This is a genomic window from Rhodococcus sp. BH5, from assembly GCF_027583855.1.
GTDB classification, from domain to species: Bacteria; Actinomycetota; Actinomycetes; order Mycobacteriales; family Mycobacteriaceae; genus Rhodococcus_F; species Rhodococcus_F qingshengii.
The window spans coordinates 57,672-113,415 of the sequence record NZ_JAJHVW010000013.1 but is presented as its reverse complement, the minus strand read 5'-3'; the positions used below and the strand labels follow the sequence as shown (position 1 = coordinate 113,415).

Below are 55,744 nucleotides of genomic sequence, written 5' to 3'. Positions count from 1 at the left end.
CCAACACATGAAGGATCCAACATGGAGTCTGTCGAAAACGTATTGCCCGAGGGTGTCAAGCTCGAAGACGTCTTGAGTGTCCTCAAGGTCGCAGTTGCGGGCATCGGCCTCATCAGCGCACTTTCGGCATTCAGCTGATCGCAAAGCGTCATCGACAGGCCGGACTTCGGGGAGTCCGGCCTGTTTTTTGTTTACGTTCCTGAACAATCCGTGAACTTTTCAGCAACTTCAGCGCAAAGCGGTCATTTCGACCCAAACAAGCGTCCAGTTTGCTAACTTGTGTCTGCGACACAAGGTCGTACAGAAACACCACGCAGACACAACCTTGTACATACACACCTGTACATACGACACGGAGGACCGAAACATGGGTTCCATCAACACCCTCAGCGCCGTCATCGACATCATCAAGGTCGTCCAGCCGTTGATCGCCAAGCTCAACCTCAGCTGATTCGCTTGCACCACACCCCTGCCAGGGCGTAACTCGAAATGGGGCCGACATCGTCGGCCCCATTTTCCGTAGGTGCTCTATCTCAGCCGAGTGCCTTCTTGATCTCTCCTGCCAGTACCGACGCCAGCTGCGGCGGCACCGCATTGCCGATCATCGTGCGCACCGCTCCCCACTTGCCCTCGAAGACGTAGTCGTCGGGAAAGGTCTGGAGGCGAGCAGCTTCTCGAACGGTCAACGATCGCGTGTGTTTCGGATGCACGTTGCGTGAAGCCGAGATCATCCCGAAAGTGGTTCCGACCGTGGACGCCGGCTCGTCCCACCGGAGGCGCTTGTACGTCGTGTTGTACCCGGACGACGGTCGCATGGCCGGATCTTCGTTGTCGTGCGCCGACATTCCTTCCGGTACATCACGCAGCCACCGCAAGACGTGCTCGGGATGTTCGACGGCCCAGTGCAGCGGGTCCGTCTCGCAAGCCTGCCCGGATTCCAGCGGGGCCAGGTCGACGGTGGCATCGCGAAAAGTCCTAAGCGGCGCAACACCATTCACGCCGTGAGTCTTCGGCGGAAAACGCAGCGGCCCGATACCACTGTCGCGGCGGGTCGCCACGATGAACACTCGTTCCCGGAACTGCGGGACGCCGTAATCCTGCGCATTGACCGTGTTGACCGACGCGTCGTAACCGCATGCAGCCATCTCGCCGAGAATCCGGTCGACGACCATCCCACCGTCCGGGTCTTTCATGCTCAGCAGCAGCCGAACATTTTCCATCACCACGACCTTCGGCCTCACCAGATCGGCGAGCTCGAGTAGGTTCCGGAAGAGATGGTTACGCGGATCGTCGCGGTCTCGCCGGCCGGCGAGACTGAAACCCTGACACGGCGGCCCCCCGGCCAACACATCGATATTCACCTGTGCCAGAAGATCTTTCACACGGGCTTCGTCGATCGCCCGGATGTCCTCACCGAGGCACCGCGCGCCGGGGAAGTTCCGATCGAAGGTCGCGCGCGCCTCCGGCACGACTTCGATGTATCCCTCCACCGAAAACCCCGCCATCCGAAAGCCTTCGGCCATACCGCCACAACCGGAGAACGCCGTCAATACGGTGGGGCCACCGTTTCCTGCCCCCGCGACCGCACGCCTGGCCACCGAGGCGGGGTCGTTGACCGGTGTCGCTCGACGCGCACGGGTACTACCGCTCGACCGCTTCCGGGGGGCCGCGTACGTGCCCTCACGCTTGGCCGCTTCCAACGCCGAGAGGGCCGTGAGGACTGCTCGCTCAACCGGCGGCTTCGGATATGCCTTGTCGAGTTCCCACGCGGAGACGACTGCTGACGAGACTCCCGCCTGGCGGGCGAACTGGAACTGACTGATTCCCACGTGCAAGCGCCGCGATCGCAGGTCCTGTCCCGAAATCAATTCAGTGCCTCACTCATGTGGTCCGCTCGCTCCGGCAGCCCAGACTATCGCAGCCGACCCCGCGAACCGGGACCACACAAGAGAGACCGGCAGGCGATATGCCTGCCGGTCTCCGACACGAGCGGATGACGGGACTCGAACCCGTGTGAACGGCTTTGCAGGCCGGTGCCTAGCCACTCAGCCACACCCGCGTCAGTGAGTAACTCTGCCCTGAGTGACGATCTCGAACCACAGTTCCGCTCAGCATGATTCGAGTGCATTCTCACCAAGCGTTCCAGTCTCTGGGAAAAGTGCGGGCCCTTCGGGAACAAATCGGTCAGTCTCGATGCTGACTCCCTCGGTGGGCGCAGGTCATTCGATTGCGGCCCGAAATTCGACCGAACGACCGAGCAGTTCGCCAGCCCCAGACAACCCAGAAGGTTTCATGAGTGCCGAGAACACCGCCATCGCCCCGCTTGTGAAGGCAGCCCCGCCCGTGAAGGCAGCCCCGCTGGAAACGAGCAGTATCGACCGTAAGCCGAGCGTCGGGAAGATTCTTGCCCTCGGTTCCATGACTGCACTCGGACCCTTCACCATCGACATGTACCTGCCCGCGCTGCCGGATATCGGTGCCGATCTCGGGGTCTCGTCGTCAACGGTTCAGCTGACCATCACCGGAACCCTCATCGGCCTCGCACTCGGCCAGCTGTTGGTCGGGCCGCTCTCGGACACTCTCGGCCGCAAGAAGCCGCTGCTTGCCGGAATCGGCGTCCATATCCTGGCTTCGCTGCTGGCGGTCTTCGCACCGAGCATCGCGGTCCTCGGCATCCTGCGGGTTTTCCAGGGCATGGGCGCGGCGGCCGCGGCAGTGGTCACCATGGCGATCGTGCGCGACCTCTACAGCGGTAACACCGTTGCCGTCGTGATGAGCCGGCTGATGCTCGTGCTCGGCGTTGCGCCGATCCTGGCGCCCAGCATCGGTGGCGCCCTCCTCGTCGCCCTCGACTGGCGCGGGATCTTCGTCGTACTGGCACTGATCGGCGTCGGCACGGCGATGATCGGTGCGTTCGGACTGTCCGAAACACTGCCGAAGGAAAAGCGTCGCCCGAGCGGATTGACGTCGGTTCTCCGCACCTACGGTTCGCTGCTCGGCGACCGCACGTTCATGGTCCTGACGCTCGTCTCCAGCGTCGGCATGGCGTCGTTGTTCGCGTATGTCTCGGGCGCGTCGTTCGTCTATCAGGATCAGTACGGCCTCAACCAGCAGGAGTTCGCACTGCTCTTCAGTGCGGGCGCGATTGCGTTGATCGGCGCTTCGCAGGTCAACGTTCGACTGCTCGATCGCTGGACTCCTCAGCAGATCACCAAGTGGGCCCTCGTGGCTGCGGTTGTCTCCGGGGCCGTCGTCATTGCTGTCGCGGTCCTGGAACTCGGCGGACTCGCCGGATTCGTGATCGCACTGTGGGTCATGGCCGGCGCCATCGGGTTCGTTCTGCCCAACGCCCCGGCACTGGCCCTCGCTCGTCACGGCGAAGCGGCCGGTACTGCCGCGGCAATGCTCGGTGCATTCCAGTTCGGCGTCGGTGCGGCCATCGCGCCGGCCGTCGGTCTACTGGGAAACACGAGCACAGCCCTGGCCGTCACGATGACGGCGTGTGTGTCGCTCGGTCTGATCGCTCTTCTGGCTACGACCCGAAAGAGTGAATCGGTCTAACCGGCAGCGGAGAACCACTCGCTGTAGAAGGTGGCAAGTCCCAGGACGCACGAGATCGCGACGAAGATCCAGAATCTTGCGATCACGACGGTTTCCGGCCAACCGAGTAACTCGAAGTGATGATGGATCGGGGCCATCTTGAATACGCGTCGACCGGACGATCGGAAGACCAGAACCTGGATGATCACCGACAGGATCTCAGCGACGAACAGGGCGCCGATGATGACCATCAGCAGCTCGGTGTGCGTCGTGACGGACAGGCCGACAACCAGGCCGCCGAGTGCCAAGGAGCCGGTGTCGCCCATGAAGATCTGAGCCGGGGCGGCATTCCACCAGAGGAAGCCGAGGCACGCCCCGCCTGCTGCGGCAGCGACGATCGCTAGATCGAGAGGGTCACGAACGTCGTAGCAACCGGCGGCAGGCTCGAGAACACACGAGTTCCGGTACTGCCAACCGGCGATGACGACGTAGGTCCCTAGGATCATGCCCATCGAGCCGGCCGCGAGACCGTCGAGACCGTCGGTGAAATTGACGGCGTTGGACCAGGCGAACACCAGAATGCAGAAGAAGACCACAAAGCCGATGGCACCCATGGAGAACACCGAGATGTCACGAACATGGGACAGGTACTGGCTTCCGGGAGTGACTCCGTTGTTGTTGGAGAACTGCAGGAACAAAATGCCGAAGATGATGGCACTCGCCAGCTGACCGACGGTCTTCGCTGTCTTGTTGAGCCCGAGATTGCGCTTCTTACGGATCTTGATGAAGTCGTCGAGAAAGCCGACGATTCCCAGTGACGTGGCGAGCGCGAGAACCAGCCAACCGGATGCAGACAGCCGCGGTAGCCGCGAGCCGAATCCGATGATGTGTGCCGCCAGGTAGCCCGCCCACATACCGGCGATGATCGCGATCCCGCCCATCGACGGGGTGCCACGCTTGCCCTGATGACTCTGCGGACCCTCGATCCGAATCTCGTGCCCGAGCCCCTGCCGCGAAAGCACACGAATGAGAAACGGAGTCAGGAAGAGCGCGACGAACAACGAGACGCCACCCGCTACGAGGATTGAAATCACCCGTGGGACTCTACAGACGTAAGCGGCTGCGACACACAATCAGACAAGGCACCCGACCGCTTGCCAGCATGGGATGATCGAACTTATGTCTCCCCCCGCGCCGCTCCCCCTCGACCCCATCGAAGAGGCGCATCGTCAGTGGACGAAGCACGGTTGGAGCGATGTCGCCGACGGTATGGCTGCGGTCACGTCGGTGATGCGTGCGCAGCAGATCATGATGGCGCGGGTCGAAGAGGTACTCAAGCCGCTCGGGTTGACCTTCGCTCGCTACGAACTGCTGACGCTTCTCACCTTCACCAGGTCGGGCGCACTCCCGATGGCCAAGGCGAGCGCCCGACTCCAGGTTCACCCCACCAGCGTCACCAATGCCGTCGACCGTTTGGAGAAAGCGGAGTTGGTCAGGCGGGTCCCGCATCCCAGCGATCGCCGTGCAACGCTCATCGAGATCTCGGACACCGGTCGCGCACTGGCCCTCGAAGCGACCGAAATGCTCAACAGCAAGGTGTTCGCTCACCCCGGACTCCAGCAGGACAAGCTCGAGCAATTGGTGACGATCCTCACTGAACTTCGCAAGACTGCGGGTGACTTCGACACCGGCGGCGCACCGACCAAGTGGTGAACCGACCACCCGTACACACAAAGAAACTGCCCTCACACTCTCGACGAGTGTGAGGGCAGTTTCAGCGCTGTTGAAATTCAGCGGTGCTTGAATTCTGCCGACCGCTTCTCCACGAACGCGGTCATGCCTTCCTTCTGATCCTCCGTCGCGAAGGTCGAGTGGAACACCCGACGCTCGAAGCGGACGCCCTCGGCGAGGGTGGTCTCGAAGGAGCGGTTGACTGCTTCCTTGGCCATCATCGCAATCGGCAGCGACATCTCGGCGATGGTGGTTGCGGTCTTCAAGGCATCGTCGAGCAGATCGGCGGCCGGAACGATCCGGGCAACCAGGCCTGCACGTTCGGCTTCTTCTGCGTCCATGTTGCGGCCGGTGAGGCACAGCTCCATGGCCTTGGCCTTGCCCACGGCGCGCGTAAGGCGCTGCGAGCCACCGATACCCGGAATGACACCGAGCTTGATCTCGGGCTGGCCGAACTTCGCGGTATCCGAAGCGATGATGAAATCGCAGAGCATCGCAAGCTCGCAGCCACCACCGAGCGCGTATCCGGAGACGGCGGCGATCAGCGGCTTACGAGCTGCTGCGACGCGATCCCACGGGGTGAAGAAATCCTCGACGTATGCGTCCATGTACGTCTTGGACTGCATTTCCTTGATGTCGGCACCGGCGGCGAAGGCGCGCTCGGAACCGGTGATCAGGATGGCTCCGATGCCGTTGTCCGCCTCGAGGTCGGCAACCGCGGCGACGACCTCGTTCATCAGCTCGGAGTTCAGCGCGTTGAGAGCCTTCGGGCGGTTGAGCGTGATGACGCCGACGCGACCCTTACGCTCGAGGATGATGGTGTTGAAGTCGGTCACTACTGTCCTTCGGTCGAACGGTCACGGATGTCGTTGATGATGGCAGAGAAGTCCTGACCGCCACCGCCCGCGGCATGGAAGCGACTGTAGAGTTCGGCTGCCTTGAGTCCGATCTCTGCATCGACGCCGTTGTTGCGCAGCGCATTTGCTGCCAGACCCAGGTCCTTGTCCATCAGTGCAACAGCAAAGCCGGGCTGGTAGTCGTTGTTGGCCGGGCTGGTGGGCACAGGTCCCGGAACCGGGCAGTTGGTGGTCAGTGCCCAGCACTGTCCCGAGGCGTTGGACGCCACGTCGAAGAGCGCTTGGTTGCTCAGGCCGAGCTTTTCGCCCAACACGAACGCCTCGCTGATCGCGATCATCGAAATGCCGAGGATCATGTTGTTGCAGATCTTGGCTGCCTGGCCGACACCGGCGTCGCCGCAGTGAACGACCTTGCGGCCCATCACGTCCAGCAACGGTGACGCGGCTTGGAAGTCAGCCTCGGAACCGCCGACCATGAATGCCAGCGTGCCTGCGGTAGCCCCGACGACTCCACCGGAGACCGGAGCGTCGACGCTGCGGTGACCGGCCGCTTCGGCCTTGTCGTGTGCCTCGCGGGCGTCGGCGACGTCGATGGTGGAACAGTCGATGAACAGGGTGCCCGGTGTTGCCACCGGCAGCAGCTCTTCGTACAGACCCAGAACGTGCTTACCGCTCGGCAGCATCGTGATCACGACGTCGGCACCGCGAACGGCGTCGACCGCCGAATCCGCCACCGATGCACCGTCTTTGACTGCCTGCTCCAGCGCCGCAGGTGCCAGGTCGAAACCGACGACCTTGTGTCCGGCCTTGACAAGATTGGCCGCCATCGGGCCACCCATGTGACCGAGTCCGATAAATCCAATGGTGCTCATTAGTGATGCTCCTTCGGCGGTGATCAGTTGCCTTGCGGTTGAGGGGCGAGTCCGAGCTCGTTGTCGCCCAGCGGGGCGAAGTAGGCGTCGACGGATTCTGCCGTGACGTCGTCGAGAGTTGCCGGCAACCACTTCGGGTTTCGGTCCTTCTCCACGACCTGGGCGCGAATGCCCTCGACCAGATCGTGTGAGGCGAGCGCAGCGGTCGAGACCCGGAACTCCTCGTTGAGGACTTCTTCCAAGCTTGCTGCTTCCTTGGCATGCCGCAGAGATCGCAGGGTCACCGACAGTGCAATCGGGGACTTGCCGAGAATCTGCTCCGCTGCCTTCTCCGCTTCGGGGATTCCACTTGCGCGAAGACGCTCGACGATGGTGGATACGTCGTCGGCCGAGTACGCGGCGTCGATCCAGCTCTGCTGGGCCAACAGTTCCGACACCGGAGCCGGCTCCGCGTACTGCGCCACGGCGTCGGCAACCGAAGACGACGCGAGTGCGGCGATGAACGTCTCGATGTTCTCCGACGGGATGAAGTGGTCAGCGAAACCTGCTGCGATGGCATCGCCGGCGCTCAGTCGCGCCGTGGTGAGCGCGATGTGCGTCCCGAGTTCACCGGGAGCACGCGAGAGCAGGTAAGTTCCGCCCACGTCTGGAATGAAACCGATTCCGGTCTCGGGCATTCCGATCATCGAGCGCTCGGTCACGATGCGAATGTCGCCGTGTGCGGACACTCCGACGCCACCGCCCATGACGATCCCGTCCATGATCGCGACGTACGGCTTCGGGTAGTTCGCGATCTCGGAGTTGAGGATGTACTCCTCACGCCAGAAGTCGAGCGAACCGGTCTTGCCGTCCTTGGCGTCATGGTAGATGGAGACGATGTCGCCGCCGGCGCACAGACCACGCTCGCCGGCGCCCGTGAGTACGACTGCCTTGACGTCGTCGTCGGACTTCCATTCCTCGAGGGCCTTGGCCATCGCCTTGACCATCGAGTGGTTGAGGGCATTGATCGCCTTGGGACGGTTGAGAGTGATGAGCCCCAGTCCGTCACGCTTTTCGATCAATACCTCGAGCTCGTCGCTCATGCTGCTCCTTGCTTTCCCTGACCTGATGCGACCACGCTGCGGGCGATGACCACCCTCATGATCTCGTTGCTGCCTTCGAGGATCTGATGAACCCGAAGATCGCGGACGATCTTCTCGATCCCGTACTCAGCAAGATAGCCGTACCCGCCGTGAAGCTGGAGGGCCTTGTTGGCTACGTCGAATCCGGTGTCGGTGGCAAAGCGCTTGGCCATCGCACACAACTCCACGACGTCGGACGCTCCGTCTTCGAGTGCGGCAGCGGCGCGCCACAGCAACGTCCTGGCCGCTTCGAGTTCGGTACGCATGTCGGCGAGCTGGAACTGCAGGGCCTGCGACTCGATCAGTGCCGAACCGAAAGCTTTGCGGTCCACCAGATATGCGACTGCCTTCTCCAGCGCTGCCTGGGCCCCACCGACCGAACAGGCGGCGATGTTCAGCCGGCCGCCGTTGAGACCTTTCATGGCGATGCGGAATCCGCTGCCCTCTTCACCGAGCATGTTGGCGGCAGGAACTCGCACATCTTCGAAGATCACCTGACGGGTGGGCTGCGCGTTCCAGCCCATCTTGATCTCGTTGGCACCGAAGGACAGTCCGGGCGAATCCTTGGGCACGATGAACGCCGAGATCCCCTTGGCACCGGCAGATCCGGTGCGTGCCATCACGACGTACACGTCGGAAGTGCCTGCGCCGGAGATGAACTGCTTGACGCCGTTGAGGATGTAGTCGTCGCCGTCACGAACGGCCTTGGTGCTCAAGCCCGCAGCATCGGAGCCAGCGCCGGGTTCGGTGAGGCAGTAGCTGCCCAGTTGATCCATCGAGCAGAGTCCGGGAACCCACTTGTGGCGCTGTTCGTCGTTGCCGAACTGGTCGATCATCCACGTGACCATGTTGTGGATGGAGATGTACGCGGCGATCGACGGATCGCCCTTGGCCAGCTCTTCGAAGATCCGGGCAGCGTCGACGCGACTCAGCTCACTGCCACCCACGTCTTCACGAATGTAGATACCGCCCATCCCCAGGGACGCCGCCTTACGGAGGACGTCCACCGGGAAATGCTTGGTCTGATCCCACTCCACTGCGTTGGGCGCCAGATGCTCGGCCGCGAAGTCGCGGGCAGTGTCACGAATCGCCCGCTCGTCATCGGTCAGAGTAAACATGGAAAGTGTTCCGATCAGTTCATCGTGGGGATGACGAAGTGGTTGGTCTCTTCCTTCTTGCCGGAAGGCCAGCGCTGCGTCACGGTCTTGGTCTTGGTGTAGAAGCGGAAGGAGTCGGGACCGTGCTGGTTCAGGTCACCGAATCCGGAGCGCTTCCAGCCACCGAAGGTGTGGTACGCGATCGGGACCGGGATCGGCACGTTCACGCCGACCATGCCGACGTTGACGCGAGCGGTGAAGTCACGCGCGGTGTCGCCGTCGCGGGTGAAGATGGAGACGCCGTTGCCGTACTCGTGTTCGGTCGGAAGACGCAGTGCCTCTTCGTAATCGGCAGCGCGGACCACCTGAAGGACGGGTCCGAAGATCTCTTCCTTGTAGATGCGCATGTCCGAGGTGACGTTGTCGAACAGGGTTGCGCCGGCGAAGAATCCACCTTCGTGGCCTTCGAGGGTGAAGCCGCGGCCGTCGACGACTGCCGTTGCGCCCTCGTCGATGCCGATCTGCACGTAGTTGTTGACGCGGTCGAGGGCATCCTGGCAAACGAGCGGTCCGAAATCGACGCCTTCGTCGTCACTGCGACCGATCTTGAGCTTCGCGACGCGCTCCTTCAGCTTCGCAACAAGAGCGTCCGCGGTCTCCTCGCCGACGGGAACGGCAACCGAGATGGCCATGCAACGCTCGCCGGCGCTGCCGTAGCCTGCACCGATCAGGGCGTCGGCAACCTCGTCGAGGTCCGCGTCCGGCATGACGATCGCATGGTTCTTGGCGCCACCGAAGCACTGTGCGCGCTTGCCGTGAGCTGCGGCCGTCTCGTAGATGTACTGAGCGATCGGCGTGGAGCCGACGAAGCCGACAGCCTTGATTCGGTCGTCGGTGAGCAGAACGTCGACAACTTCCTTGTCACCGTTGACCACGTTGAACACACCCGCGGGCAGTCCCGCCTCGAGGAACAGTTCAGCCAGGCGCAGCGGGACGGAGGGGTCGCGCTCGGAGGGCTTGAGGATGAAGGCGTTACCGGCGGCGAGGGCGGGGCCGGCCTTCCACAGCGGGATCATCGCGGGGAAGTTGAAGGGCGTGATGCCTGCAACGACGCCGAGCGGCTGGCGCATGGAGTACACGTCGATGCCGGTGCCGGCACTCTCGGTGAATTCGCCCTTGAGCAGGTGCGGAGCGCCGACGGCGAACTCGATGACCTCGAGGCCACGCTGGATGTCGCCCTTGGCGTCGGCGACGGTCTTGCCGTGCTCGGACGAGAGGAGGCGGGCCAGAGAATCCATCTCGGCCTGGGCGAGCTGCAGGAACTTCATCAGCACGCGGGCACGCTTCTGCGGGTTGAACGCTGCCCACACCTGCTGCGCCTCTTCGGCATTGGCGATGATGGCTTCGGTCTCGGCCTTGCTCGCGAGGGGAACGCGGGCCTGCACCTTGCCGGTGTTGGGATCGAACACGTCCGCAAATCGATCAGATGTCCCGGGAACACGCTTGCCACCGACGAAGTGCGTCAACTCGTGAACCGTCGCATTTTCAACCATTGTGCTAACCCGTTCCTTGCTCGTATGGACCGCCCAGGAGGCAGCAGTGAATATATCGACCATCCTATAGTTGGATGTCCATGTATGTCTAGAGCCCAAGGGCTGTGCGCCTTTATTAATCGCGGGGGGTTAATAAAGGCGCACAGCGCGGAGCGCGGCTGCCGCTTCCTGCGCGACTACTGCATCGGTGACGTCGTATCCGTCCGATCCCCCACCAGGTCCGCCGGAAACTGCGACAACCTTGCGCGCCGAGAGATGCACCGCATCGACGCCGACGGCAGCGATTGCCGGGATGTCGTCGACGGTTATTCCGCCACCGGCCATGATCTGGATCCGGCCCGCGGCATGTTCGACCATTCGACCGATCTCGTCGAGTCCCTCACTACATGTATCGGCACCCCCGGACGTCAGCACGCGGGTCACGCCCAGGTCGATCAGTTCGTCCAGCGCGGTCAGACGGTCGGTCACCACGTCCATCGCACGATGTACTGTCACCTCGACCCGCGCACGGTCCACGCATCCGATGATGCGGCGCAGCACGACGGTGTCGATCGAATAATCTTCTGTCAACGCGCCGATCACGATGCCGGAAGCTCCACCGGCCACAGCAGCATGTACGTCGTGCTCCATCACCCACACTTCGTCGGGTGAGAACACAAAACCTCCGGCGCGCGGACGGATCAGCGGGTGAACCGCGATCCCCACTTCCGACACAGCCTCGATCACTCCGATGCTGGGCGTCAATCCCCCCGTCGGGCCGAGTGCCGCACACAACTCGACTCGAGTCGCTCCCACCGAATGCGCGATCCTCGCCCCCCGCACGTCCTGCACAGCCAGCTCCAGAACCGTCATGTCAGAAGGACTGCCACGACGGCTTGTGTTCGAGCGCATACCGGTAGTAGTCGGCAAGTTTGAGTGAACTGGCCGCAGCTTCGTCGATGACGACGGTGACATGGCGATGCAATTGCATCACCGAAGCCGGGCAGAAAGCAGACAACGGACCTTCGACGGCAGCGGCGATCGCGTCAGCCTTGCCTTCTCCGGTCGCGATCATCACCAGATGCCTTGCATCGCTGATGGTTCCGAGCCCCTGGGTGAGCACGTGATGTGGGACGTCGTCCACACCGTCGAAGAAGCGTGCGTTGTCGATCCGGGTCTGCTCGGTCAGCGTCTTCACGCGGGTTCTCGAGGTCAACGACGATCCGGGCTCGTTGAAGCCGATGTGGCCGTCGGTACCGATGCCGAGCAACTGCACGTCCACTCCCCCGGCCGCCGCGATGCTCTGGTCGTACCGGGCGATCTCCTGCTCCGGGCACGGCGCTTCACCGTTGGGACTGGACACCATCGCGGGATCCAGGTTGACGTGATCGACGAACTCCGACCGAATCACCGAGTAGTACGACTGCGGATGGCGTTTCGGCAATCCCAGGTACTCGTCGAGCAGGAATGCCCGAGCCAGCGAGAAGTCGAGTTCGGCGTCGCGATGCCTCGCTGCCAGTTCACGATAGGTTCCGATCGGCGACGACCCCGTTGCGAGACCGAGCGTCGTCGCCCCGGCTCTGACGTAGCCTTCGACGATGTCCGCGACGGTCGAGTCGACCTCCGCGGGTGTCGGCTGAATTACGATTTCCATGATTTTTCCTTTCCGACGGCTTTTCCGCCGAGTAGTACACGCCCCAGACGCAATTGACGATCGGTGACCAGGATGTCGGCTCGGCAGCCCACGGCCAGCGATCCGATCAGGTCGCCGAGCCCCAGCAGATGCGCTGGGCTCCGAGTTGCCGCTGCGACAGCATCTTCCAGCGCGACGCCGCCGTCGAAGACGGTGCTGCGCAGGACGTCGAGCAACCTCGCGGTCCCTCCGGCGATCGCGCCGGCCGAGCCGTCGGTCGTCGCGAGCCGCGCGACGCCCGCCTGTACGGTGACGTCGAGCGCACCAAGTTGGTAGTCGCCGTCGTCCATTCCCGCAGCGGCCATCGAATCGCTGACCAAGGCGATCTGGTCCGGTCCGACAGCATCGAAGACCATCGACACGGTCTCGGGTGCAAGATGCACACCGTCTGCTATCAGTTCCACCACCATCTCGCCTCTCGCGGCAGCCGCCAGGCACGCCGCGACGGGACCCGGAGATCGATGGTGCAGGGGCGGCATCCCGTTGAAGAGGTGGGTCGCGCTGATCTGTCCGGCCCAATCCCCGTGCACCGCAGCATCGATGCGCGCCGACGTCGTTGCCGCATCCGCATCGGTGTGACCGAAACTCGGCACGATGTTGCGATGACGCATGATCGCGAGCAACTCTTCGAAATTCTCGGTCTCGGGCGCCAAGGTCATGGACCGCACGGTCCCCCGCGCGGCCTCACACACGGCTTCGAGCAGATCCGGATCACCGGGAATGATCGCTGCCGGATCCTGGGCACCGCAGCGGACGCCGTTGATGAACGGCCCCTCGAGGTGGATACCCAGAAGTTCTCCGCGTTCGACCAGATCGGCGAGCATCGTTGCTTGTCGCACCAGATCTGCGCGCGGTGCGGAGACCAGGCTGGCCAGCATTCCGGTCGTGCCGTGCTCACAATGATGCGCCGCCGCGCGGCTCGCTCCATCGGCGTCGGTGTTCGGGAAACCAGCACCCGCGGCGCCGTGGCTGTGGACATCGATCAAGCCGGGCATGATCACCGCGTCGGTGCGTTCCGGAATGACGACGACGGGTGTGGACGCCACATATTCCGCAGCCGAGCCGACCCAACTGATCTTTTCGCCGTCCACGACGACGACTCCGTCGTGAATCTTCCCGGCCGGAGATCCGATCACAGTTCCCCGCAACACGATCGGATCGCCGACAGCAGCCGAGCCTGATGTACTCATGCCGACTCGCGAATCCGCGCGACGGCCGCTCTACCCTCGATCGGGTTTCGCGCGCCCCGCGCCGCAGCGGCCATGTCCTTGCACACCGCCAGATCGAGAGAGGCCAGTTGCGCGCGAACTGCGCCCAATGCCGGGACCGACATCGACAGACTCGTCACGCCCAAACCGACCAGAACCGGAGCCAACAGCGGGTCCGACGCGGATTCTCCGCACACACCAACTGGTTTTCCGGCATCGGCGCCCGCCTGACCGACCATCGCGATCAGATCGAGGACCGCCGGCTGCCACGGATCGAGCAGTTGCGCCAGGCCTCCGGCCATACGATCCACGGCGCAGGTGTACTGGCTCAGATCATTGGTACCGATACTGACAAAATCGAGGTGCTCGAGGATATCCTTCGCCCGCAACGCTGCAGCTGGAACCTCGATCATTGCTCCGACCTTGCCGATCCCCCGCGAACGCGCAAGTTCTGCAAAGTCTTTCGCCTCGTCGGCCGTAGCTACCATCGGCGCCATGACCCACAGATCGGCGCCCGTCGCATTGCCTGCCGCCGCGAGGGCGTCGAGCTGGCTGATGAGTGTGTCGGGATAAACCGTGCCGACACGGAGCCCGCGGATACCAAGGGCCGGATTCTCCTCGACCCCGAGATCGAGAAACGGCAACGGCTTGTCCGAACCCGAATCGAGAGTGCGGACCACCACCTTCTGTCCGGCGAAGTGCCCGAGCACCGACGCGTACGTCTGTGCTTGCTCCTCCACCGACGGTGCGTCGTGACGCCCGAGATACGAGAATTCGGTACGGAACAGTCCGACGCCCTCACAATCCGCCGCTCCGGCCCGCGCGGCGTCCTCGAGGGTTCCGATGTTGGCCGACAACCTCACCGCGAACCCGTCACGCGTGCGTCCTGGACCCTGTGCCGAAGCCGACTGCTCTGCCACGAACGATGCTTCGAGGACAGCGCGCTCGCGCATTTCTGCCGAGGGATCGATGGTCACCGTCCCGGTGGTGCCGTCGAGGATGAGAAGTTTTCCCTCCGCCAGCAGATCGGTTCCCGAGCAGTTGACCACGGCCGGGATTCCGAGCGACTTCGCCAAGATTGCGGTGTGGCTGGTCGGACCTCCTTCGGCAGTCAACAATCCGACCACGTCACTGGTGCCCAACGTCGCTGTATCCGCCGGAGCGAGGTCGCGCGCCACCAGGATGTACGGATGACCGGGAGCGGGGATTCCGGGCATCGGTTCCCCGCGAAGAACGGCCACGGCTCGCTGCCCGAGATCGCGCAAATCCGTTGCCCGCTCGGCCATGTACCCACCGAGCGCCGTGAGCTTTTCACAGAATGCGTCGAAGGCAACTGCGACGGCGTGTGCGGTCGGCAGCCCCGATTCCAGGTTTGCCTTGGCCGCCTTCACGATGCCCGCGTCGCGCGCCATCGCAGCCGACGTCGTCAGGATCTCCGCGGAGACGCCCTCGACTGTCTTTGCACGCGAGAGCAGTTCCTCCGCGACGGCGTCCAGTGCCTCACGGATCCTGATCAGCTCCGCCTCGGGACTGCCCGTGATCGGGTCCGCCGCCGAGGTCGGCTCAGGCGTGGAGAATCGCAACCACGGCGCGCAGACCGAACCCGCGCTCACTCCGATACCCGCGATGCGGTTGTCCACACTCGCCGTCATCAGGCTTCGTCCAGTTCCGAAGCGAGAAGCTCTGCGAGCGAACCGACCGCAGCGTCGGCGCCGTCACCGTCAGCACGCAAGGTCACCGAATCCCCGAATGCTGCACCGAGAGTCATGACAGACAACATGCTGGAGGCATCGACGGGTTCGCCGTCGCCGAGCGCGATGGTGACGTCTACCGGTAGATCGGCTGCGGCGCGCGCGAAGAGCGCTGCGGGTCGTGCGTGGAGTCCGACGCGGGATCCGATTGTCGTGGTTGCGATCGCCATGTTCAGCGTCCTTCCAGTTCCTTGTCGAGCTTGTTTTCCAGTTCGGCGACGAGCGGGGCGTCGGTGCGGCTGTCACCTTCGGCAGCCAGTGCCAGTTCGGCCTCGAGCAGCGCTGGGTCGGGCTCACCTGCGGCCACCTCGACCTCTTCTTCTCGTCCTGGCGTGCGCAGATTCCACTTCTTGATGACGAAGCTGAAAAGGAAGTAGTAGATCACGGCGTAGCCGAGTCCGATCGGGATCAACATCCATGCGTTGGTTGCCTTGCCGAAGTTCAACACGTAGTCGAAGAAGCCTGCGGAGAACGTGAATCCGTCGTGAATCCCCAGCGCATTGACCAAGGCCATCGACGTTCCGGTCAGGAGCGAGTGGATGACGTACAGGGGCCACGCGACGAACATGAAGGAGAATTCGAGCGGCTCGGTGATACCGGTGAGGAATGCGGTCAGGCCGGTGGAGAGCATGATGCCGCCGACGAGCTTCTTCTGAGAAGGCTTGGCGTTGCGCCAGATTGCGAAGGCTGCAGCGGGGAGGGCGAACATCATGATCGGGAAGAAGCCGGTCATGAACGTACCGGCGGAGGGGTCGCCGGCGAAGAACCGGTTGAGGTCACCGCGAACGATCTGACCGCTCGCGTCCTGGTAGTCGCCGATCAGGAACCACACGGCGGAGTTCAAGATGTGGTGCAGGCCCGTGGGGATCAGGAGGCGGTTCGCTGCGCCGTAAATGCCGCCGCCCACAACGGTATTGGAAGCAACTGCTTCACCGACCCAGTTGAGGCCGGAGTTGAACAAGGGGTACACGAATGCCATCAGGACACCGACCACAAGACCGGTGATCGCTGTCAGGATGGGAACGAGCCTGCGCCCGTTGAAGAACCCGAGATAATCGGGAAGCTTCGTTCGATAGAACCGCTGCCACAAGATCGCCGACAGCAAGCCCATCACGATACCGGCGAGCACACCGTAGTTGATCAGGGATTGATCCCCGTTCGGGTCCGTCTTCCCTTCGAGGACGATCGGCGACATCGCCTTGAACACGCCGTCGATCACCATGTAGCCGACGACGGCTGCCAAGGCAGTCGATCCGTCGGCCTTCTTGGCCCAGCCGATCGCGATACCGACGGCGAAGATCAGCGGCAGCCACGTGAAGACTGCTTGTCCTGCCGCAGAGATCACTGCAGCAGCACTGTGCATCGAACTGAATCGCCCGAGCAGGTCGTCCTGGCCGAGGCGGAGCAAGATTCCCGCAGCCGGCAGAACGGCGATCGGAAGCATCAAGCTTCGGCCGAGGCGTTGAACCCCGGCGAACACTTTCGATTCCTTCTTCGGGGTGTCTTCGAGAGTCATCAAGGACCTTCTTCGTTCGCCGGGCCGCGTCGCGATCGGCCGCTGGTTCTGGAAATTCGGGTGTCGTACACGTGCAGGTTTCGTGAAAATGCAGGTCACGGTTCTTGCTCGGAAGTGAGGCCGAAACCGCTTTGTCGAAACTGTTGTGGAGCCGGACTTCCAACGGGTACTGTCCGGTCATAACCAGTTGTAGTTTTACCTGGTGGAGGCGAGTTGTCAACACCCAAATGTGACATACGTAACCGGGATAGCCTTGACCAGCAACTAGTCAGCCCACCTGTACGACCGTTCAACGATCACGACCAACCCGACAATCAGGAGCAGCAAATGTCGAAAGCGGAAGCAATCATCAAGGGCCTCGGCGGCGCAGAGAACATCGTCGAGATCGAGGCTTGCATCACCCGCCTGCGTACCGAGGTCAAGGACGGAGCGAAGGTGAACGAGTCCGCTCTCAAGGCTGCCGGCGCACACGGCGTGCTCAAAGCCGGAACGGTTGTCCAGGTCATCGTCGGGCCCGAGGCCGACACCCTTGCCGAGGACATCGAGGACATCCTGTGACGGTCGTCCTCGCCCCGCTCCCCGGTCGGGTCGTCGCACTCGCTGACGTACCGGACCCGGTGTTCGCTCAGCAGATGGTCGGCTCGGGCGTCGCGATCGAACCCGCTCGCGGTCAGGGCCCACTCACGGTCGTGGCGCCGATCAGCGGAAAGATCCTGAAACTTCACCCCCACGCGTTCGTGATCTTCGGCGAGAAAGCCACCGGCGTGCTGGTCCATATCGGCATCGACACGGTCAAGCTCGAAGGCGACGGATTCACCCTCATCGCCGCCGAGGGTGACACCGTCAATGCCGGTGATCCCGTCGTCAGCTTCGATCCAGCGCACATCGACACGACCGGTTACTCGGCGATCTGCCCGGTAGTCGTGATGGATTCCAAACCGGACACCGTCGAATCCCCTTCCGTCGGTGGGGACGTCGCCACTGGCGACACTCTGTTCGACTGGTCGGCGTAACGCAAAGGGCGAGCACACCGGAAGGTGTGCTCGCCCTTTCGCTTCGAACGATGACTATTGGTCGCCGCGCGTTTTGGGCCGCGCTTGGCCCTGGACTTCCATCTGCAACTGGTAGCGGTCGGATCGGTACCAACTGCGAGTGTGCTCGACCGGTGCGATCTCGCTGAACGACACTCGATCGAAGTACAGAACCGGAGCGCCCTTACGAGTGCCCAGGAGAGTCGCGATCTCCGTACTGGCACCATCGGCACTGACTGTCTGCTCTGCCCGATCGATCGGCTTGTCGTACTTGTCGGCGGTTGCCCGATAGATCGAACCCGTCAAGTCCATGTCGAGTAAACCCGGCAACAGTTCGGGATTGAACCAGCCGTCGTCCACGCTCACCGGCTCGCCGTCGGCAAGGCGCAAGCGCTTGACGTGGTAACCGTCGGAACCCGGTCGCATATTCAGTGCGGCAGCAGTGTTTTCGGGGACCGGCCCCTGTTCGCTGACCAGGACCACTGTCGTGGGGTGATGCCCCTGGGCGCGCATTTCCTCGGTGAAGGATGCAAGGTGCAGCTTGGATTGGACAGCACGGTGCGCAACGAAGGTTCCCTTGCCACGCACGCGAACGAGGTGTCCGTCATTGACCAGTTGCCCGATTGCCTCGCGAACGGTGATCCGACTGACGCCGTAGTCCTGCATCAGGTTTCGCTCGCTGGTCATCAAGTCGCCAGGCTGGAGTTCTTGGGTGCACTTGCGCAGGAGAATGGTGCGCAACTGTTCGTGTTTGGGTATTGCGCTGTCGCGCAAATGAACGGGCATCACAGCGACTGTCCCTCCGAGAAATGAATAGTCGTCTATTCGCCGACGACAACGACCTGAAATCGCAGGCAGGTCCCGACCGGACCGGTCCAATTAACGATACTGGAATTTACGACAGGAAACTAGCACCAGTCCGGAGTTGTCCGATTTCAACCGTCCAACCGTCGGTAGATGGACCGTATTTCGTCCAAGGCGACGTTCTGCTGAGCCATGTCCAATCCCAATGCCGCGACCGCCTCGCGCAACCGCCTGATATCCAGATCGTCGATCGCCGCGCGAAAAGGCACCTTCGGTAGCGCAGGGAGGGCAGCCGCGATTCCGAACCAATTCTCGACGTCCACCGAAACAGTCAACTCGTCTTCTACTCCCCCGATCAACTGCTCCAGGTCGACCCCGCGAAGTCTCAGCAACCTGAGCGGATCGGTGTCGATTCGCTCCGCGGTCAAGAACGCCACGGCCGCAGCGTGTTTGCACGGCCAGCCGACATCGGGGCAGGTGCAGTCGAATCGGAAAGCCGACGGGCCGTCCGGTATCAGTTGGGCAGCAAGCATGTCCGGGACAGTGCCGGACACCAGCGCGGCAAGGCTTCCCGGCACTCGGCGGATCTTGGTGATGATGTCGTCGATATCCGATTGATCAAGAGTGTCGATCGACAGCGTGGAAACGAAAGGTTGAAGTTGGCTGCCCTGAACCTCGGCCGTCACCACTCCCGGTTCGATGTCGAGTGCCAAAACCTGACCCGAACGCGCATACGTTCGCCCACGCGTGACACGAGGTTTGTCGCCGATCTCTTCGACGACGCGGACAAAAGCCTTGCCCCAGAACGTTCTCCCGAACGCTGGACGAGGCTTGACCGGCGCGGGTGCTCGCCGTCGGGAGCCGGTGTACTCGCTGAAATCGGGGCCCTTGCCGCGCGGACTCATTCGCCCACCGCGTCGTCGCCGAGTCGCAACAACTCGTCCAATTGCTCGACGCTCATCTCCGTCACCCAGTTCTCACCGGTCCCGACTGCAAGTTCGGCGAGTTCACTTTTACTCGCGATCATCGTGTCGATTCGCTCTTCCAAGGTTCCGACGCACACCATCTTGCGTACCTGAACGTTCTTTCTCTGACCGATGCGGAAGACACGGTCCGTCGCCTGGTTCTCTACCGCCGGGTTCCACCATCTGTCGAGGTGAACCACATGGTTGGCCGCCGTGAGATTCAGACCCGTGCCGCCGGCCTTGAGCGAGAGCACCATGATGGGCGGGCCGCCTTCACCTTGGAATGCCTCGACCATGGCGTCGCGCCCGGCTTTCGACACTCCGCCGTGGAGAAACGGAACTTCGGTGGTGAACCGGTCGGCCAGGTACGGCACCACCAATTCGCCGAACTCACGAAACTGTGTGAACAACAGAACCTTCTCGTCGTCGCCGATGACCGACTCGACGATGTCCTCGACCAGTCCGAGCTTTCCCGAACGGTGTTGCCCGCGGCGCATCACCGGCGAACCGTCGCGCAGGAAGTGCGCGGGATGATTGCACACCTGTTTGAGTTTGGTCAGCGCAGACAGGACGGCGCCCTTGCGCTTCATCCCTTCCGTCCCCTTGATCTGCGCCATCATCTCGTCCACCACGGCGCGGTACAACGCGGCCTGCTCTTCGCTGAGATTCGCTCGAACCGTCATCTCCAACTTCTCCGGGAGATCCGCGATCACGGCGGGATCGGTCTTCACGCGCCGCAGCACAAAGGGGGACGTGACGGCTCGCAGTCGCGAGACGGCAAGCTGATCTTTTTCCCGCTCGATCGGTACGACAAACCTTTTGCGGAACATCTGCTCCGAGCCGAGTACACCGCGATTGGCAAAATCGAGGATTGACCGCAGCTCGTCCAGTCGGTTCTCCACCGGCGTTCCGGTCAGAGCAACGCGATGATCCGCGGGGATGCTGCGAGCAGCGCGGGCCTGAGATGTCTTGGCGTTCTTGATGTGTTGAGCCTCGTCGAGCACTACGCGCCGCCAGTCGAGATCCTTGAGGGCCGCGACGTCGCGGGTCATGAGCGCGTAGGTGGTGATCACGAGGTCACTCTCACGAACTGCCTGTTCCAACTCCGCCCCGGTAGCGCGATCCGAACCGTGATGAACGTAGACGCGCAAGCTCGGCACGAATCGCGCCGATTCACGCTGCCAGTTACCCACAACCGACATCGGGCACACCAAAAGGGTTGCTGTCTTGGACTTCTCGTGCGCAAGTAACGCCAACAGTTGCAGCGTCTTACCCAGACCCATGTCGTCGGCCAGAACAGCGCCGAGCCCGAGAGCACTCATGTACGCCAACCAGTCGAGACCGCGTCGTTGATACGGACGCAAAGTCGCGTTGACCGTCGACGGTACCGCGACCTGCCGCGGAGCCACCGACTGGTCGAGCAGTGCCGAGGCCCATCCGGTTGCCTTCACTTCCTCGACCGGCAGGTCTTTGAGGTCGTCGGCGATCAAGTCCTTGATCAGATCGACGATCGCTCGGTCCCCGCTCGAATGCCGCTGACTGACAAAACGAGCCGCGCGGGCCAGGACGTCTTTGTCCGCCTGAACCCACTCGCCGCGCAACTGGACCAGATCGGACTTCGCATCGACCAGTCGGGTCATTTCCTCGGCGGTGAGTACCTTGTCTCCGAGCGCCAATTCCCAATCGTATTCCAGCAATTGGTCCATACCGACCGTACGATTCTCCGCAACGATCGGAGACGCCGCCGAGGTCACCCGCACACGCAGGGATGGAGACACCACGTTCCAGGCACGCGGAAGCAGCAGCGTGATCCCTCGCTCTCGCAGGACTATCGCGCCGTGTCCGACCAGGTCCATCACTACAGGAGTGGGCAGCAACAGGTCGAGGCTGTCCTCGTCACGCGGCACGTCGCGAAAACGTGGGTAAGCCTTGATTGCGTCTTCGAGCTTGCGGCTGCCGAGCTGGATACGTTTGGGATCTGCCCGGTGCAGTCGAACACGTTCGGGCGCTTCACCTTCAGGACGCAAACACACTTGCAGACGCCACAGCGCATCGTCGTCGGGATCGGAATTGTCGTCGAGTTCAGGCTCGATCAGCCGCAGAACCAAGTCCGGCTCTCCGGCGGTGAACGTCGACCCCCATTCGGCGAGTCCCTCGGCCGCTCGTACCGACACGTCGTCGAAAGCGTCCCCGGACAACACGGCCTGCCACAGCGGGGTCTGCACCACCGGATGTGAGTCCCCGAGAGCACGACGAACGATCGGGTCCGTGAGTTCGTTCGTGATGTCTTCGATCGTCGCCCTCGGCGAACCGACCGCCCGCTGCACCGGCGGCATCGCCACGACCAGTTCGCCGATCCAGGCGCGCTGGCGTTCCCCCACCGACAACTGCCAGCGTGGCCACCAACTTCCTTCAGCCCGCGTCAGTGCGGGGACCACCCGTCCGGCGCGCACCCACCGGTCTATTCCTCGCGCCACATGTACGAGAAAGTGCAGGTCTCCCGCAATTCGCTGATCGTCGGCCTTGAACCGCAGCAGGAGATCGACTGCGTCCGGCGGCGCCAACGCAACAGCTGCGTACTCACTCTGCAAAGGCCCGCCAGGTACGGGCGGCATAGCGACATTCACACGATGACGGAACTTGCGATGCAGGACAGCACTGACCGGATCACGGGGATCGTCGGTCCCGGCACCCTCGTGCCCGTCGACCCACAGTTTGAGCCCCGATCCCGGTGACCAGAGTCCATGCAGCATCCGACCATCCAATCAGGTGCCACCGACACCACTTCCCGCCTACCGGGCAATAGGCTGGCAGGCATGACGACGGCATACGGCTTCTCCGAGTACGGCGGACCCGACACACAGTCCTACTTCGACGTCACCTTGCCCCCGCCCGGTGCCGGCCAACTGCTGGTGTCGGTCCGAGCGGCGGGCGTCAACCCCGCTGACTGGAAAGTTCGCGCGGGTACTCGAAAAGATACTGTCCCGGTGACGCTGCCTGCGGTTCTGGGCCGCGAAGTGTCCGGTGTTGTCATCGGAGTAGGTCCGCGGGTCACCGAGTTCGAGGTCGGCGACGAAGTGTTCGGCGCTACCGCGACCGGCTTCGGCGGCTACGCCGCGTCGACATTGCTCAACGTCTCCTCGACAGCACACAAGCCGCCTACCGTGTCCTGGGCCGATGCCGCAGTGCTGACGGTTGCGGCAGGAACGGCCTACGACGCACTCCACGATCTCGGTCTGAAACCCGGGGCGACACTCCTGCTGCTCGGCGCCGGCGGCGGCGTTGGTCGCAGCACGATCGCGCTTGCTCTGGCGCGGAGTATCAACGTGATCGGTGTCGCGAGCGAGTCCAAGAGAACCGCGATCGAGGAAGCGGGAGCACGTTGGGTTGCGTCGGGGGACGGCTTCGCAGACGACGTGTCCGCGTTGTCCCCAGTCGGAGTGGACGCGGTTTTCGACCTGGTCGGCGGGGACACTCTCACTCGCGGCGCTGAGCTCGCCCGACCGGACGCACCGATCCTGAGCATCGCCGATCCTCTGGCGGCGAGCCGACTCGGCGGCGGTGGTGTCGAACGCCGAAGAACTACAGCAGTATTCACGGAGGTCGCGGCGCTCGTGGCCGACGGGATCCTCGACCCGTCCGTGTCCGGGCGGTACCCATTCTCCCGCGCTGGGGAAGCGCTCGCTGCAGTCGAAGACGGCCATGCCGCCGGCAAAGTGGTGATCGAGTTCGGCTGATTCCTGTCGGACCCCGATGGTTCAATCACCGTCTACGACGGACGGCGTTGAATCACCGTCTACGACGGGCGGCGTTGAATCACCGTCTACGACGGACGGGGGCACAGGTGGTTGCACGGTTATCTGCGATCCTGTCGACGCTCGTGCTCGTATGTCTCGTCGCGTCCTGCGGATGGGTCGGGGACGAGCGTCTCGAGTCGGCCCCTGGCAGCCCCACGCGATCGGAACTGGAAGAGTTGCTGTCCCGGACAGCGATTGTCGACACCCGACCACATCCGGGTGGATACCAGCGCGGCTGCGGTAACGGCGAGGCCTGCGTCTTCGGCCCCGCGTGGTCCGACGACCAGGACGCTCCAGGTGGCCACGACGGGTGCGATACCCGCAACAACGTCCTGGCCCAAGATCTCTCGGACGTGGTGTTCAAACCAGGAACACGTGACTGCGTCGTACTGTCCGGCGCGATGACCGACCCGTACTCCGGAGATCGCATCGAATTCGAACGCAGCCAGGCCAAGTCCGTCCAGATCGACCACGTCTTCCCGCTCGCCGCGGCCTGGGACTTCGGCGCGAACTCCTGGACTCCTGCGTTGCGAATGAGGTTCGCGAACGACATGTCTCTGAACCTGTTGGCCGTCAACGGCCCCGACAACCAGTCGAAAGGCGACAGCACGCCCAGTGAGTGGTTGCCGCCCGATCCTGCGTACCGATGCTTTTACGCCGGCAAGTACTTGACCGTCGCGATTTCCTATGGCTTACCGGTCAGCCGGGCGGATCACTCGGCGTTGACAGAACTCGCCACTCGCTGTTGAGCTACCGGCCGTCCTTCACCACTCGACCGCTCTGAATGACGAGTGCGATGCGCTCACGATCGGCGAAGATGGACGGATCCGTCAACGGATTGCCGCGGAAGGCAACGAGGTCGGCGAACTTGCCGACTTCGATGGTGCCGACCTCGTCGGCGATACCGAGAATGTCGGCGTTGATCCGGGTAGCGGAAACCAATGCGTCCATCGGGGTTTCGACCTTGGCGCGCAGGACTAGCTCCATTCCCCGGCCCGTTTGATCGGTACCGATGAGGTCCGATCCCAATCCCACTCTGACGCCGGCATTTCGAGCAGCAAGAAGCCCGTCGATCTGACCCTGCATCATCTGGCCGATCCGAGCCGAAATCGATTCGGGTAGACCTGCTGACGCCGCGCTGTCCGAGAGTGCCTGCACCACAGCCAACGTCGGCACCAACGCGACGTCGTGCTCGGCCATCAACTTGGCAGTCTCGTCGTCGATACCTGAGCCGTGCTCGACGCATTTCGCGCCGGCAGTGACAGCGTTTCGGATTCCTTCGTTGTTGTGGGCATGCACCGTGACATAGGTACCGCGCGCATTGGCTTCCTCGACGGCAACTTCGATCTCGTCGACCGTGAACTGGGTATCGGTGAGCTTGTCATGAGTGGATACCACTCCCCCGGTGACGCACAGTTTGAGGAAGTCCGCACCCCTGCGGAACGTCTCGCGAACGTTCTTTCGCATTTCGTGCGGACCGTCGGAAAGCAGAGACATACACCGTAATCCGGGGATGTCATGATCGGACCAGTCCGAAGTCGGCTCCCATTCGGCCGCCAGGTGTCCGTGTCCACCGGTCTGGCACTGGATCGGGCCGCACTGAATGATCCGCGGACCCGGAATCTTGCCCGAGGCGACAACTCCGGCGAGTCCACCGTCGATTCCGCCGCAGTCACGAACAGTGGTGAATCCCCCGTCGAGGGTCGATGCGCAGGTCGCGAACATGTCTGCAGCGAGCTCGGCTACCGAGATCTGACGCCGCAGGCTCGGTGCGAGATCGCTCGATCCACCGAGATGAACGTGTGCGTCGATGAGGCCGGGCGTGATTGTCAGCCCAGCGCAGTCCAGCACCTCCGCCCCCGTGGGTGGCGTGCCACCGAGTGCACTGATGCGCCCGTTTTCCACAGCAACAGCGCAGTTCTCGATCGGGTCGGCGCCCGTCCCGTCGATGATCGTTGCACCGGTCAGCCATACGACAGACATATTGAATGTTCCTCCGACGTGTACCGATCGCCGGAAGATTCCGCCGACATACCGAATAGGGTTCGGTTAGTATGATGCATATCGGCTCCCGAAATCAAGGAGTTGTCATCACTCGATGAAGTCCGAGATTGCTGACGAATCCCTCACCAGGAGAATCGATGCCGCGTCCCACCCAGCCGATACTGTCCACGCGAAACATCACCGACGCGGCTCTGGATGCTGTCGACGCGACCGGCGACTTCACCATGCCCGGGATCGCCAAGCAATTGAACGTGACTCCGTCTTCGCTCTACACACATATTTCGGGTCGATCCGAGATCGTCGAACTCATGCGCATCCGCGTGATGTCGTCGATCTCTGTCCCCCACCCACCGGCAGGGTGGAGCGAACGGATCAGCGCGTGGGGGTGGGCCTATCGCCGAGCTGCGGTCGAGCACTGGCGCCTCATCCCGCTACTCATGACCCGCAGCGTCCGCACAGAGGTAACTTTTGATATCGATACTGCACTGGTTCAGGCATTTTCGGACGGGGGTTTCGATTCGGCCGACACTCGTCACGCAATCTCCACGCTGGACAGTCTGGTTCTCGGATCAGTCGTGAAACTCTCGACGCCGGATGTCGCATGGACCCAATCCTCCAACCCGAGCGAGATCACGCGCGAGGCTACGACCCCACTGCGAACCGACGACACGTTCGACTTCGGCCTGCGAACCCTGATCGCCGGATGGATGGCTCAGCGCGTTGTTCGTCTGTATACCGAACCTCATTCGGATTCCGACGTCACTTCACGGTGAACGACCTGGTGTGCCATCCCGTGGCGCCACCGGGAATCGGCGGAGTGCGCTCTTCCACCTGAACGTTCCCGTCCAGATCCGTCGCTCTGACCTGCACCGTGTGCAAACCCGAGCCTGCATCCCACATGCACGACCATTGACGCCAGGTGTCGATCGAGTACTCCTGCGCCAGTGTCGCCGGTTGCCATTCACCGTTGTCGACGCGAACCTCGACCTTCTCGATCCCGCGATGCTGCGCCCAGGCCGTTCCCGCCACCAGCACCTGGCCCGGCTCGATGGGAGCCAGAGCTGCCGGCACCTCGATACGCGAGGACGTCTTGATCGGTGCCTGCGCACCCCAACCGCGCTGGGTCCAATAGGCCTCGACCTTGTCGAAACGCGTGAGTTCCCACTCCGTCACCCACTTGGTGGCGGAGACGAAACCGTACAGACCGGGAACGACCTGCCGAACGGGATAGCCGTGCTCGAACGGCAACGGCTCACCGTTCATCGCCACGGCGAGAATCGCGTCACGGCCGTCGGTGACTATCTCGACCGGGGTGCCGACTGTGAAGCCGTCGACGCTGGTCGAGAGGAGCATGTCGGCGTCGGGATGGACACCGACTTCGTCGAGCAGGTCCTTCATGGGATAACCGATCCACTTCGCGTTTCCGGCCAGAACGCCGCCCACCTCGTTGGAAACACACGTCAGCGTGATGACCCGCTCGATGGGCGTTCGCGCCACCAGATCGTCGAACGACAACGTCATCTCCCGGTCCACCATTCCGTGAATCCGCAGTTCCCACGAATCCGTCGTCAATTGCGGAACGAGGAGAGCCGTGTCGATTCGGTAGAAGTCGCCGTTGGGCGTGATGTACGTCGATGCACCCGAAATCCCGATGTCCGCACCCGCCGGAATCGGCGGCGCCGGGTCAGCGGCGGTGGGCACGACAAAATCTTCACGATTCGCTACTGCTCCGGCGATTCTCTGCCCCACGAACTTCCCGGCCGCACCCGCTGCCGCAGCCACTGCCAACGCCGCACCTGCCAGCAGAAGGAACTGACGACGAGGCAACCACGAGTCGGCGACGCCAGGCGAGAGCGGCACCTCCAGCTGTGTGATCAGCAAACGCAGTGTTGCGACGCCCGCCACCACACCGACCAGGGTCGGGAACACGTACATCGCGTCGGCAGTCGGTCGCTGCATCGCCGCATACACACCAACCGCGCCCAGAAGAACGAGAATGACGCTGCCGATCGGGCGGCGTCGCCGTTCCAGGAGCCCGGCCACCGCACCGAGCAGAACGATCAAGATCGACATTCCGATGAACAGCGCCGGCTTGTCATTGGTACCGAAAGTGTCGATCGCGAACTCGCGAGCCCACGCCGGCGTTCGGTCGACGGTAGTCGCACCTACCGCGTAGAAGGGCGACGCGTCCGGGTTGATCGGCAACGCAACCAGTTCACCGACGCCCAGGACGACAGCCGCGGCCAAGACCCCGGAGATCGCGTGAGCAGCCCATCTACGACGCGGTGGACGAGATTCGGTGCTCGGGTGCTCGTCGATGTTCTGTGTGACCATGTCGTCTCGGCTCTGTCGGTGCGAGTGGTGCTTCGATCGGATACCCGACATTCGGCGCTGCGGGCCATCCGGATGGGTGCACTCCTCCATCAAGAACTACTCCGAACTCGCGATTAGAGTGGGAACGATGACCGTCGACCTCAACAAGGACACGCTCCTGTGCATGTCGCTCTCCGGGCGACCGAGCAACATCGGCACCAGATTTCACAATTACCTCTACGAAGAATTGGGCTTGAACTTCGTCTACAAAGCCTTCACCACCGAAGACGTGCCAGCCGCGATCGCCGGCATCCGAGCACTCGGGATTCGAGGCTGTGGGGTGTCGATGCCGTTCAAGGAACAGGTCATCGAGCACATCGACGTCATGCATGATTCGGCCAGCGCCATCGACTCCGTCAACACGATCGTCAACGAGTCCGGAGTGCTGCACGCCTACAACACCGACTATCAGGCGGTGGCCGATCTACTGCGTGACAACAACGTCGACACGAGCCTGTCCGTCGCTGTCGCCGGCAGCGGTGGCATGGCAAAAGCAGTCGTCGCCGCGGTGCGCGACACCGGATTCACCGACGTCACCGTGATCGCCCGCAACCAGCAAGTGGGGTCATCGCTTGCGAAGCAGTACGGCTTCGACTGGCAGGCCGAACTCGGTGAGCTTCGTCCCGGTGTGCTGATCAACGCCACCCCGATCGGTATGTCCGGCGGCGCAGAAGCAGATGCACTGTCGTTCCCCGAGCACGCAGTGCGCGCAGCCGATGTCGTCTTCGACGTCGTCGCGATGCCTTCGAAGACGCCACTGATCGCGTTGGCGACCGAACTCGGCAAAACGGCGATCACAGGAGCGTCGGTCATTGCCCTTCAGGCCGCCGAGCAGTTCGTTCTCTACACCGGTGTGCGCCCGAGCGCGGAGCAGATCCAGCGAGCGTCGGAATACTCACGGGCGTAGGAACCACGTCGCCGTGAACGAGACCGGGGAGACTCCACCTCAACAACTCGCGCGGAACTTCAACGAGTTGTTGCAAGAACTGCGCGTCGCGCTCTCTGGTGTGCAGATCCTGTTTGCCTTCCTGCTGGCCGTGGCATTCACCGAACGCTACGAGGAAGCGTCGGCGTACATCCGCGGCATCCACTTGGTGACGGTGATCCTTGTTGCCATCTCGTTCGGGTTCCTGATGGCACCCGCGGTCTGGCATCGCATGCTTTTCCGCCGTGGGCACCGCGAGAACATATTGCCCGTGGCCAACCGATTCGCCCTGTGCGGCATAGCCTTTCTGGCCGCCTCCATGACCGGCACGGTCCTGTTGATCGCCGAGGTCGCCGTCGGCGGAGTTGCCGCAAAGGTTTTGGCAGCGTGCGCCGCGATCATGTTCACGGCGCTGTGGTTTCTCGTGCCGTCATTCATCGATCGCACCAAGAGCTGACTCAGGCTCCGGTGTCGACGGCGCGAGTGCTGTCGTTGGACCACTGTGACCACGAGCCCGGGAACAGCGTCGCGTCGTAACCGGCGATCGCGAGCGCCGCGATCTCGTGCGCTGCAGTCACTCCGGATCCGCAGTACACCGCCACCTTGTCTCCGACGCCCAGTCCGGCGAATCGCTCACGCAGGTGGGTCGTATCCAGGAATCGCCCGTCGCCGGTGATGTTCTCGGCGGTCGGCGCGTTCACCGCACCGGGGATGTGCCCTGCGACGGGATCCATCGGCTCGACCTCGCCGCGGTACCGCTCCCCGGCTCGGGCGTCGAGAAGGACACCGCCCTCGCTCGTCCAGTTGCCGACACCGTCGATGTCGACAGTCGGCATGTTGCCGCCGGTGAAAGTCACGTCGCCCGGGCTGACGGACTCGCCGATACCGGCCGCCAACGGCAGTCCTGCGGACTCCCAGGCCTGCAGCCCGCCGTCGAGCAGTCGGACATCCGAGAGTCCGGCCCACCGCAGCAGCCACCAACCACGAGCAGAGGCCGTGTTGCCGGTGGCGTCGTAAAGCACCACCGAATCACCGTCGCCGATTCCCCAACGACTCGCCGCGGCCTGCAGGTCTTCGAGACTCGGCAGCGGATGCCTTCCCTTGCCCGGCGACGGCGGCGAGGCAAGTTCCTCGTCGAGGTTCACGAATACCGCACCGGGAATATGGCCGTCGCGAAAATGCTGCTCGCCGTTCGAATCACCCAGCGCCCATCGGACATCGAGCAATCGCGGCGCAGCGCCGGCCTCGATGAGAGCGGACAGTTCTTCGACGTCGATCAGCACGGGAAGTGTCATGAGCCCATCCTGACACGACCACTCATGCAACCCCGAAGAAGGCACCGAGGCCCACCAACAACACTCCCGTCACCACGTCGATTCGCTTGCCGACGCCAGGGCGACGCAGCTTCTTGCCGGCTCCGGCCGCCAACACCACCACGATCGCCCACCACAGTGCCGCGGCGACCACCGTCGCGCCCGCCAACATCAACGTCCGCAGCCCTGCGCCTTCACCCGGCTCGATGAATTGCGGGAGTAGCCCGAGAAAGAACAACAGCGCCTTCGGGTTCAGCAGGTTCGAGAGGAAGCCGTAGCGAAATGCTGTGGTGACCGCGATCGGTTCTTTCGCTGCCGGAATTCCCTCGTCCGAGGCTCGGGCCTTGAAAGCACTTCGAATCGCGGAGATGCCGAGCCAGGTCAGATATGCCGCCCCGGCGTAGGTGAGCGCGGAGAGCAACTGCGGCCGTGTCGCCACAAGTGCGGAGAGACCAAGTGACGCGGCAGCGGTGTGAACGAAGAGCCCGGAAATCACACCGGCGGCCACCACCGCGCCGGTCCGACGATCTGCCAGAGAATGACGCAGGATCAGGACAAAATCCGGTCCCGGCGTGAACAGGACGATGGATAGCAGGGAGCCGAAAGCGAGCCATTGACCGACACTCATCCGAAATACCTCACACCCGAGCTGATTCGAGACACATGTTCATGCCAGGAGTGTGCAACTGGATCCGGGAAGTTCAAAACGACTCCGGATATAGTTCGGCAGATGACGAAGAATGAGCCTCTGGATCCGGTGGACTGGAAGATTTTGGCCGAATTGCAGAACGACGCGTCGATCACCAACAAGGTGTTGGCCGATCGAGTCGGCTTGGCGACGTCCTCGTGCCACGAGCGCGTACGACGCCTACGCGCCAACGGCACGATCAGCGGCATCCATGCGGTTGTCGATCCGGCAGCCGTTGGCCGGTCGATGCAGGCGATCATCGCCGTTCAATTGCGACCACACCGCCGCGACCTCGTCGACCGGTTCACCGCCGACGCGCTAGCGCTGCCGGAAACGCTTGCGCTCTTCAACGTCTCGGGGCCCGAGGACTTCTTCCTCCACGTCGCGGTCCGTGACAGCGCTCATCTACAACGGGTATTGATCGACCACCTCGCCGCACATCCCGAGGTCTGGCACGCCCAAACGCACCTCATCTACGGCAAAGCGGTCACCTCACCCATCCGACCGGACAGGTAAATCGGGCCTCGAGCGGGTCGGGCAGAATCACTGACCATGTCGGACTCCACAGATACCACCGAACCGGAAGCCGTTCGCAGCAACTCGCAGCCAATGAGTGCAGGCATCGTCACGGCCCTCGTCGGCTTCACCAGTTCGTTCGCGGTGGTCCTCACCGGCCTCGCCGCTGTCGGCGCGGACGCGACCGAGGCGGCGTCCGGACTGCTGGTTCTGTGTGTGACCCAAGCGTTGGGAATGCTCTGGCTCTCACGCCGGTATCGGATGCCGATCACCCTGGCCTGGTCGACGCCCGGTGCCGCTCTGCTCGCCGGCGCCGGAGCGGTCGAGGGTGGGTGGCCGGCGGCGGTCGGAGCATTCATCGTCGTCGGAATCGCGATTGTTCTGACCGGACTGTGGCCGACGCTCGGAAGGATCATCTCGGCAATCCCGACGCCCCTCGCGCAGGCGATGCTCGCCGGGGTTCTGATGCCGTTGTGCCTGGCGCCGATCATCGCCGTCCGGGACGCCCCCGCAGCGGTCGCGCCCGTCATCCTGGTTTGGCTTGCCGCGCAGCGCTTCTCCAAGCGATGGGCGGTTCCGCTCGCGTTTCTCACAGCAGCGGTCGTGATCGGGATCAGCCTCGTCACGTCGGATCGAGTGCTCGACGCCGGCGCCATGATTCCCCGCATCGATCTCACCGCGCCGTCGTGGACCTGGCAGGCAATGATCGGCATTGCGATTCCCCTCTACATCGTCACGATGGCTTCGCAGAACATTCCCGGTGTGGCCGTGATGAATTCGTTCGGATACACCGTTTCCTGGCGACCGTCGATGATCGTGACGGGTATCGGCACCATCGTCGGCGCACCGGCCGGTGGCCATGCGATCAACCTCGCGGCGATCAGCGCAGCCCTGGCCGCCGCCCCCACCGCACATCCGGATCCCAAACGTCGATGGATCGCTGCCTTCACCGCAGGCTGGGCGTATCTCGTTCTCGCTGCCGGCGCGGCCGCGGTGGCCGCTCTGGTAGCCGCCGCACCGGCCGGAGTCGTGGAAACTGTTGCCGGACTGGCGCTCCTGGCAACGCTTGCCGGCGCCCTCACGTCGGCGCTGAGCGAGGCGAGTGAACGTGAAGGCGCCGTGGTCACGTTTCTGATCGCCGCATCCGGGGTCAGTATCCTGGGAATCGGATCGGCATTCTGGGCACTGTTGGTGGGGCTGATCGTGCGTGCAGTCCTCCAGGGCACCACCCTGCCCCCACTCTCGCGAAAGTCCTCACTACAGTCGAAGCCGTGAGCACAGCGCAGACGCCCCCGTCGATCAGCGAGTTTCCCGTTCTCTGGCCCGTCCCGACGCGGTGGGACGACAACGATCACTACGGCCACGTCAACAACGTGACCTACTACTCGTACTTCGACACCGCGGTCAACGCCTGGCTGATGTCTTCCACTGGAACCGACATCCGCACCCTGCCTGCCATCGGCGTCGTCGCCGAGACGTCGTGCCGGTACCTGAGCGAACTGTCGTTCCCCGAGCAGTTGCAGGTGGGTATCTCCGTCGAGAAGCTCGGCACCAAGAGCATCGTCTACGCGCTGGCGATATTCCACGAGGTCGAAAGCGGCCATTGGGAACCTGCCGCGACCGGGCGCTTCGTGCACGTCTACGTCGACGCCGACACCCGTAAGCCGGTGGAGATCCCGGCGGCCATCAGATCTGCAGCCGGGACCTTGACCGAAAACTAGCTCAGACCGAGCTGATCTGCCGTCAAGACGGCGCGTGCAACGATTCCGTCGATCAGCGCGACCGTCGGGCCGCCGTGCTCGGCCTTGTTGCGCGGATCGTCGAGGATACGTCGCAGCACGCCCTCCGCGATGATCGAGAGCTTCCACAGAGCGAGTACGTGCCAGTATCCGACCGCTGACACGTCGCGGCCAGTCGCCTCGACGTAGGCAGCGACCAGCTCGTCACGGTTCGGGAAGCCTTCCAGCGTGGACGCCATGAACGGACCGGCAACCTTGTCACCGGCTTCCGGCCAGTACGCGAGTAGCGCACCGAGGTCCGCGAGCGGCTCCCCCAACGTGCACAGCTCCCAGTCGACGACGGCAACGATGCGCCCCTCGGCCGGATCGGTGATGACGTTGTTGAGGTGGAAGTCGCCGTGAACCAACGTCACTTCGTTCTGTTCCGGAATGTTTCGGTGCAGAATCTCGGCCAATCGGTCGACATCCGGAACATCGCGGGTCTTCGACTTCTCCCACTGCGCCGACCACCGCTTGAGCTGACGCTCGGCAAAGGGCTTGCGGCTGGCCAGGTCGTCCAGCCCGGTCTCTTCCAGGTCAACTCCGTGGATGCTGGCGAGGGTTTTGGGCATCGCCAAGCCGACCGCGCGACGCTCGTCCTCGGTCAACTTCTGAGCCACCGGAACGCCGTCGATCACAACGCCGTCGATGTAGCTCATGAGGACCAGCGGAGCGTCCGTGATCTCCGGATCTTCCGTGATGCCGAGGATCTTCGGAACCGGCACTTTGGTTCCCTGGAGCGAGGACAGGATGCGGTGCTCGCGAACGACGTCGTGCGCGGACGCCAACAACGTGCCGAGTGGAGGTCTGCGCAGTACCCACCGTCCTCCGCCCGCATCCGTCACGGAGTAGGTCAGGTTCGATTGCCCGTTACCGATCCTCTCGAAAGTCAGTGGTGTCGTGGCGCCGACCCCCAGTTCGGCGATCCACGCGGAAACAGCTTCTTCGTTCAAACCGACTGCAGTCACCGCACCGATGCTAGCGGTTGAAGTCCGATCGGTTGGCCGTACCGACACGTTTGTTACTCGCCAGTTCGCAGTTCAGGTCTTGATACGGCAGTGAAAATACTTGCGGATTTCCCAATCAGGGGGATCCTGATGGTAGAGCGACAACTGCATACGACACATCGGGATTGTGCGGCGTACTCACGAGGCGCGCCGGGCATGAGCAGAAACCGAGGTGAGCGAAGATGATCGACAACCTCGATTATCCGGTCCAACTCATCCAACCGAACGGCGCACGGGTGTGCCGTCCCGAATTCGACCGCCTGATAACGGACATCGGGCCTGACGAACTGCTGTCGTTGTATCGCGATCTCGTCGTGAGTCGCCGAATCGACACCGAAGCTGTTGCCCTGCAGCGTCAAGGCGAAATCGGTTTGTGGGCTCCGATGCTAGGCCAAGAAGCCGCCCAGGTCGGTTCCGCGAGAGCGCTCGCCCCAGACGACTTCGCGTTCACCAGCTACCGCGAACATGCCGTCGCGTACTGCCGGGGTGTTCCCCCCGAATTGCTGACCACCATGTGGCGAGGAATCTCCCATTCCGGTTGGGATCCAGAACAATTCAACGTCACCAATCCGGCGATCGTCGTCGGCTCCCAAGGGCTGCACGCCACCGGATACGCACTCGGCGCACACCTGGACGGCGCCGAGATCGCAACGATCGCGTACTTCGGCGACGGCGCCACAAGTCAGGGTGACATCGCCGAGGCGATGGGATTTGCCGCCAGTTTCCGTGTCGGCGTTGTCTTCTTCTGCCAGAACAACCAGTGGGCAATCAGTGAACCGGTATCCCTGCAGTCCCGTACACCCATCTCGCATCGGGCGATCGGTTACGGTATTCCGGCGATCCGCGTCGACGGTAACGACGTCCTTGCCGTGCTCGCCGTGACGCGCTCGGCGCTCTATCGCGCACGCGAAGGCAGCGGCCCGACGTTCATCGAGGCGATCACCTGCCGGATGGGCCCGCACACGACCTCCGACGATCCGAGCAGGTACCGCACCGATACGGATATGTCGGAGTGGAAAAGCCGCGATCCGCTCGAGCGAATGCGTCTGCTCCTCGGCCGTCGCGATCTTCTCGGAGAAAACGAACTCAGCACCATCGCGGCAGCCGCCGACGACGTCGCCGCTGGACTGCGACGCGCAACCATCGCGCTCGCCGATCCGCCCCCGTCAGCGCTCTTCGATCACGTCTACGCCGAGGCACACCCACTGGTCGACGCTGAACGCGAAGAGCATCGCGCGTATCTGGGCAGCCTGGAAGGGGCTTCGTCATGACCGTCATGAATCTGGTGACCGCGCTCAACACCGGCCTTCGACGCGCACTCGAAGACGATCGTCGCGTTGTCATCATGGGCGAGGACGTCGGCCGTCTCGGCGGCGTATTCCGGGTTACCGACGCCCTGCAGAAGGACTTCGGCGACACTCGGGTGATCGACATGCCCCTCGCCGAATCAGGGATCGTGGGAACAGCTTTCGGGCTTGCCTTGCGCGGATATCGGCCTGTCTGCGAAATTCAATTCGACGGGTTTGTCTACCCGGCTTTCGATCAGATCGTCTCGCAGGTGGCCAAGATCCAGTACCGCACCCGAGGCGCTGCCTCTGCGCCACTGACGATTCGGATTCCCAGTGGCGGCGGAATCGGTGCGGTGGAACATCATTCGGAGTCGCCCGAAGCGTACTTCGCTCACACCGCGGGACTGCGGGTGGTGTACCCGAGCAATCCGATCGACGGTTTTCACATGATCCGCCAATCCATTGCCGGCGACGACCCGGTGATATTCCTCGAACCCAAACGGCGCTACTGGGACACCGCCGACGTGGATACCGATGCCGCGCCCGAGCTTCCGCTCCACCGTGCCCGCGTCGCTCGCCCTGGAGACGACGCGACAGTGGTTGCGTACGGATCCATGGTCGCCACCGCACTCGAGGCCGCGCGGATTGCCGAAGAAGAAGGCCACGATCTGGAGGTCGTGGATCTGCGTTCACTCTCCCCCGTCGACTTCGACACGATCGAGGCGTCGGTGAACAAGACAGGCCGGCTGGTCGTCGTCCACGAGGCTCCGAAGTTTCTCGGCGTCGGCGCCGAAATCGCAGCACACGTCGCGGAACACTGCTTCTATCAGCTGGAGTCACCGATCCTGCGGGTCACCGGATTCGACATCCCCTACCCGCCCGCCAAGCTCGAGCGATTTCACCTTCCGGACGCCGACCGGATCCTCGCAGCACTCGACCGGACGCTGGCAGCATGAGTACAGGGCACGAATTCCGGTTGCCGGATCTCGGCGAGGGCCTGACGTCCGCCGATCTGGTCGAGTGGACGGTCGGCGTCGGCGACACGGTGGCACTCAATCAAGTTCTCGCCCGGGTAGAGACAGCCAAAGCTCTTGTCGAACTGCCGTCGCCCTACGTCGGCGTTGTCAGAGAACTCCTCGTCGAACCTGGCACTACCGTTCCGGTGGGTACTCCGATCATCCGTATCGAGGAGCCTGCAGATTCACCGTCTCCAAGTGATTCACAGTCTCCGAGCGTGCTGGTCGGATACGGACCCGCGGCCGAGAGACCGAGCCGCCGACGGAGCAAGATCACGCCCGCCTCGCAATCCGCGGCGAATACCGAACGACAGCCCGCAACACCCGCGGCGCGGCGCGCGGCCCGCGAAGCCGGCATCGAACTGAGCGAAATCACCGGCAGCGGATTCGACGGCGCCGTCACCGCAGCTGACGTCGCAGACGCGCTTACCGTGCAGGCGCCTTCGGATAACGCGACACGCCTGGCCTCGTCCGGGCTACGAAAACAGATGGCGTCGGCGATGGTTGCCAGCGTCCGCGCTCCGCAGGCCAGCGTCTTCCTCACCGCCGATATCACGCCTTCGATGGAACTGCTCGGCAGGCTCCGTTCTTCGGAGGCGTTCACCGGACTGTCCCTCACTCCGCTGACTCTCGCTGCCAAGGCAATGGTGGCCGCCATCGCCTCGCACCCGATGGTGAACGCGCATTGGGACGAGGCCCGCGGCGACGCCGCCGTCGACGATGACGTGAATCTCGGCATCGCCGTCGCCTCCGAACGTGGACTGTCCGTGCCCAACATCAAAAGCGCCGAGACACTGAGCCTGGTCCAACTCGCACGCGCGGTGACCGAACTGACCGTTGCTGCCCGTGAGGGAAAGACGGACGTCCGTCACCTGACGGGTGGCACCGTCACGATCACCAATGTCGGAGTCTTCGGCGTCGAGGGCGGCATTCCGCTTCTCAATCCGGGAGAAGCCGTCATTCTCTGTCTGGGCTCGGTGAGCGAGCGTCCGTGGGTGATCGAGCGCAAGATCGAAGTGCGGAGCGTCGTGACACTGACGTTGACGTTCGACCACCGCGTGCTGACCGGTGAGCAGGCCGCGAGATTCCTCTCATTTGTCGCAGAGATGCTCGCGAACCCGGACCTGTTGCTGACTCACCTGTAGAAAGGAACGAGTGAGCGTCAACCCCACCGACCGCGCAGTCCCCACCTCCGCCCTGGTGCGCGCCCGCGCCGGCATCTTCGGCATTTTCGGCATCAACGGATTTCTCCTCGCGATGTGGGTCGTCCACATCCCGTCCATCGAACACCGAGTGGGGATCAGTCACTCGACGCTCGGCTCACTTCTTCTCCTTCTTGCAGTCGGAGCCATTGCCGGCATGAAGTTGAGCGGCCCGCTCGCAGATCGATACGGCAGCAGACGCATGGTCGTCCTGGCGGGTAGCGGGCTGGCATTCGCCACTCTCGGCCCGGGGTTTGCCACGAACACCTGGCAACTGGGCGCTGCACTTGTCGTGTTCGGCTTTGCGAATGGCGCATTGGACGTGTCGATGAACTCGCAGGCCGTCGAGGCCGAACAGCTGTACCGGCGCCCGATCATGGCGGCGTTTCACGGTATGTTCTCGGTCGGTGGCGTATTGGGGTCCGTCATCGGATTCGGCACTCTCGCACTGGATCTTCCGCCGTACGTCACGCTCAGCATCGCGTCGGCAATCGGCTTGCTGGCAGTCTGGTTGTGCTCGCGCCCCCTGCTCCCTCACGTCGACGTTCATGCCGAAACTGCGTCGACAACCGGAAAGACACACGGCAGATTCTCGGCTCGGGTGCTCGCTCTCGGAACCCTCGCCTTTGTTCTGATGCTGGCCGAGGGAGTGGCTAACGACTGGAGCGCGCTGCAGGTCAAGGAAGATCTCGGTGTTTCGAATGCCGTTGCCGCACTGTCGTTCGGCGCATTCTCCGCCATGATGACCGTCGGCCGGTTCACCGCGGATCGAATCAGCGCGGCGGTAGGCCCGGTGGCCGTGGTTCGCTACGGCGCGTTGCTGTCGTCCGTCGGCATGCTGACCGTCGTGGTATCCGGCTGGCTACCACTGACGTTGCTCGGTTGGGCACTGTTCGGCGCAGGCCTGTCGGGATGTATTCCGCAGATCTTCACCACGGCCGGAAATCTGGGCTCAGGTTCGGCCGGTACCAACATGTCTCGCGTCGTCGGCATGGGATACATCGGATTCCTCGCCGGGCCGGCAACCATCGGGTGGGTCACCAAGCTTGTGCCTCTCACCACAGCAATGTTGATCCCGTTTGCATGCGTCCTGGTCGCAGCGGGTTGTGCGGGTGTCGTTCGGCGCGATTCTCCGACCGCCTACAGACCTCACAGCTGATCCTCACGATCGGCACAGACTCAACAGGGATGCTGGTACTCGTGACCGTCTCGACCTCCACCCAGCACCCCGCGCCCTCCACAACCACTCGCTTCCTCGTCCTTGCCGCGATTGCCGTCGTAGCGCTGGGCGTCTTGTATTTCGTGCGACCCACCTCGCCCGGTTTGAGCGTCCCGGAACAGGTGCGCGCACTTGCCGAGTGGACGGTAGGCCGATTCGACGTCACCGCCGTACTCGCAGCCACTACCGCTCTGGCGGTCGTCTCGATGGTCCGCGGACTGCCATACGGCATCGGCGCGATCCTGCTCCTCGGAATGGGCGCCAATCTCACCAACGCGGCATTCGGTTCCTGGCTCCCCGATGTGCCCCAGGACCTACTGCCCAGCGGTCACGTCGCAGCGGCGACCGCGCTGTACTGCTCGGCGATCTTGATCTCCGCCCCGCAGTGGCGTCCGGTGGTCGCCGGACTCGGATTCGTCGGAGTTGCTGCGATCGGTGCCAGCGCGCTCGCCGCCGAGCTGAGCGGCCTTTTCGGAGTGATAGCTGGCATTCTGATCACCCTGGTATGGGCCTGTGCCGCAGCCGTTTTGATGGCACGATCGCCCATCGCCGCGAAACGTGAAGAGCTACGCCCGGATACGGCAGCCATCGCGTTCTCCAGGCACCGGAGCATCCGACTTTAGTCCTAAATCTTTGGGATTCAGAGATTTTCGCCGATAGCCCTCCCGCCACGGTTGGGCATGACGTATGTTCTGAAATGTCCGAATCAAGTAGTTCCACAGCGAAGGAGTCTTTACCGTGAGCCTCGAAGATCTGAACCCGCTCGAACTGATCCAGAAGTTGATCGAACTACTTTCCGGCTTCTCTTCCGACCCCGAAACCCCCGAGGTTCCGTAAAACGTCGCCAGAGGCGCCTGTTCCGAGTTTCGTCTCGGACCAGGCGCCTTTGTCGTTTCAAGAAGTCGTTTCAGCACAAGAAGCCGTTTCAGCACAGGGACACGAAAAAGGCGCCCACTCGCGGTTACGAGTGGACGCCCCTTCCGAACTCGCGCGCTACAGCGCCTTGAGTTCCTCGGTTACTTCGGAGACCGACTTCTTGGCGTCACCGAAGAGCATCGAAGTGCCCTCCGCGAAGAAGAGCGGGTTCTCGATACCGGCGAAACCGGAGTTCATCGAGCGCTTGAGCACGATGACGGACTTCGACTGGTCGACGTTGAGGATCGGCATTCCGTGAATCGGTGAGCTCGGATCGTTGCGCGCGGCCGGGTTGGTGACGTCGTTCGCGCCGATCACCAAGGTGACATCGGTACGAGAGAACTCGTCGTTGATGTCGTCCATTTCCTTCATCGCGTCGTACGAGACATCCGCCTCTGCGAGAAGAACGTTCATGTGACCGGGCATACGGCCGGCGACCGGGTGAATGGCGTACTTGACCTCGACACCCTTCGACTCGAGCAATTTCGCCATGTCCTTGACCGCGTGCTGAGCCTGCGCGACGGCAAGTCCGTATCCGGGTACGACGATGACCTGGTTGGCGTAGGCCATCTGGATGGCCGCGTCGGCGGCCGAGGTCGCCTTTGCCGTGCGCACGACGCCGTCGGAGGATGCGGCTTCACCGCCACCACCACCGAAGCCGCCGGCAACGATGGCCGGGATGGACCGGTTCATGGCCTTGGCCATGAGGTTGGTCAAGATGGTGCCCGAAGCACCGACGATCATGCCGGCGACGATCATCGCCTGGTTGTTGAGCGCCAAACCTGCAGCAGCAGCTGACAAACCGGTCAGAGCGTTGAGCAGCGAGATGACGACGGGCATGTCCGCGCCGCCGATGGGCAGCACGACCATCAGTCCGAGGATGCCCGAGAGCACGAGCACGCCGACGATCCACAGTGAGCTGGTCGGGCCTTCCGGTGAGATCGCCTTGATACCGATGATCACCGAGAACGCGACGGCGGCAATGAGCAGCAGAGCATTGAGCGGCTGCTGGAGCTTGCCGATTCCGATCGGACGACCAGGCAGAGTTTCCTGCAGCTTCAGGAACGCGATCACGCTGCCCCAGAAGGAGATCGATCCGATCACCGCGGCAAAGAGCGAAGCGATGACGATGTGTACCGTCGGCGATTCGCCGTGCTGGAATGCGGTGAAACCGTCCGAGTCCAGGAACTCCGCGTACGCGATCAACGCGACCGTGCCGCCGCCGACACCGTTGAACAGTGCCACCAACTGCGGCATGGCCGTCATCTTCGTGCGGAGCGCCGGCGGAACGCCGAGCACGACACCGATGACAAGGCCGGCAGCGATGAGGATCCAGTTCCCCATCTCCGCATCACGAATGGAGATCAGAGTTGCAACGACGGCGATGAGCATGCCGACCGCGGCGATCTGGTTGCCGCGGACTGCGGTCTTCGGGCCGGTAAGACCCATGAGGCCGTAGATGAACATCGAGAACGCGACAATGTAGAGCGCATTGACCAGGTATTCCATTACTGGTCACCATCCTTCGACACAGACTTGGCGGCCGGCTTGGCCTTGAACATCGCCAACATGCGGTCCGTGACGACAAAACCACCGACAACGTTCACGGTTCCGAAGACGAGCGCGACGAACAAGATGATCTGCAGCCCGATCGAGGGATCGTGCACCTTGCCCAGGACGACCAACGCGCCCAGGACGACGATGCCGTGGATGGCGTTCGTACCGGACATCAACGGGGTGTGCAGGGTGTTCGGAACTTTGGAGATCACAGCGAAACCGACGAACCCGGACAACACCAGGATCGCGATGTTCGCCAGAAGTGATGTGTACATCAGGCGCCCTTCTCTTCACGGGTGACGCACGCACCGGCCAGAACCTCGTCGGAGAAATCAGGCGCCAAGGCACCTTCCACCAACATGAGTTCGATCAGCGCGGAAATGTTCTTCGAGTACAACTCGGACGCATGCTCCGGCATGGACGCCGGCAAATTCAGCGGAGAGCAAATGGTCACGCCGTGCTTGACGACGGTTTGACCCGGCTCGGTCAGCTCGCAGTTACCACCGGTTTCACCCGCGAGGTCGACCACCACACTGCCCGGCTTCATGCCTTCGACCGCGGCAGCGGTCACCAGGCGCGGCGCGGGACGACCCGGAACCAGAGCTGTGGTGATCACAACGTCGAAGCCCTTGATCGCATCTTCGAGTGCCTGCTGCTGCTTCGCTCGCTCGTCGTCGGTCAACTCGCGGGCGTATCCACCCTCGCCCGCCGCATCGATTCCCAGGTCGAGCCACTGTGCACCCACCGAACGCACCTGGTCGGCGACCTCAGGACGCACGTCGTACCCGGTAGCGCGGCCACCGAGACGCTTGGCTGTCGCCAGCGCCTGCAGACCTGCCACACCCACTCCGAGGACCAGAACCGTCGCAGGCTTCACCGTGCCCGCAGCGGTGGTGAGCATCGGGAAGAACCGCGTCGACTCCGATGCTGCCAACAGAACAGCCTTGTACCCGGACACGTTCGCCTGCGAGGACAACGCGTCCATCACCTGCGCGCGGGAGATACGAGGAATCGCCTCCACGGCGTATCCCTCGATGCCGGCGGCCTTCAACTCGGCGATGCGGTTGTCCGCATTACGCGGATTCAGGAAACCGATGAGCTTCGCGCCGGTACTGATCCGGGCGATCTCTTCTGTCGACGGAGGCGCAACCTTGACCACCACGTCAGCAGTCCACGGATCGCCGATCTTCGCGCCGGCAGCGGTGTACAACTCGTCGGGAATCAACGCCCCGAGACCGGCCCCGGACTCGACGACCACGTCGACACCCTTGCCGATCAAAGCGGACACAATTTTCGGCACCAATGCGACCCGACGCTCACCATCACTCGATTCTCGAGGGACGCCGACCGACGGACGCACTTGTGCGCTCTTCGATGTTTCCATTTTCCATTACCTTCTGCGGTTGGTGGTTCGCCTGCTGCGACGAGCGGCAACCAGCATGTGATGAGCGGAAGATGACCCGCTTTTGGGTGAATGGTGACTGATAGTAGCCAGAGTTAACGCGGCGTAGGGAAACCGACGACGCACTTTCTCCATCTGAATCGAGTCCGAACAGTATGTTTGGACATACCTGAAGAAGCCTACTGTGAGGCCGATCACACCGGAATGGCGGACTATTCCACTATTTGAAACGGCCGAAAGACGTAAAGGCATCAGAATGACGCGCCGAATAATCACCGTCGAGCGAGTTTACGAACCGGCTTCCGAATGTAACGCCGTCCGACTCCGCGTAGACCGACTCCGGCCACGCGGCCTCAAACGCGAAAACCTGCAGTACGCCTCGCACCGTCCTCGGATGCTCGACCCGTTGTTCTACTGACAGCAAGCAAGGACCTGCCGTACGGTCACGCGCAGGCCCTTGCCGACTATCTCGCAGAATTACTCTGATGTCCTAGTATTTCACTAGAGCATCAATTGCTCACATATTGAGACCGCAACTTGTGCTTGACGAGCTTTCCTGTAGCGGTCCTAGGCAATTCGTCGGCAAAGTCAATGCTTCTCGGAGCTTTGAAATGTGCGACCTGACTGCGAACGTATTCCAGCAATTCCTCGGCGACATGGGCACCAGGCTCGATTCCCTCCGCTAGTTGGACAACCGCCTTGACCTGCTCACCCATTTCCTCGTCGGGAACACCGATGACCGCCACGTCGAACACCTTCGGGTGCAAAGTAAGGATGTTCTCGGACTCCTGTGGGTAGATATTCACACCACCGGAGATAATCGTGAACGCGGCGCGGTCGGTCAGATAAAGGAAACGCTCGGAGTCGATATAGCCGATATCTCCACTCGTCGTCCACGTCGGATGATCCGGATGCTGCGCGGCAGCCGTTTTCTCGGGATCATTGTGGTACCGGAACGGCAAAGTCTCCCGCTCCCAGAACACGGTACCGATCTCGCCGACCGGAAGATCGCGCCCGGCGTCGTCACAGATGTGCACGATCCCCATCACTCCGTCACGCCCGACGGAACCCGGATGCGACAAGGCCTGCTCACTGTTGATGAAGGTAGCGCCCGAACCCTCGGTCGAGGCGTAGTACTCGTAGATCACCGGCCCCCACCAGTCGATCATTGCCGTCTTCACTTCGGGCGGGCAGGGAGCAGCAGCGTGAATGGCGACCTTCACCGTCGAGACGTCGTAACGATCACGGGTCTCCTTCGGAAGTTTCAACATTCGAACGAACATCGTCGGTACCCACTGACTGTGCGTCACAGCGTATTTACCGATCAACTCCAGCGCGGTTTCGGCTTCGAATGCATCCATCAAGATCACGGTTCCGCCGACCGAATTGATCACGCCGCAAAAACGCAGGGGCGCCGCGTGATAGACCGGAGCCGGGCACAAATAGACTGTGTCGGAATCGAACCCGTACATCGGTGCGAACACCGCGGTGTACGGATCCATGGTGGTGTTCACCTCGCCCTCCGGGAGATCTCCTTTGATCCCCTTCGGCCTGCCGGTCGTTCCCGACGAATACAGCATGTCAGCCCCACGCGGCTGCGAGTCGAGTGGAGCAGTGGACTGCGCATCGACCGCGTCTTCGTAGTCGTCGAAGCCCTCGAGGGCGCCGCCGTACACCAATCGGTGCCGCACGCGTGGAATCAGCTTCTCGTCCAACGGAACTGCTGCGGACGCCTGCCCCGACGCCACCAGAATTGTCGCCTCGCAGTCGTCGACGATGTAGGCAGCCTCCGCAGCCGTGAGATGCCAGTTCACCGCGGTGATGTAGAGGCCGGATCTCAACGCTGCCCAGTACACCTCGAACGCCCGGAGATCGTTGTTCGAGATGAGAGCGACGTGGTCCCCAGGCTTGGCACCGACACTTCGGAAGTATCGCGCCAACTGCGTCGACCGTTCGTCGAGTTCCCGATAGGTGATGGACTCACCCGTCGCAGGGCGAATGACGGCGGGCTTGTCCGGCGTGGAGTGGACAAAATTTCCTGGAAACACGAAGACTCCTCTGTCGGTGACGACAACGCCGCGTGAGCCTGCTTCGGCGTCGACAATCCTGGTCTACCACAGGAACTCTGCCACCCTCGGAGGTTTGGTGACACCGACTCGAAGCATGGGAATGCCCGCTCACTTATCCGCCGGGACATACAGTGAGGAGAACCGCACCGTCCGAAACAGGAGATGTCCACATGAGTGGTTGGCCCCAGGACTCAGTAGTCGACGCATTGACCGAGGAATGGAGAGTCATCGACGCACTGCTGGCCGAACTCGACGGCGATCAGTGGTTGGCACCGTCGAACCTTCCGGGGTGGACGGTTCACGACATCGTGTCCCATCTGATCGGTACGGAATCACTGCTCTCGGGCATCAATCCGCCGTCGATCAATCTGGACGTGCACGCATTGCCCCACGTCCACAACGAGATTGCGGCGTTCAACGAGCGCTGGGTCGAAGGCCTGCGGCGGACACCGCACTCGGACCTGCTGACCCGATATCGCGAGATCACCGCCGAACGAACCGAAGCGCTGCGCTCGATGACCAGCGCGGACTGGGACGCCGAGACACAAACACCGGTCGGTCTTGCGCCCTATGGCCGGTTCATGCGTATTCGGACCTTCGACTGTTGGATGCACGAACTCGACATCAGAGATGCAGCTGGCATTCCGGGTGAGGAAGGCGGATTGCGCGCGGAGACTGCATTCGGCGAAATCACCAGCGCGCTCGGATTCGTCGTCGGAAAACGAGGAAAGGCGCCAGAGGGAGCACGGATCACTTTCGAACTCGAAGGGCCACTTGCCCGTTCACTTCACGTCTCGGTCGACGCGCGAGCAACACTCGTCCCGGAGCTGGACGGTCCGGCGACCACGACCATCTCGATGAGCTCACCGCTCTTCACCCGAATTGCCGGTGGCCGCGTCCACGCGTCGGATCACCGAACCGACATCTCGCTTCGCGGTGACACCACGGTGGGCACACGCGTCGTCGACAATCTGGCGTTCACGATTTGAGGGCTGGGTGGGTAGGTCGCGAAGGTACTGAGAAGTGAAACTGTTTCTCTCGTCCTACCGATTCGGCGACCACCGCGAGGCCTTTGTCGATCTCGTAGGCCGCGGCGCTCGCATCGCAGTCATCGCCGCGGCTGCAGATTCGTGGCCCGTCAATGCCCGCAGTTCAGCAGTCACCAGCGAACTGACTCCACTACGGGCAGCCGGCTTCACCGCAGAGGAAGTGGATGTCCGAGACTTCCTGGGTGCACCGGAAGCACTGGAACTCCGGCTCCGCGATTTCGACTGCCTGTGGGTTCGCGGCGGAAACACGTTCGTCCTGCGAGCTCAGCTAGCTCGAAGTGGCGCTGACCGGGTCATCGAGATGCTGGTTCGTTCAGGCGTCGTGGCCTATGCGGGATACAGCGCCGGAGCGTGCCTGGCGACTCCGACTCTGATCGGGCTGGACGCGTCGGACGACCCCGCTGAAGTCATGCCAACGTGCGGTATCGACCCGATCTGGTCGGGGCTCGCGCTGATCGACTTCGCGATAGTGCCGCACGGCGGCGATTCGCTACTCGAAGATCCACAGGTGACTGCGCGGACGGTTGCGGCCCTGACCACGGCGGGCGTGCAATTCACCGTGCTCACCGATTACGAGGTGATACTCGTCGACCGTTGATGTAACGCAGACGGTTGATCTTGACGCAGACTGAGCAGTCGACTCGGCCCGACCGGATCAGCCGTGCTCTGCCACCGCGGTTCCGGCTGCCGGCGACTGACGCTCGAGCCTCGTCCACGCGATCTCCCAACGCTTGACAGAGACCTCGTCAGCGTCCTCGAGAAGGGCGTCGAGGAGCAGGCGTGGATTTTCGCGCCATGCCAGTTCAGCGGCATGGACTTCCGCAGCCGAGAACAACCCGGAAGCCTCGAGATCACGAATCCATTCGCAGATCTCGCCTCGGTGAATCCGTGCGATGGTCTCGTATCCCAGACCTTCGTCAAGGAAGTCGTACGAAAAAATTGCGGCAAAGTAACTGTTCGACTCACGCTGCCCGAAAATCATGTGCGTTCCTTCCTCGAAGTTGTCCGACGAAGACTCGAAATCGAACCGTTGAGCAGCGACGCCAAAGTTTTTTTGGCGAAGTTGTAACGCTTCTTCTATCCCCGACGATTCAAACGCTAACCCCCCGAGCGGGTCTTTGGGATCACGTCCGAGAAACGATCTGATGACCAACGCAATACCCCTGGGGTTTCCGGCCACTCGCACCCATCATCGACACGCAACCAGCGCGCCGCTGACCTGCAATTTGCCCGTTTCAGGCCCTCCACTTAATCCATCCGAACAGACGACAAAAAACTTTGTGACCGGTCCCACATATTGGGATAGTTACGATCGTGATGCATATGTATCACCCGTTGTGGGCACAAAAGTACGGGCAAATCGGCACGTACAGACCAGTTTTGTTCGTTCTCCATGGCGACGAAGGTCCCTTGAACGGTCGTCCAGTTGTAGTTGCGCTAAGTAACGGATCCCACGTCGGCAACCGATATTGCGGACGGCCTGCCAGGTAGCGTGCTCCAGAGAACGTAGACGCGGCGCGGCGCAACCGGCCGCCCTTTCGAAACGGAGCCCGAAGATGACCGAGACAGTGGCGCACAATCCCGCGGAAACGCGTTTCGAGATCCGAGTCGACGGCGAACTCGCCGGTTTCGCCGAGTACTCGGACCATTCCGGCGTCCGTGATTTCCACCACACGGTGACCTATCCGCAGTTTCGTGGGCGCGGGCTTGCCGCCATCGTGGTGCGTGAAGCGCTCGATCAGACCCGGAACGAGGGATTGAAGATCCTTCCGACGTGCTCGTACGTCGAGAAGTTTGTTGCGGAGAACCCCGTCTACCAGGCATAACCGAACGAGAACGGCCGGCGAAAAACCAGTCGCGAACCTGCAGACCCCGCTGCTAGCGTCGATGGTGCCGTCGTCGAAATCCTGGGCGGCACCATCTCGGGGAAGGAAAGAACGTGGTCGCCTCAGCAGATCGGCGTCCACCTGCGTCCACGGACGTAGCTATCCCCAGCTATCTCCCTCTCGTACTGGTCAATCTCGCGACGCTGTTCTCGGCGATCGGCAACGGTATCGCCATCGTCGTGCTCCCCTGGCTGGTTCTCGAACGAACCGGTAAGGCTACCGACGCGGCGATAGTTGCCGGCGCAGCAGCCATTCCGCTACTCGTGTCGAGCCTGTTTTCGGGGACATTCGTCGACAAGTTCGGACGTCGTCGAACGTCGATGATTTCCGACGCTCTCTCCGCGATGTCCGTTGCAGCGATTCCGATCATCGCGGCCACCGCGGGCTTGACGATCCCGGTGATCGCGGCGTTGGCCGCACTCGGCGCCGTGTTCGACCCCGCCGGAATGGCGGCGAGGGAGTCCATGCTGCCTGCAGCGACTCGGACCGCCAAGTGGAAGCTCGATCGAACCAACAGTGTGTACGAGGCCAACTTCAACGTCGCGTATCTGATCGGCCCTGGCATCGGCGGTGTCCTCATCGCAACGATCGGAGCGGTGAACACGCTCTGGGTCACGGCGGCAGGTTTTGTGTTCTCGATAGTCGTGGTCGCCTTCATCCGGCTTCCCGGCGCCGGAGTGCCCGAACACGAACACCGTCCGAAATCGATCTGGCACGGCACACTCGACGGTCTTCGGTTCGTCTGGAACAACAAACTGCTGCGCACCCTGGCGCTGATCGACATGGCAGTCGTCGCGCTCTACATGCCGGTGGAGAGTGTCGTGTTCCCGGTGTACTTCACAGAGTTGGATCAACCGGCCCAACTCGGATCGGTGTTGATGGCCTTGGCGATCGGCGGCATCATCGGCTCTCTCGCCTACGCCCCACTGGCGCCGATCATGTCCCGGCGGCTGATCATGATTTTTGCCGTCGCCGTTCTCGGCATAGCGATGCTGGCCATGGCGCTCCTACCTCCACTGTGGGTGATCCTCGTACTTGCCGGACTGCAGGGCCTCGTCTACGGACCAGTCGGCCCGATCGCCAACTACGCCATGCAGACGCACAGCCCGGAGCACATGCGTGGACGCGTCGTCGGTGTCATGACGTCGACGGCCTACGCCGCAGGCCCGCTCGGCTACCTCGCGGTCGGCCCGCTGCTCGATCAACTCGGAATCGCGTCGACCTTTGTGGCCCTGTCGATTCCGATCATCCTGATCGCCGCAGTCTGTGCCTCTCTGCCGGTGCTTCGCGAACTGGATCGTCCGCGGCACTCGACCGACGTCAGTTGAACCCCATCACGTCGTTGCCCCAGGCGACGCGCAATCCGTGATCGGGGTCGCTGACGAGGGTGTCGGCAGAGTCGATCAACAGCGTCGACCGCTTCTCTTCCTCGTACGGCGCCCAGTGCTTCGAGCCGTCGAGGGCCGCCGGCACTGCATGCCTGGCGAAGGCCAACCATCGCCGTTGGATACGGCCGGCCACCTCCATCGCGGCCTTCCGACCGCCGAGCCAGAACGTGGGGTCGACGTTCAGGGTTCCGAAATTGCCGAATACATAAGGTAATTCGGTCGCGTGGCCCGCGCCGATCCGCGCCGCCTTGAGCATCGGCGTCGCGTGATCGAAGCGGTAGACCCATGTAGGGGAATGCCTGCAGTGCGCGTCTGCGATCCAGAGGGTCGGCATGCGAAACGCAGCGTCCCGTGACAGTGCCAGCGCGCCACTCGGTTTCGCATGGTCAGGGTAAGCCGACATGATCTCGGCAAGTTTGGTCGCGGAGATGTCGGGGTGATCGTCGGCCAGTAATTGGAGCATTGCCTCGACGGACTGCGCACTCACCGGCATCAGCGGAGACTTCATGAACTTGAAGATCGACGCCTCGTCCTTGTTGGAACCGATGATCAGTGGGATTCGGTGCGCGTAACCCTTCTGGAAAGCCGCAACCGGGTAGTGCGGCACCAGATCGCGATCGACAACGGGTGCCATCGCCAAAGTTCCCGGAATCCGGGTCGGAATTTCGTTGACCAAATCATCGCTTGCCTTGACGAGCAGTTCCAGATCCGTGGTCAGCAGATCGCCTGCGTCTTCGGGGTCGATCGAGAGCAGTTCGAGAAACCGCTCCGCCACGGTCTTGGCGCGCTCGGCCCCGTAGACGGAGGTCGCGGGCGGACTCTGGGCAATCGCACGATGGAACAGACCTTCGGCGCTCGGACAGGTCATGAGCGTCGTGATGGATCCTGCGCCGGAGGACTCCCCGAACACGGTCACCGCACTCGGGTCACCACCGAAGGCGTCGATGTTGTCTCGAACCCATTCGAGTGCCGCAATCTGGTCTCGCAGACCACAGTTCGATTCGAAAACAGTATCCGCGGTGGAGAATGCAGACAGGTCCAGGAATCCGAGTGCGCCGACGCGATAGTTGAAGGAGACGAGAACGACGTCGCCGGTTTCAGCCAGATGACGGCCGTCGTAGATCGTTTGGGCGGCGGATCCGAGGCAGTAGGCGCCGCCGTGAATCCACACCATCACCGGTCGCGGCGTGCCGTCGGGTCGCGGGGCCCAGACGTTGATCGACAGGCAGTCCTCGTCGATTTTGAAGGCCCGATCGATCGGAACCGCCGGACTCTGGCCTTGCGGCGCGATCGGCCCGAACTCACGACAGTCGCGCACCCCGTCCCACGGCTGTGCGGGTTGTGGCGCTCGGAACCTCCGCTCACCCACCGGCGCCGCTGCGTAGGGCATGCCCTTCCACGCGAATACACCGCCATCCGGATACCCGCGGGCTTCTCCGCCTCGCGCCCGGATCACCAGAGTTCCGTCCTCGCCGAGATTTGGTCGAACGTCGGTCTCCATGTCTGAATCCCCTCCCGACCCGCGCGTGTGGCAATCAAGACCAAACCTACCAATCTCGGACGGGTGTGCGCCGAGTACGCAACCCCTCGGTGTTAAGGTCGCCTAGTTCTGACACGGGGTGCTCCGCATGGGCGGGGCTGAGAACACACCCGGGAACCTGATCAGGTAATGCTGACGAAGGGATGTCATGGCTACTACGCAGCCTGCATACAATTCTGCCGAAAACTCGGTGGCCACAGCGCCGTCGACGGATCGGTTCACAGATCGACTCTGGGCCGAGACGAAGGCCCTCCGCGAGTCGATCGACTCACTGGAGTTCCTCCGCCGCCTCGGCGACGGAACATTGCCTCTCGACGCGTTCCGCACGTACATCGAGCAAGACAAGCTTTATCTCGAGGGGTATTCGAAAGCGTTGTCCCTGGTCGCGGCCCATGCCCCGGATCCGCAGTCCGCGGGCTTCTGGTCGAATTCCGCGTCCACGGCAGCGACAGTGGAATCTGCGCTTCACGACGGACTTCTCACCGGTGGAATTCTTCCAGCGGGATCGGGAAGGCTCGAGCATTCGCAGGCCTGCCTGGGATACGTCTCGTATCTGACGGCGACTGCAGCAACTGCGCCTTACCCGGTCTCCGCAGCGGCAGTACTCCCCTGCTTCTGGATCTACGCCGAGGTCGGCCGCGATCTTGCCGCTTCAGCGCGCGAGGTACTCGACGCCGATCCGTCGCATCCGTACGCACAGTGGGTCACGACCTACGACGCACCCGAATTCCACGAGTCGGTGGCGCAGGCCCGCGTACTGGTCGATGCTGCGGCCGAAGCTGCCACCGAGACAGAGCGTGAGGCGATGAGTGAAGCATTCCGCATCGCCAGCCGCTATGAGCTGATGTTCTGGGATTCCGCACTCCACCAGCAGCCTTGGCCGGCGTCGTGATGTCGTTTGCGGCGCTGCGCCGCACGCTTGCCACGTCTGCCGCGATCGCAGCCGCGTTCACAGTTCTGACCGGATGCGCCTCTGACACCGGCTCTTCCGACGGGACCATTCGGTTCGCACTCGACTGGACACCGAACACGAACCACACCGGTTTGTACGTAGCACTCCAAGAGGGCTACTTCGAGGACGCCGGCCTGGACGTCTCGATCCTGCCGTACAACAACACCTCGCCCGACACCCTGGTCGATGCCGGCAATGCCGAGTTCGGCATCAGCACACAGAGTCAGGCCACGTTCGCCCGTGCAGCCGGCGCCGCCACGACGTCCGTCATCGCGCCACTTCAGCACCGCGCCACCGGCATCGGCGTGAAGGCGGATCGTGCGGACATCACGCGCCCACGTGATCTCGACGGGAAGACGTACGCCGGGTTCGGCGATCCCGGCGAAGTCGAAACGCTGCAGCAGATCATCCGCAACGACGGCGGGACCGGGAACTTCACGACGGTCACGCTCGGAACTTCCGCGTACGAAGCCGTGTACTCGGGCCAGGCAGACTTCACCGTCTCCTACTTTGCTTGGGAAGGCCTCGAAGCGGAGCGAAACGGAACTCCGATGCGGTACTTCCAGTACACCGATTACGGCTTCCCCGATGCATATTCGATCGTGATCAACGGCAACCAGCAGTGGTTGAAGGACCATCCCGACGAGGCACGCAAGTTCGTCAAAGCCGTTCAACGCGGATATCAGACTGCTGCCGACAACCCGGACCAGGCCGCGCAGGATCTCATCGACGCGAACCCCGGAGCATTCACCGACGAAGACCTCGTGCGTGAGAGTCAGCGGATGCTCGCCGCCGACTACATGAAAGACGCCAACGGTGTTGTGGGCGCCCAGAATCTCGAAACCTGGTCGGGCTACTCGGGATTCCTCTTCGAGAACGGATTGCTCGCCGGACCCGACGGGAAGCCGTTGACCCAGAAGCCGGACTGGTCGGAGTACTTCACCAATGAGTATCTCGACGCGTCCTGACGTGAGCGGACGGTTGGTCTCGACCATGCGGCGGGCGCTTCCCGCGCTCGCCGTGGTGGTGCTCCTCGTGGCGGCGTGGCAGATCTACGTCGAGATCAGTGGGATTCGGCCGCAAGTACTTCCGTCTCCGGGGCGCGTTCTGTCCCAGGGGTGGGACAACCGCGAGATCATCTCCGGCCACGCCTGGTCGACATTGCAGGTCACGTTGGTCGGCTTCACTGTTTCATTGGTATTGGCCTGGATTCTTGCTGTGGTCGTGGACTTTTCGCCGTGGTTGTCACGCGCGCTGGTACCACTTTTCGTCGTCTCGCAGACGCTGCCGATCATCGCCATCGCGCCGCTGATGATCATCTGGTTCGGCTTCGGGTTGTTGCCGAAGGTGTTGGTGATCGCCCTTGCGACGTTCTTCCCCATGACCATCGGACTCATCGAGGGATTTGCCGCGGCCGACCGGGAAGCGGGCGCTCTCCTGCGCAGTATGGGCAGCACTCGCTGGCAGGAGTTCCGATACGTTCGCCTTCCTTCGGCAATCCCGCGATTCTTCACTGCCCTGCGCATCGGCATCACGTATGCGGTCGTGGGTGCGGTGTTCTCCGAATACGTCGGCGCTACTTCCGGTTTGGGTATCTACATGAGCACCCAGAAGAACTCCTTCCGCACCGACCTGGTGTTGGCGGCCGTACTGGTGACCGCGTTGATCAGTGTCACGCTGTACTTGCTGACGTTCGCCATCGAGCGCATCGTTGCACCATGGGCGATGAACGAAAGGTCGCGGACATGACTGACCCGATGGTCGAGGATGCAATGGTCGAAATCCAGGACCTGACCAAGAGGTTCGACACGGCCGGAGAATCGCGTCTCGTGCTCGATTCGGTGTCCTTTGGCGCCGACGCGGGCGAATTCGTGTCGGTGATCGGGCCGAGCGGCTGCGGCAAGAGCACGATCTTCAACGTCCTGGCCGGGCTCGAATCCCCGACCGCGGGTTCGGTCCGTGTGGGCACGCGCGCAACGGAATCCGAAGCAGCCGCCGAGGTGCACACCGCGTACATGCCGCAGAAGGATCTTCTGTTCCCTTGGCGCTCGGTACTGGACAACACGGCCCTCGGTTTGGAAGTGCAGGGAGTCGGCAAGAAGGAAGCACGCGAGCGCGCTCGCGAGTTGTTCCCGGCGTTCGGACTGTCCGGATTCGAGGACGCCCGGCCGTCACAGCTGTCCGGCGGCATGCGCCAGCGAGCGGCGATGCTGCGCACCGTTGTTCAGGGCAAACCTGTCCTGCTGCTCGACGAGCCGTTCGGCGCACTGGACTCGTTGACCCGCACCGAGATGCAGGCCTGGCTGCAAGACGTGTGGCAGCAGTACCGGTGGACCGTGCTGATGATCACCCACGATATTCGTGAAGCGATCTATCTGTCCGATCGCGTGGTCGTTCTGTCGGCGAGGCCGGCAACGGTCAGGTGCGTCGTCGACGTTCCCTTGCCGAGGCCACGCGAACTGGACATGATCACCTCGCCCGAGTTCGCCGACGTCGAGCGTGAACTGCTTGCCGTTCTCCACGACGAGACTCGCAAGTCGCTACAGCGCTAGCGGTTACTGACAATGCGCTGAGAGCGCGCCGATTTCACCTGCCGTTCAAGAGAAAGTGCATCGCAACGGTGCAACTTCGCGTAGGATGTCGCGGCGCGTTCGCCCAAAACGCCTTAATATCAGCAAGATCCGAACGCTCGACACGCAATCCGTCAACGCTGCACAATTCTCTGTACTCTTCGGTAACGTACACTCGGTCGCCTACGAGACCAACGGCCAGAAGGTAACTGGACGGTAAAGCGGAATCGTGGAGGCACAGTCATCGCAACAGATTTGGAAAGGGACAGCGTGAGCACACTGCAGTCAGGTCAGAGCCTCGGAGTCGGCCAGGAACTCAAGTCCGACAACGGCGCATACACCCTCACCTTGCAGGACGACGGCAACCTGGTTCTGTCCGAGGGCGGACAGGCTGTTTGGGCCGCAGGCACCAACGGATCCGGCGCCAACCGCGCCGAGGTGCAGGCTGACGGAAACTTCGTCATCTACAAGGACTCCGACGCCGTGTGGGCATCGCAGACCGCAGGCAACGACGGTGCCTCCCTCTCGGTTCAGGACGATCGCAACGTCGTTCTGTCTGCCGGCGGAAATGCTCTGTGGTCTTCGGACACTGCAATCGCAGCGCCGGCCGCCGAGGCTGCCCCGGAGCCCGCTCCGGCACCCGAGCCCGAGCCTGCCCCCGCCGCTCCGGCAGCGCAGAGCTACACCGTCGAAAGCGGCGACACCCTGTGGGCGATCGCAGAGCGTTTCTACGGTGACGGCAACCAGTACCAGCGCATCGCGGATGCAAACGGCATCCCGAACCCGGATCTCATCAACGCCGGTCAGGTACTGACGATCCCCGCCTGATTCACTGCTTGACCTGGCCCTGGGTGCCGACGTCCGCGTCGGCACCCAGGGCCTTTTGTGTTCTACGCCACACAGATTCGCGTCCCGCCCAGCAGACCCTGATACTCCATTGCGGCATCTTTTCGCCTACAGTACTTCCGTACTGCTCCCGAAGGACAGGTGTGCATGAAAGACAGAACAGTCATGATCGGCGCTGTCGCAGTGGCCGCTCTTTCTCTGACATCAGGCCTCGTTTTCGGCGGAGCAGCCGGCGCATTCGGTGCCGGCGGCACTGTGGTGAAGCCTCCCACTCTGGTCTCGTCGGTTTCCGTGGAGTCCGTCGCCGGGATCGAACCGGCCGCGTTCTACAGCTCGGTTGCAGTCCCCACGGTTGTCATCCCGCCGACGCCGACCTGGCGAATCGCCGACGAGACGACTGCTCCTCGTAATCAGCCGCTTGTGGTGACCGCGACAAGCACGAGCTCCGCCACCTCGACTACGACGGCCACCAGTACGACAACACCCGTCTCATCCACCACAACTGCGTCGGCTACCGCGACCTCGTCACCGACCGCGACGGCCGCAACCACCAAGACCAGCACCACCCCCGTTGTCACGACCGGGTCCACGCCGCCCGTCGTCGAGGTCTCGCCCGTTCTCGCCGGATAACCCTCGCTCTTTCGCCCGCACACCGCCTGGCGTGACGGCGGTTACAGGCACACTTCAGTCGCCGCTCTCGAATAACCGATCTACCTGCGACTACC

55 protein-coding genes, 1 tRNA gene and 1 riboswitch are annotated in these 55,744 nt (G+C 62.7%); of the genes, 28 read left to right on the top strand and 28 right to left on the bottom strand.

Features of this window, described 5'->3' with window-relative positions; all coding sequences use genetic code 11:
* Window positions 1-325: 325 nt before the first annotated feature.
* On the top strand, window positions 326-451 hold the full coding sequence (locus RhoBH5_RS26650; protein WP_003941303.1) for a hypothetical protein: 126 nt from the start codon (window positions 326-328) through the stop codon (window positions 449-451).
* A gap of 82 nt (window positions 452-533) precedes the next feature.
* On the opposite strand, the gene dcm is transcribed toward RhoBH5_RS26650, so the two are convergent.
* Window positions 534-1,829: a DNA (cytosine-5-)-methyltransferase gene (gene dcm / locus RhoBH5_RS26645; RefSeq protein WP_270008986.1), complete on the bottom strand. Its 1,296-nt coding sequence runs from the start codon at window positions 1,827-1,829 to the stop codon at window positions 534-536.
* A gap of 159 nt (window positions 1,830-1,988) precedes the next feature.
* Window positions 1,989-2,059 (bottom strand) — tRNA-Cys (locus RhoBH5_RS26640).
* A gap of 233 nt (window positions 2,060-2,292) precedes the next feature.
* On the opposite strand from RhoBH5_RS26640, the gene RhoBH5_RS26635 reads away from it, so the two are divergent.
* Window positions 2,293-3,561, top strand: coding sequence for a multidrug effflux MFS transporter (locus tag RhoBH5_RS26635; RefSeq protein WP_042445586.1), 1,269 nt, complete (start codon window positions 2,293-2,295; stop codon window positions 3,559-3,561).
* On the opposite strand, the gene mraY is transcribed toward RhoBH5_RS26635, so the two are convergent.
* Window positions 3,558-4,634, bottom strand: a complete 1,077-nt coding sequence (gene mraY / locus RhoBH5_RS26630; RefSeq protein WP_003941316.1) for a phospho-N-acetylmuramoyl-pentapeptide-transferase — start codon at window positions 4,632-4,634, stop codon at window positions 3,558-3,560. The two genes, RhoBH5_RS26635 and mraY, sit on opposite strands and share 4 nt — an antisense overlap.
* Before the next feature lie 85 nt (window positions 4,635-4,719).
* Here mraY and RhoBH5_RS26625 point away from each other — a divergent pair, with 85 nt between their 5' ends.
* Entirely contained in the window at window positions 4,720-5,253 is a 534-nt protein-coding gene (locus tag RhoBH5_RS26625; RefSeq protein WP_007726151.1) for a MarR family winged helix-turn-helix transcriptional regulator, read from the top strand.
* Window positions 5,254-5,330: 77 nt separating this feature from the next.
* Here RhoBH5_RS26625 and RhoBH5_RS26620 read toward each other — a convergent pair whose 3' ends face one another.
* From RhoBH5_RS26620 to RhoBH5_RS26570, 11 genes are all read right to left on the bottom strand, one after another.
* The gene (locus RhoBH5_RS26620; protein WP_003941374.1) at window positions 5,331-6,107 is read right to left on the bottom strand and encodes an enoyl-CoA hydratase; all 777 of its coding nucleotides are present in this window, start codon (window positions 6,105-6,107) and stop codon (window positions 5,331-5,333) included.
* Window positions 6,107-7,000 (bottom strand): 3-hydroxyisobutyrate dehydrogenase, encoded by an 894-nt coding sequence (gene mmsB, locus RhoBH5_RS26615; protein WP_003941308.1) that lies wholly within the window; start codon window positions 6,998-7,000, stop codon window positions 6,107-6,109. Before mmsB ends, RhoBH5_RS26620 begins: the two co-directional genes overlap by 1 nt.
* 23 nt (window positions 7,001-7,023) lie before the next feature.
* Window positions 7,024-8,082, bottom strand: coding sequence for an enoyl-CoA hydratase/isomerase family protein (locus RhoBH5_RS26610; RefSeq protein WP_042923165.1), 1,059 nt, complete (start codon window positions 8,080-8,082; stop codon window positions 7,024-7,026).
* On the bottom strand, window positions 8,079-9,239 hold the full coding sequence (locus RhoBH5_RS26605; protein WP_064075262.1) for an isobutyryl-CoA dehydrogenase: 1,161 nt from the start codon (window positions 9,237-9,239) through the stop codon (window positions 8,079-8,081). The genes RhoBH5_RS26610 and RhoBH5_RS26605 overlap by 4 nt, the downstream gene beginning before the upstream one ends.
* A 14-nt stretch (window positions 9,240-9,253) precedes the next feature.
* Window positions 9,254-10,771, bottom strand: a complete 1,518-nt coding sequence (locus tag RhoBH5_RS26600; RefSeq protein WP_003941275.1) for a CoA-acylating methylmalonate-semialdehyde dehydrogenase — start codon at window positions 10,769-10,771, stop codon at window positions 9,254-9,256.
* Between the two features lie 129 nt (window positions 10,772-10,900).
* Window positions 10,901-11,623 carry a copper homeostasis protein CutC gene (locus RhoBH5_RS26595; RefSeq protein ID WP_261254397.1) on the bottom strand — a complete coding sequence of 241 codons (723 nt, stop codon included), beginning with the start codon at window positions 11,621-11,623 and terminating at the stop codon, window positions 10,901-10,903.
* Window position 11,624: 1 nt separating this feature from the next.
* Window positions 11,625-12,404 (bottom strand): glucosamine-6-phosphate deaminase, encoded by a 780-nt coding sequence (gene nagB, locus RhoBH5_RS26590; protein WP_007726140.1) that lies wholly within the window; start codon window positions 12,402-12,404, stop codon window positions 11,625-11,627.
* On the bottom strand, window positions 12,392-13,633 hold the full coding sequence (locus RhoBH5_RS26585; protein ID WP_270008985.1) for an N-acetylglucosamine-6-phosphate deacetylase: 1,242 nt from the start codon (window positions 13,631-13,633) through the stop codon (window positions 12,392-12,394). Before RhoBH5_RS26585 ends, nagB begins: the two co-directional genes overlap by 13 nt.
* On the bottom strand, window positions 13,630-15,303 hold the full coding sequence (ptsP, locus tag RhoBH5_RS26580) for a phosphoenolpyruvate--protein phosphotransferase (protein ID WP_042445310.1): 1,674 nt from the start codon (window positions 15,301-15,303) through the stop codon (window positions 13,630-13,632). The genes RhoBH5_RS26585 and ptsP overlap by 4 nt, the downstream gene beginning before the upstream one ends.
* A complete protein-coding gene (locus RhoBH5_RS26575; RefSeq protein WP_003941322.1) occupies window positions 15,303-15,572 on the bottom strand; it encodes an HPr family phosphocarrier protein in 270 nt (89 codons plus the stop codon). The genes ptsP and RhoBH5_RS26575 overlap by 1 nt, the downstream gene beginning before the upstream one ends.
* A 2-nt stretch (window positions 15,573-15,574) precedes the next feature.
* A complete protein-coding gene (locus RhoBH5_RS26570) occupies window positions 15,575-16,918 on the bottom strand; it encodes a PTS transporter subunit EIIC (RefSeq protein WP_003941307.1) in 1,344 nt (447 codons plus the stop codon).
* Between the two features lie 327 nt (window positions 16,919-17,245).
* On the opposite strand from RhoBH5_RS26570, the gene RhoBH5_RS26565 reads away from it, so the two are divergent.
* Together RhoBH5_RS26565 and RhoBH5_RS26560 are read left to right on the top strand one after the other, a co-directional pair.
* The gene (locus tag RhoBH5_RS26565; protein WP_003941324.1) at window positions 17,246-17,476 is read left to right on the top strand and encodes a glucose PTS transporter subunit EIIB; all 231 of its coding nucleotides are present in this window, start codon (window positions 17,246-17,248) and stop codon (window positions 17,474-17,476) included.
* On the top strand, window positions 17,473-17,931 hold the full coding sequence (locus tag RhoBH5_RS26560; RefSeq protein WP_003941386.1) for a PTS sugar transporter subunit IIA: 459 nt from the start codon (window positions 17,473-17,475) through the stop codon (window positions 17,929-17,931). Before RhoBH5_RS26565 ends, RhoBH5_RS26560 begins: the two co-directional genes overlap by 4 nt.
* Before the next feature lie 54 nt (window positions 17,932-17,985).
* Here RhoBH5_RS26560 and RhoBH5_RS26555 read toward each other — a convergent pair whose 3' ends face one another.
* The 3 genes from RhoBH5_RS26555 to RhoBH5_RS26545 form a co-directional block, all read right to left on the bottom strand.
* Window positions 17,986-18,735, bottom strand: a complete 750-nt coding sequence (locus RhoBH5_RS26555; protein WP_007726130.1) for a GntR family transcriptional regulator — start codon at window positions 18,733-18,735, stop codon at window positions 17,986-17,988.
* 149 nt (window positions 18,736-18,884) lie between these two features.
* Entirely contained in the window at window positions 18,885-19,658 is a 774-nt protein-coding gene (locus RhoBH5_RS26550) for an SWIM zinc finger family protein (RefSeq protein ID WP_042445325.1), read from the bottom strand.
* Window positions 19,655-22,471, bottom strand: a complete 2,817-nt coding sequence (locus RhoBH5_RS26545) for a DEAD/DEAH box helicase (RefSeq protein WP_047270179.1) — start codon at window positions 22,469-22,471, stop codon at window positions 19,655-19,657. Before RhoBH5_RS26545 ends, RhoBH5_RS26550 begins: the two co-directional genes overlap by 4 nt.
* Window positions 22,472-22,534: 63 nt before the next feature.
* Here RhoBH5_RS26545 and RhoBH5_RS26540 point away from each other — a divergent pair, with 63 nt between their 5' ends.
* The gene (locus RhoBH5_RS26540) at window positions 22,535-23,455 is read left to right on the top strand and encodes an NADP-dependent oxidoreductase (RefSeq protein ID WP_270008984.1); all 921 of its coding nucleotides are present in this window, start codon (window positions 22,535-22,537) and stop codon (window positions 23,453-23,455) included.
* A gap of 107 nt (window positions 23,456-23,562) precedes the next feature.
* On the top strand, window positions 23,563-24,264 hold the full coding sequence (locus RhoBH5_RS26535; protein ID WP_270008983.1) for an HNH endonuclease family protein: 702 nt from the start codon (window positions 23,563-23,565) through the stop codon (window positions 24,262-24,264).
* Between the two features lies 1 nt (window position 24,265).
* Here the strand turns inward: RhoBH5_RS26535 and RhoBH5_RS26530 are convergent, their stop codons facing one another.
* Window positions 24,266-25,498 (bottom strand): metal-dependent hydrolase family protein, encoded by a 1,233-nt coding sequence (locus RhoBH5_RS26530; RefSeq protein WP_007726122.1) that lies wholly within the window; start codon window positions 25,496-25,498, stop codon window positions 24,266-24,268.
* A 158-nt stretch (window positions 25,499-25,656) separates the two neighbouring features.
* Here RhoBH5_RS26530 and RhoBH5_RS26525 point away from each other — a divergent pair, with 158 nt between their 5' ends.
* The gene (locus RhoBH5_RS26525; protein ID WP_007726121.1) at window positions 25,657-26,292 is read left to right on the top strand and encodes a TetR/AcrR family transcriptional regulator C-terminal domain-containing protein; all 636 of its coding nucleotides are present in this window, start codon (window positions 25,657-25,659) and stop codon (window positions 26,290-26,292) included.
* Here the strand turns inward: RhoBH5_RS26525 and RhoBH5_RS26520 are convergent.
* Window positions 26,279-27,853: a molybdopterin-dependent oxidoreductase gene (locus RhoBH5_RS26520; RefSeq protein ID WP_270008982.1), complete on the bottom strand. Its 1,575-nt coding sequence runs from the start codon at window positions 27,851-27,853 to the stop codon at window positions 26,279-26,281. The genes RhoBH5_RS26525 and RhoBH5_RS26520 overlap by 14 nt on opposite strands.
* A 127-nt stretch (window positions 27,854-27,980) precedes the next feature.
* Here RhoBH5_RS26520 and RhoBH5_RS26515 point away from each other — a divergent pair, with 127 nt between their 5' ends.
* Both RhoBH5_RS26515 and RhoBH5_RS26510 read left to right on the top strand, forming a co-directional pair.
* Window positions 27,981-28,799: a shikimate 5-dehydrogenase gene (locus tag RhoBH5_RS26515; protein WP_064074733.1), complete on the top strand. Its 819-nt coding sequence runs from the start codon at window positions 27,981-27,983 to the stop codon at window positions 28,797-28,799.
* Between the two features lie 13 nt (window positions 28,800-28,812).
* Entirely contained in the window at window positions 28,813-29,274 is a 462-nt protein-coding gene (locus tag RhoBH5_RS26510) for a DUF6328 family protein (RefSeq protein WP_003941357.1), read from the top strand.
* Window position 29,275: 1 nt separating this feature from the next.
* Here RhoBH5_RS26510 and RhoBH5_RS26505 read toward each other — a convergent pair whose 3' ends face one another.
* Entirely contained in the window at window positions 29,276-30,112 is an 837-nt protein-coding gene (locus RhoBH5_RS26505; RefSeq protein ID WP_270008981.1) for a sulfurtransferase, read from the bottom strand.
* A gap of 22 nt (window positions 30,113-30,134) precedes the next feature.
* Complete coding sequence (locus RhoBH5_RS26500; RefSeq protein ID WP_003941342.1) at window positions 30,135-30,758, bottom strand: LysE family translocator; 624 nt, start codon at window positions 30,756-30,758, stop codon at window positions 30,135-30,137.
* A gap of 102 nt (window positions 30,759-30,860) precedes the next feature.
* Here RhoBH5_RS26500 and RhoBH5_RS26495 point away from each other — a divergent pair, with 102 nt between their 5' ends.
* The 3 genes from RhoBH5_RS26495 to RhoBH5_RS26485 are packed head-to-tail and all read left to right on the top strand — an operon-like array spanning window position 30,861 to window position 33,055.
* On the top strand, window positions 30,861-31,334 hold the full coding sequence (locus RhoBH5_RS26495) for an Lrp/AsnC family transcriptional regulator (protein WP_003941284.1): 474 nt from the start codon (window positions 30,861-30,863) through the stop codon (window positions 31,332-31,334).
* Window positions 31,335-31,370: 36 nt separating this feature from the next.
* Window positions 31,371-32,609 carry a benzoate/H(+) symporter BenE family transporter gene (locus RhoBH5_RS26490; RefSeq protein ID WP_270008980.1) on the top strand — a complete coding sequence of 413 codons (1,239 nt, stop codon included), beginning with the start codon at window positions 31,371-31,373 and terminating at the stop codon, window positions 32,607-32,609.
* Window positions 32,606-33,055, top strand: coding sequence for an acyl-CoA thioesterase (locus RhoBH5_RS26485; RefSeq protein ID WP_007726113.1), 450 nt, complete (start codon window positions 32,606-32,608; stop codon window positions 33,053-33,055). The genes RhoBH5_RS26490 and RhoBH5_RS26485 overlap by 4 nt, the downstream gene beginning before the upstream one ends.
* On the opposite strand, the gene RhoBH5_RS26480 is transcribed toward RhoBH5_RS26485, so the two are convergent.
* On the bottom strand, window positions 33,052-34,080 hold the full coding sequence (locus RhoBH5_RS26480) for a phosphotransferase family protein (protein ID WP_003941376.1): 1,029 nt from the start codon (window positions 34,078-34,080) through the stop codon (window positions 33,052-33,054). The two genes, RhoBH5_RS26485 and RhoBH5_RS26480, sit on opposite strands and share 4 nt — an antisense overlap.
* Before the next feature lie 221 nt (window positions 34,081-34,301).
* On the opposite strand from RhoBH5_RS26480, the gene pdhA reads away from it, so the two are divergent.
* Genes pdhA through RhoBH5_RS26455 form a run of 5 tightly spaced genes read left to right on the top strand, consistent with a single transcriptional unit; the run spans window position 34,302 to window position 39,468 of the window.
* The gene (gene pdhA, locus RhoBH5_RS26475) at window positions 34,302-35,390 is read left to right on the top strand and encodes a pyruvate dehydrogenase (acetyl-transferring) E1 component subunit alpha (protein WP_047270247.1); all 1,089 of its coding nucleotides are present in this window, start codon (window positions 34,302-34,304) and stop codon (window positions 35,388-35,390) included.
* A complete protein-coding gene (locus tag RhoBH5_RS26470) occupies window positions 35,387-36,364 on the top strand; it encodes an alpha-ketoacid dehydrogenase subunit beta (RefSeq protein WP_054187321.1) in 978 nt (325 codons plus the stop codon). The genes pdhA and RhoBH5_RS26470 overlap by 4 nt, the downstream gene beginning before the upstream one ends.
* The gene (locus tag RhoBH5_RS26465) at window positions 36,361-37,569 is read left to right on the top strand and encodes a dihydrolipoamide acetyltransferase family protein (protein WP_270008979.1); all 1,209 of its coding nucleotides are present in this window, start codon (window positions 36,361-36,363) and stop codon (window positions 37,567-37,569) included. Before RhoBH5_RS26470 ends, RhoBH5_RS26465 begins: the two co-directional genes overlap by 4 nt.
* Before the next feature lie 10 nt (window positions 37,570-37,579).
* Complete coding sequence (locus RhoBH5_RS26460; RefSeq protein ID WP_270008978.1) at window positions 37,580-38,785, top strand: MFS transporter; 1,206 nt, start codon at window positions 37,580-37,582, stop codon at window positions 38,783-38,785.
* A gap of 29 nt (window positions 38,786-38,814) precedes the next feature.
* Complete coding sequence (locus RhoBH5_RS26455; protein ID WP_218680635.1) at window positions 38,815-39,468, top strand: hypothetical protein; 654 nt, start codon at window positions 38,815-38,817, stop codon at window positions 39,466-39,468.
* Between the two features lie 370 nt (window positions 39,469-39,838).
* On the opposite strand, the gene RhoBH5_RS26450 is transcribed toward RhoBH5_RS26455, so the two are convergent.
* The 4 genes from RhoBH5_RS26450 to RhoBH5_RS26435 form a co-directional block, all read right to left on the bottom strand.
* Entirely contained in the window at window positions 39,839-41,269 is a 1,431-nt protein-coding gene (locus RhoBH5_RS26450; protein ID WP_003941368.1) for an NAD(P)(+) transhydrogenase (Re/Si-specific) subunit beta, read from the bottom strand.
* Window positions 41,269-41,592 carry an NAD(P) transhydrogenase subunit alpha gene (locus RhoBH5_RS26445; RefSeq protein ID WP_003941319.1) on the bottom strand — a complete coding sequence of 108 codons (324 nt, stop codon included), beginning with the start codon at window positions 41,590-41,592 and terminating at the stop codon, window positions 41,269-41,271. Before RhoBH5_RS26445 ends, RhoBH5_RS26450 begins: the two co-directional genes overlap by 1 nt.
* A complete protein-coding gene (locus tag RhoBH5_RS26440; RefSeq protein ID WP_003941381.1) occupies window positions 41,592-42,701 on the bottom strand; it encodes a Re/Si-specific NAD(P)(+) transhydrogenase subunit alpha in 1,110 nt (369 codons plus the stop codon). Before RhoBH5_RS26440 ends, RhoBH5_RS26445 begins: the two co-directional genes overlap by 1 nt.
* Before the next feature lie 527 nt (window positions 42,702-43,228).
* The gene (locus tag RhoBH5_RS26435) at window positions 43,229-44,767 is read right to left on the bottom strand and encodes an AMP-binding protein (RefSeq protein WP_058227698.1); all 1,539 of its coding nucleotides are present in this window, start codon (window positions 44,765-44,767) and stop codon (window positions 43,229-43,231) included.
* Window positions 44,768-44,958: 191 nt separating this feature from the next.
* Between RhoBH5_RS26435 and RhoBH5_RS26430 the strand changes: the two genes are divergently transcribed.
* Window positions 44,959-45,777 carry a maleylpyruvate isomerase family mycothiol-dependent enzyme gene (locus RhoBH5_RS26430; protein ID WP_054187316.1) on the top strand — a complete coding sequence of 273 codons (819 nt, stop codon included), beginning with the start codon at window positions 44,959-44,961 and terminating at the stop codon, window positions 45,775-45,777.
* Window positions 45,778-45,811: 34 nt separating this feature from the next.
* Window positions 45,812-46,435 (top strand): Type 1 glutamine amidotransferase-like domain-containing protein, encoded by a 624-nt coding sequence (locus tag RhoBH5_RS26425; RefSeq protein WP_003941379.1) that lies wholly within the window; start codon window positions 45,812-45,814, stop codon window positions 46,433-46,435.
* A gap of 57 nt (window positions 46,436-46,492) precedes the next feature.
* Here RhoBH5_RS26425 and RhoBH5_RS26420 read toward each other — a convergent pair whose 3' ends face one another.
* Complete coding sequence (locus tag RhoBH5_RS26420) at window positions 46,493-46,819, bottom strand: hypothetical protein (protein WP_003941297.1); 327 nt, start codon at window positions 46,817-46,819, stop codon at window positions 46,493-46,495.
* Between the two features lie 574 nt (window positions 46,820-47,393).
* Here RhoBH5_RS26420 and RhoBH5_RS26415 point away from each other — a divergent pair.
* Together RhoBH5_RS26415 and RhoBH5_RS26410 are read left to right on the top strand one after the other, a co-directional pair.
* The gene (locus RhoBH5_RS26415; RefSeq protein WP_007726096.1) at window positions 47,394-47,663 is read left to right on the top strand and encodes a GNAT family N-acetyltransferase; all 270 of its coding nucleotides are present in this window, start codon (window positions 47,394-47,396) and stop codon (window positions 47,661-47,663) included.
* A gap of 161 nt (window positions 47,664-47,824) precedes the next feature.
* Window positions 47,825-49,051: an MFS transporter gene (locus tag RhoBH5_RS26410; protein WP_039972654.1), complete on the top strand. Its 1,227-nt coding sequence runs from the start codon at window positions 47,825-47,827 to the stop codon at window positions 49,049-49,051.
* Here the strand turns inward: RhoBH5_RS26410 and RhoBH5_RS26405 are convergent.
* Window positions 49,044-50,612 (bottom strand): carboxylesterase/lipase family protein, encoded by a 1,569-nt coding sequence (locus RhoBH5_RS26405; RefSeq protein ID WP_007726092.1) that lies wholly within the window; start codon window positions 50,610-50,612, stop codon window positions 49,044-49,046. The two genes, RhoBH5_RS26410 and RhoBH5_RS26405, sit on opposite strands and share 8 nt — an antisense overlap.
* 104 nt (window positions 50,613-50,716) lie before the next feature.
* A riboswitch (TPP riboswitch) is annotated at window positions 50,717-50,812 on the top strand.
* Between RhoBH5_RS26405 and RhoBH5_RS26400 the strand changes: the two genes are divergently transcribed.
* The 6 genes from RhoBH5_RS26400 to RhoBH5_RS26375 all read left to right on the top strand — a co-directional run bounded on the left by RhoBH5_RS26400 (window position 50,800) and on the right by RhoBH5_RS26375 (window position 55,649).
* Window positions 50,800-51,543 (top strand): TenA family protein, encoded by a 744-nt coding sequence (locus RhoBH5_RS26400; protein WP_007726090.1) that lies wholly within the window; start codon window positions 50,800-50,802, stop codon window positions 51,541-51,543. Its footprint overlaps the riboswitch before it by 13 nt.
* Window positions 51,543-52,571 (top strand): ABC transporter substrate-binding protein, encoded by a 1,029-nt coding sequence (locus RhoBH5_RS26395; RefSeq protein ID WP_030536827.1) that lies wholly within the window; start codon window positions 51,543-51,545, stop codon window positions 52,569-52,571. The genes RhoBH5_RS26400 and RhoBH5_RS26395 overlap by 1 nt, the downstream gene beginning before the upstream one ends.
* Window positions 52,549-53,352, top strand: coding sequence for an ABC transporter permease (locus tag RhoBH5_RS26390; RefSeq protein ID WP_003941393.1), 804 nt, complete (start codon window positions 52,549-52,551; stop codon window positions 53,350-53,352). The genes RhoBH5_RS26395 and RhoBH5_RS26390 overlap by 23 nt, the downstream gene beginning before the upstream one ends.
* Window positions 53,353-53,360: 8 nt before the next feature.
* The gene (locus RhoBH5_RS26385; protein ID WP_099698318.1) at window positions 53,361-54,155 is read left to right on the top strand and encodes an ABC transporter ATP-binding protein; all 795 of its coding nucleotides are present in this window, start codon (window positions 53,361-53,363) and stop codon (window positions 54,153-54,155) included.
* A gap of 288 nt (window positions 54,156-54,443) precedes the next feature.
* Window positions 54,444-55,001, top strand: coding sequence for a LysM peptidoglycan-binding domain-containing protein (locus tag RhoBH5_RS26380; RefSeq protein WP_003941373.1), 558 nt, complete (start codon window positions 54,444-54,446; stop codon window positions 54,999-55,001).
* 165 nt (window positions 55,002-55,166) lie between these two features.
* The gene (locus RhoBH5_RS26375) at window positions 55,167-55,649 is read left to right on the top strand and encodes a hypothetical protein (protein WP_208690460.1); all 483 of its coding nucleotides are present in this window, start codon (window positions 55,167-55,169) and stop codon (window positions 55,647-55,649) included.
* The last annotated feature ends 95 nt before the right edge of the window (window positions 55,650-55,744 follow it).

Bases quoted from the DNA above. Each gene is read 5' to 3' on its own strand.
- RhoBH5_RS26565 (WP_003941324.1), top strand. From the start codon at position 17,246: ATGTCGAAAGCGGAAGCAATCATCAAGGGCCTCGGCGGCGCAGAGAAC.
- RhoBH5_RS26555 (WP_007726130.1), bottom strand. From the start codon at position 18,735: ATGCCCGTTCATTTGCGCGACAGCGCAATACCCAAACACGAACAGTTG.
- RhoBH5_RS26595 (WP_261254397.1), bottom strand. From the start codon at position 11,623: ATGACGGTTCTGGAGCTGGCTGTGCAGGACGTGCGGGGGGCGAGGATC.
- RhoBH5_RS26550 (WP_042445325.1), bottom strand. From the start codon at position 19,658: ATGAGTCCGCGCGGCAAGGGCCCCGATTTCAGCGAGTACACCGGCTCC.
- mmsB (WP_003941308.1), bottom strand. From the start codon at position 7,000: ATGAGCACCATTGGATTTATCGGACTCGGTCACATGGGTGGCCCGATG.
- RhoBH5_RS26530 (WP_007726122.1), bottom strand. From the start codon at position 25,498: ATGTCTGTCGTATGGCTGACCGGTGCAACGATCATCGACGGGACGGGC.
- RhoBH5_RS26395 (WP_030536827.1), top strand. From the start codon at position 51,543: ATGTCGTTTGCGGCGCTGCGCCGCACGCTTGCCACGTCTGCCGCGATC.
- RhoBH5_RS26610 (WP_042923165.1), bottom strand. From the start codon at position 8,082: ATGAGCGACGAGCTCGAGGTATTGATCGAAAAGCGTGACGGACTGGGG.
- RhoBH5_RS26385 (WP_099698318.1), top strand. From the start codon at position 53,361: ATGGTCGAGGATGCAATGGTCGAAATCCAGGACCTGACCAAGAGGTTC.
- RhoBH5_RS26625 (WP_007726151.1), top strand. From the start codon at position 4,720: ATGTCTCCCCCCGCGCCGCTCCCCCTCGACCCCATCGAAGAGGCGCAT.
- RhoBH5_RS26495 (WP_003941284.1), top strand. From the start codon at position 30,861: ATGACGAAGAATGAGCCTCTGGATCCGGTGGACTGGAAGATTTTGGCC.
- pdhA (WP_047270247.1), top strand. From the start codon at position 34,302: ATGATCGACAACCTCGATTATCCGGTCCAACTCATCCAACCGAACGGC.
- RhoBH5_RS26420 (WP_003941297.1), bottom strand. From the start codon at position 46,819: ATGATTTTCGGGCAGCGTGAGTCGAACAGTTACTTTGCCGCAATTTTT.
- ptsP (WP_042445310.1), bottom strand. From the start codon at position 15,303: ATGACGGCGAGTGTGGACAACCGCATCGCGGGTATCGGAGTGAGCGCG.
- RhoBH5_RS26525 (WP_007726121.1), top strand. From the start codon at position 25,657: ATGCCGCGTCCCACCCAGCCGATACTGTCCACGCGAAACATCACCGAC.
- RhoBH5_RS26515 (WP_064074733.1), top strand. From the start codon at position 27,981: ATGACCGTCGACCTCAACAAGGACACGCTCCTGTGCATGTCGCTCTCC.
- RhoBH5_RS26575 (WP_003941322.1), bottom strand. From the start codon at position 15,572: ATGGCGATCGCAACCACGACAATCGGATCCCGCGTCGGACTCCACGCA.
- RhoBH5_RS26600 (WP_003941275.1), bottom strand. From the start codon at position 10,771: ATGGTTGAAAATGCGACGGTTCACGAGTTGACGCACTTCGTCGGTGGC.
- RhoBH5_RS26635 (WP_042445586.1), top strand. From the start codon at position 2,293: ATGAGTGCCGAGAACACCGCCATCGCCCCGCTTGTGAAGGCAGCCCCG.
- RhoBH5_RS26400 (WP_007726090.1), top strand. From the start codon at position 50,800: ATGGCTACTACGCAGCCTGCATACAATTCTGCCGAAAACTCGGTGGCC.
- RhoBH5_RS26470 (WP_054187321.1), top strand. From the start codon at position 35,387: ATGACCGTCATGAATCTGGTGACCGCGCTCAACACCGGCCTTCGACGC.
- RhoBH5_RS26415 (WP_007726096.1), top strand. From the start codon at position 47,394: ATGACCGAGACAGTGGCGCACAATCCCGCGGAAACGCGTTTCGAGATC.
- RhoBH5_RS26440 (WP_003941381.1), bottom strand. From the start codon at position 42,701: ATGGAAACATCGAAGAGCGCACAAGTGCGTCCGTCGGTCGGCGTCCCT.
- RhoBH5_RS26505 (WP_270008981.1), bottom strand. From the start codon at position 30,112: ATGACACTTCCCGTGCTGATCGACGTCGAAGAACTGTCCGCTCTCATC.
- RhoBH5_RS26570 (WP_003941307.1), bottom strand. From the start codon at position 16,918: ATGACTCTCGAAGACACCCCGAAGAAGGAATCGAAAGTGTTCGCCGGG.
- RhoBH5_RS26540 (WP_270008984.1), top strand. From the start codon at position 22,535: ATGACGACGGCATACGGCTTCTCCGAGTACGGCGGACCCGACACACAG.
- RhoBH5_RS26455 (WP_218680635.1), top strand. From the start codon at position 38,815: ATGCTGGTACTCGTGACCGTCTCGACCTCCACCCAGCACCCCGCGCCC.
- RhoBH5_RS26545 (WP_047270179.1), bottom strand. From the start codon at position 22,471: ATGCTGCATGGACTCTGGTCACCGGGATCGGGGCTCAAACTGTGGGTC.
- RhoBH5_RS26490 (WP_270008980.1), top strand. From the start codon at position 31,371: ATGTCGGACTCCACAGATACCACCGAACCGGAAGCCGTTCGCAGCAAC.
- RhoBH5_RS26585 (WP_270008985.1), bottom strand. From the start codon at position 13,633: ATGAGTACATCAGGCTCGGCTGCTGTCGGCGATCCGATCGTGTTGCGG.
- RhoBH5_RS26605 (WP_064075262.1), bottom strand. From the start codon at position 9,239: ATGTTTACTCTGACCGATGACGAGCGGGCGATTCGTGACACTGCCCGC.
- RhoBH5_RS26520 (WP_270008982.1), bottom strand. From the start codon at position 27,853: ATGGTCACACAGAACATCGACGAGCACCCGAGCACCGAATCTCGTCCA.
- RhoBH5_RS26405 (WP_007726092.1), bottom strand. From the start codon at position 50,612: ATGGAGACCGACGTTCGACCAAATCTCGGCGAGGACGGAACTCTGGTG.
- nagB (WP_007726140.1), bottom strand. From the start codon at position 12,404: ATGGAAATCGTAATTCAGCCGACACCCGCGGAGGTCGACTCGACCGTC.
- RhoBH5_RS26450 (WP_003941368.1), bottom strand. From the start codon at position 41,269: ATGGAATACCTGGTCAATGCGCTCTACATTGTCGCGTTCTCGATGTTC.
- RhoBH5_RS26375 (WP_208690460.1), top strand. From the start codon at position 55,167: ATGAAAGACAGAACAGTCATGATCGGCGCTGTCGCAGTGGCCGCTCTT.
- RhoBH5_RS26500 (WP_003941342.1), bottom strand. From the start codon at position 30,758: ATGAGTGTCGGTCAATGGCTCGCTTTCGGCTCCCTGCTATCCATCGTC.
- RhoBH5_RS26445 (WP_003941319.1), bottom strand. From the start codon at position 41,592: ATGTACACATCACTTCTGGCGAACATCGCGATCCTGGTGTTGTCCGGG.
- RhoBH5_RS26465 (WP_270008979.1), top strand. From the start codon at position 36,361: ATGAGTACAGGGCACGAATTCCGGTTGCCGGATCTCGGCGAGGGCCTG.
- RhoBH5_RS26430 (WP_054187316.1), top strand. From the start codon at position 44,959: ATGAGTGGTTGGCCCCAGGACTCAGTAGTCGACGCATTGACCGAGGAA.
- RhoBH5_RS26390 (WP_003941393.1), top strand. From the start codon at position 52,549: ATGAGTATCTCGACGCGTCCTGACGTGAGCGGACGGTTGGTCTCGACC.